We start from the raw sequence: 57,671 nt of genomic DNA on the forward strand, positions 1-57,671 counted from the left end.
GTCTGGTCTTTCAGATGGTGCTGTTATAACAGTGAGCCCGACCACAACGACTACTTACACCCTGACAGGAGTTGAGGATAGCAATTGTCCGGGCTCTGTAAATGGAAGCGTAACAATAACTGTTGAACAATGGCCTAATGCTGGCGGAGATATAAGTGCTGAATACTGTGCAGACGGAACTGTGTTAGTCTTGACACCGGCATCAGGTCAGCCTTCCGGCGGATCTTTCAGTCCGGCTTCTGTCACTAAAGATGTTGCCAACTCGGGTGTTTTCACTTATACAATGTCGGGAAATGTTTGTCCGGATGATCAGGCAAACTACACAATTGATTTTATTCAGGAACTTGAAGTTATTGATTTAACTGCCGTTTGTTCTTCAAATCAATTAGAATACACGGTTTCCTATACAATTTATGGTGGTACACCTCCCTATATTATTAATGGTGGTTCGCCTATCTACTCAACGAACTTTTCGGAGGTTAAAGTTTTTGCCTCGAATCCTACTTATAACTATACAATTTCAGACAATGGCCCTTGTGCAGATGTGGTTATTTCAGAAACAGCGCCGGATTGTAATTGTATTGCCGAAGGTTCAATAACCGGATCGCAAGCAATTTGCAACGGCGACGGTGCAGAGATAACTTTTAACGGAATAGGTGATGCCCCATTCAATATTACCTACACCAATTCTGTTTCGACACAAACAACACCGCTTAATTCAATTAACAACGGACATGTTATTACGGTATATCCTACTGTAACAACAACTTATACGCTTGAAACTGTTAGCGATTCGTATTGCGAGGGAGTTGTATCTGGTAATTCTGTGACAATCACGGTTGACAATCCAGTGGTAATTTCGGGAGTAACTGAAATATGTAATACTACCGCCGAAGGCTATGTTGTAGAATTTTCTTACACCGGTGGTGTGGGTCCATTCACTTTCAGTCCCGGAAATACATCTTCAACACCAGGTGTTTATACGAGTCCGGTTTACCAAAGCGGAAGCGGGTATAGCATTACAGTTAACGATGCGGGAGCTTGTCCACAACAGATTGTTTCAAGCCCTGGTTATACTTGCGCTTGCCTAAGCGATGCCGGAACGATACCGACACCTGACTTTGAAGTTTGCTACGGCGAGTCAGCTACTGTAACGACAAATAATTCTAATCTCGATGGAAATGATGTATTGCAATACATTCTTCACGATGGTGATGGTTCTTCTATAGGAAATGTTATTGCCACCTCGACGAACGGAACGTTTGTATTTAACTATGGATCTATGACACCGGGTGCTGCATATTATATAACTGCCGCTGTTGGAAATAATATCGGCGGTGGAAATGTGAACCTCAACGGGTCATGTACTTCTCTTTCGAATGCTGTGCAAGTGGTAATGAATCCACTTCCTACGGCTTCCATCACAGGAGGATCAATTGTGTGTGTTGGTGAAGCAGTAGACTTGGAGATTACTTTTACTGGCGGGGCACCTTATGACTTTGTTTATAAAATTGATGGCGCGACGCAAGGATCTAATACTATTCCAACCGGAAACACCTTTACACTCACCGTATCTCAGCCGGGTAACTATACGCTGGAGTCTGTTAGCAATACTTGCACCGGAACAGTTTCCGGGTCAGCAATTGTGCAGAATTATGAAACTCCAACTGCCACCCTAAGTGGTGAGCCTACTGTTTGTGAAGGCAGCGGCGATGGCCCACAAGTAGCCCTTACCGGAAATGGACCTTGGAATCTTGTTTACACAATTGATGGAGTGGAGCAACCACCGGTTACTACCAACTTCGTAACTTATACCATTCCGGTAGAAACGGATGGCAATTATGCCCTCGTTTCTGTAGAAGGATCATATTGTTCAGGAACGGTAAGTGGAAGTCAGAATGTAACCATTCTTGATGCACCTACTGCTTCGATTACAGGCGGTGGTACCGTTTGTGCCGGAGACTCTGCAACATTTGATGTAAGTCTTTCGGGTATTTCTCCATGGACAGTTCAGTATACTGTAGATGGAGTGCCACAGAATCCGCTAACCGGAATTACTTCTGGTTACAGCTTTGAATCGAGTGTGGATGGTGATTATGTGCTGGTGTCAGTTACCGATGCAAATTGCTCGGGCGAAGTTCTAGCAAGCCAGGCTGCGCTTATTGTAAATCCATTGCCCACCGCTGAAGTTACTACTAACAAGTCTTCGGTATGTATTGGTGAGGAACTTCAATTGGGAATAGATCTGGAAGGTGTACCACCATATAGCGTAACCTACGTTTTAAATGGTGATACAATCGTTGCTACAGGTCTTTACAGCGACTTTATGAAAACATTATCGCCTGTAAATCCTGTAACTTTTGAAGTAATATATGTTTCAGACGGTTCAAACCCAACCTGTTCTTCAGATGTAATAGACCTTACATATATTGATGCAGTGGCACTGCCAAACGCACCCGTTCTTACAGATGACACGATTTGTGCAACAAATGGTCCTGTAACTATCGGAGTAAATGCTGCACCCGGTTTAACGTATAGCTGGAGTCCGGAAACGAGTTTATCAAGTCCGAATACTTCAAATACGCTATTCCAGCCTTTCTTAAGCGGGCCGGTTGCCAAAGACTTTAAGTACGTATTAACTGCTACGAATGGAGAATGCTCTGCAAGAGATACCATGATCGTTACAGTAGATCCGGGGCCACAGGCGCGCTTCTCTTATACACCCGATCCGATTTCGAGTGAAGACCCAACCGTTTTCTTCAAAAACAATACGGTTGGAAGAGACAATGTGATCTACTTCTGGGAATTTGATTCACTTGACACTTCAAATGATTTTGAGCCATCGTACAAGTTCCCCGATGGAATTAATGACAGCTATACCGTGAGCTTAACTGCTATAGATCCTGTAACCGGATGTGTGGATGATTACAAAGACATTCTGAAAATCAAGCCCGAAATGCTGATTTATGTTCCTAGCGCATTTACTCCCGATGGCGATGGCAAGAATGATTTATGGGCACCTGTGCTTACGAATGTAGATGCCGATAATTTTAAACTTACAGTTTACGACCGCTTAGGTGTATTGGTATTTACCACTACAGATGTAAAACAAAAGTGGAACGGGAATAAAATGAACGGCAATTACTATGTTGAACCCGGAGTGTATGTTTGGATGATTGAAACCAAGAACCAAGTATCGCTTGAAGAAGTTAATATGAAAGGAATAGTAACGGTAGTAAGATAAAAGCTAAAGTTTACTTTATGCAACTTAGCTATCTTTATACCGTCAATAGTTTATCAAGTTTGAAACCATATGAAATCCATTAAACTAACCATTGTATTATTGGCACTGCTCTCTTTTGAAAGCGGGCACGCTCAAACGGCAGAAGATTATGCCGCCGTATCTGAATTTTTACCTGCAGAAGAATTGTCTTCAGCTCAGGAAAATCAAGCCAGATTTGCGCAATTTGCCTACCTCAACAGGCATGGCTACTATTTGGGAAATACAGGAGGCAAAGATTTCTCTACGTTCCCGGATATCTCCGAAGTGAATGCTTTCTATTCAGGTGTTCCTGAAATAAGCCTACAGCTAATTGAAACCGGGGAACTAAATTTAATGGCTTATAGTTTTGAAATGAAACGCAACGCCTACAATTATTACAGAGTACCCGGAAGCGATAAAGTTTTGGTTATTCTTCCAATGAATCTGAGTCTACAAAGAATAAACTCCGAAATTAAGTAAGCATGAGAAAATCTTTAGATATTATACACTTTAAGGATTGGATTAATCCTATCGCTGTTTTCTGTGTATTTCTCATTTTCACAACTGGGATTTACGCGCAAGACACTTATATTATTGAGAATGGAACAGTAACGGCTTGTGAGGGTAATTTTATTGACGATGGGGGTGCTGGAGGACTACCTTATACCCCGGGAAATGATTATACATTTACAATTTGCCCGGAGAATGCCGGTGATGTGGTTTCGGTGATTTTTAATGCCTTCGCGCTTTACCAAAGTCCCAATCCAAACAATAGTGACTACCTGTATATCTACGATGGCGATGACGCGACAGCTGTAAGTCTGGGAAGCTACACTGGTAGCTCCTTACAAGGACTACCGGTAACAGGGACAGTTGGCAATACAACTGGCTGTCTTACTTTTGTATTTAATTCTAATCCCAACGGTGGTGGAACCTTTCCTGGTTGGGAGGCTGCGATTGAGTGCACGACTCCCTGTGCCACACCTACTTCAGCATCAGAGATTGTAGATCCAGAACCCGAGGGACCCGCTCAATCAATAGGTGTATGTTTAAATGCACCTGTAACTTTCGGTGATATGGGATCTTATGCAGAACCCACATTCGCTTTGCAATATTGGGTTTGGAATTTTGATGATGGCAATATCGACACGCTAACAGCTCCAACTGATATAACCCATTCTTTTACTGAACCAGGTGAATACCTAGTGACATTATCAGTAATTGACTTTAATGGCTGCCGAAGCTTAAATGTTGACCCGCTTCAAGTTTTGGTAAGTACTATCCCGGTCTTTAATACGGCATTTGAAACACCTGTTTGTGTAGGAGCCGGAGGAACAACAATAGACGGAAGTGCTGTACAAAGCGTAACCTGGACGGCCCTTCCTCCGCAGGTAGTTTCCGGCACTACCTATTTGGCAGATGGTGCGGGGTTTCAGTATTCCAGTTGCCTGACTTTTGATTTTTTTGAGGCAGGCGCCACTTTGGAAGACTGCAGTGACTTGCTGAATGTTTTTATGAACATAGAACATTCATATTTAGGAGATCTTGGTATTTCTATAACCTGTCCTAATGGAACATCAGTAATGCTGTTGGATCAAGGTCCAAATAGTGGAGGAGCTACTTATTTAGGAGAGGCTGTAGATGAATTTAATTTAGGACCACCACCCGAAGATGACGACGATGTGCCCGGTATTGGATATGATTATGGATGGTCGCCAACAAGCACTAATGGTTTTATTTACGATGATGCCAATGCAACCGACCTGACTTACGTCAACCAATCTGGAGGGCAGGAGACCAACCATTCTGTGGCTAATCCGGGTCTTTACGAAAGCAATGAGGATATGTGTATTCTCGAAGGTTGCCCGCTCAATGGAGATTGGTGTATTAACGTTACTGACTTTTTAGCATCGGATAATGGAAATATTTTCGCTTGGGGCATCAGCTTTAATCCGGCGCTATTTCCCGATGTTACTACTTTCACGCCTATCGTTGGTCTTGATCAGGACTCTACCTGGTGGGAAGGCCCAAATGTGGGAAATACTTCAGGTGACGGTAATACGATTGAAACCACTTATACCACTCCCGGAAATTATGACTATACATTTTATGCGACCAATAATTTCGGCTGCACATTTGATACCACTGTTACCGTAGAAGTAATAGTAGGCCCTGAAATAACAGCAGGACCAAATGTAACTTACTGCAGCGAACCAGTGCTTCTTGAAGCTGGCTTAGCTAACTCTCCGGCTCAATGTAGCGACGCTGCAGGAACTTATGACCTTTGTTTTGCAAATAATTCGAATTACGAATTCACATATTGCCCTAATAACCCGGGAGATGGCTCTACCTTTATGGAACTGGTTATTAACAGTGGTAACGCTGATTGGGGCGATAACTTCACCGTTTATGACGGTGATGATATTACTGCCCCGGAGATTGGGAATCCGAACGGTGACTTGGGTGGGTTGAGCTATACGGCTACCAATCCCACAGGCTGTCTCACAATTTCAATGGCTACCAATGGTTTTTCGAGTTGCGAAAGCGGTGAATATCCACCTATAAATTACACAGTGACTTGCGGAGGCGGTTCCGAACTGGTTTGGTCGTGGTCTCCGACTACGGGCTTATCAAACCCAAACATTCAAAACCCGACTGCTGAAGTAACTCAGACTACAGTTTATACGGTTTCAGCCTACCCCGCTGGATTTCCGGGATGTATAATCGTTGACCAGGTAACTGTATCTCCAGATGCACTTGCTAATCCGGGTATTGATACTGACACAACACTTTGTTACAACTCACCTATCACATTTTTAACAGACTACCTCGATGGCGATCCTGCCCTGAATGGTGACTGGACAGATGCCGCAGGAAATACAGTACCGAACCAGTTCAATCCTTCAAACTATGTGGACGGTGGAAATTTTGACTATACTTATTTAGTAACTAACGGAATCTGCGAAGGAACATCTAACCTGCAGTTAACAATTTTACCTGCAACAAATACCACCTGCTGTCAAACGAACGCAATGGCCGGTACCGATGCTACCGCTTGTGCTTTAACATATCAGTTGGAGGCAGATGATGCACTGGGTCTTGGAACATGGACGGCTGCTGCCGATGTGGAATTTAGCGATATTCACGACCCGCAAGCCATAGTAACCTGCACGACTGCGGGAGGTGGGGCAAGAACGCTTACATGGACCGACGCAAACGGATTTCAATGTTCGGCATCAGATGATATTGTAATAACCTTCTCTGATTCTCTGCAGTTAATTATTGTAACAGAAGATGCAAAATGCTTTGAAGAATGCTCAGGTGGTGCTGTTGGTATTGCCGATGGTGGTACTGTAACAGGTGGAAATTATATTTATGACTGGTTTGAAAATGGTCGTCCCGGCTTAATTCCACAAACCAGAGATTCACTTTGTGCCGGAGTGTTTAAAGTTAAAGTTCGCGATAACCTCGGTTGTGTTGACTCAACGACATTTGAAATTGGTCAACCTGAAGCGCAGCAAATGCAATTGTCTCAAGCCCCTCCGCTCTGTGCAGATTCATGCGATGGACGCGTGCAAATTATGTCGCCAGGAGCCGTAGATTACAGTTTTGATGGTGGTGACACCTTTATTGGTAAGAACTATTTTGACCTTTGTGAAGGTGAGCACGCTGTGATTGCAAGAAATGCAAACGGCTGCGAGATAGTTCAAACTGTAAACCTGGTTGATCCCCCTAAATTTGTAGCGAACTTCAATATTAATCCCTTACCAACCACGACTAAGAACACGCTTATAACTTTTCAGGATATTTCTACTCCCGGACCCGTTTGGAAATCGATTTATACCTTCGGAGACGATCCGGTACTTGGGAAAAGTGAATCGAGAATGGCTTCATTTGAATTTCCTAAAGATTCTGCCGGTGCATATCCCGTTACACTTATTTCAACAAACCTAAATGGCTGTACCGATACCCTCACCAAGAGGGTAGTCGTAAAAGATGAAATATTGTGGTATATCCCAAATAGCTTCTCTCCAAATGAGGATGGAATAAACGATGTATGGAAACCGGTAGGTGTAACTGTAGATGCTACAAACTATAAGCTCACTATTTTTGACAGATGGGGCGAGCAGGTATTTACTACAACAGATCTCGATCAAGGATGGAATGGTAGTAAGAGCTCTGGTGGATACTATGTTGACGCAGGTGTTTATACTTATTTGATAAAAGTAACATCAGCTACAACTGAAGAAAAGTTTGAATTTACCGGATCTATTACTGTGGTTCGTTAATACTAAATCATTAAAATTTTGAGCCCGTCAGGTGATTTTTTTTCACGTCCTGACGGGTTTTTTTATTCTCTTTGAATTGAATGATTAAATTCGCAAGATATAGATACCCAAATCTAAATAAATTCAGATCGGGTTAGAAATCATATAAATTGAATACACTACTTACAATAATTTGGGATGTTGATCCCGAAGCTTTTAGAATACCCTTTATAGATTGGCCCGTTCGCTGGTATGGAATACTATTCGTAATCGGACTATTGGTGAGCCAATACATTTTGTTTTACATTTTTGAAAAAGATGGTAAGACACGAAAAAATGTAGAGGATTTAACCATTTATGTAGTTATAGGAACCATTATCGGAGCCAGGCTGGGGCATGTGTTTTTCTATGCTCCTGCTCATTATTTAAGCCATCCCATAGAAATAATACAGATTTGGAAAGGGGGTCTGGCAAGCCATGGTGGCGCCTTAGGAATAATTGCCGCCGTTTATCTATATACCAAGAAGTACAAATTTAATTTTCTTTGGGTTTTTGATCGTCTCGTAATTGTGACTTGCTTTACAGGAGCTTGCATCCGCTTTGGAAACCTAATGAATTCAGAGATTATTGGAACAGTAACTGACGTGCCCTGGGCGGTAAAATTTTTACAGGCTTATCCTGCCGAAATGGCATTAGACTATCGGCATCCGGCACAAGTGTATGAAGCTCTCTATTTTCTAGTACTATTGGTTTTTCTGTTTTATGTATGGAAAACACAACGTCATAAAATCAACAATGGCTACATATTCGGGCTTTTCCTCGTCATTCTTTTTACCCTGCGTTTTATAGATGAGTTTTTTAAAGTAAATCAGGAGTCGTTTGAAGACGGTCTTCCAATCAACATGGGTCAAATTTTAAGTATTCCGTTTATTCTTGCCGGAGTTTACTTAATTTACAGGGCTAAATCTAAACCTGTTAATCCGACGTGAAACATCTAACCTCTTTAAGCCTCCTATCTCTACTCTTTTTACCACTTACGATAAAAGGTCAGGTTGATGGTTTTCAGAGATATGAAAACGCAATAAAATCCCGATCAAATTCTGATTTCAGAATTGGTTTTTACAATGTCGAGAATTTATTTGACCTCGTGGACGACAGCCTGACCCGCGATGAAGCATTTACACCCGAAGGTGAAAATCGATATACATTTGGCCGTTATAAAAAGAAATCAGTGGGTCTGGCTCGTACACTTTTGGCGATGGGCGTATGGGAGCCACTGGAAATAATAGGTCTGGCCGAAATAGAAAGCAGGTGGGTTTTAGAAGGTTTTACAAAATTCTCTCCTTTAAAAAATGCCGGTTATGAAATCATACACGAAGACTCTCCTGACAGGCGCGGTATTGATGTAGCCTGCCTTTACCGACCCGAAAAATTTAATTTAATTCTCTACAAATATTACCGTGTTAATTTCCCATTCGACCCCGATCGAAAAACGAGAGATATGCTCTATGTAAAGGGAATTATGTCAAATAAAGATACTTTGCACGTATTTATCAATCACTGGCCATCGCGCTATGGGGGGCAATTTGTGTCTGAACCGGGAAGGGCTTTTTTAGCTAATCTGGTTCGCGAAAAGGTAGATAGTTTGAATGCGCGTTTTGATAATCCCTTAATCGTTATAACAGGCGATTTTAATGACGAGCCGGATGATATAAGTGTAAAGGATGTTTTGAAAGCTCATGTAAATCCGACAGAAGCTACAGGTAATGATCTGGTAAACCTATCGGCTCCTATTAAATATATCTTTGGAACGCATTCCTTTGGCGGCGAATGGGGCGTGCTTGATCACATTATTGTCAGCAATTCGCTTTTGACCGGACAGTCAACCTACACTCGTTTAAATTCTTTGGGGATTTTTGATGCACCCTGGCTGCTTACAAAAAATGCTGCAGGTAATGATGTTCCTTTACGAACTTTTCAGGGGCCTGCATACAAGGGTGGTTATAGCGACCACCTTCCTATTTTTCTCGATTTGTATTTTGATAAACAAGAGTCGGAGTCAAAATTGGACAGTCAATAGCTATTGATCCAAGGTTGCGTGGAAGACCTCATAAGGTTTACTTGCTTCGCTGCATTTCGACTGAGCTCAATAACCACGTGAGATCGCTTCGCTACATACGCACTCCCAAGGGGTCGTAAGTTTGAAAATCTTTGGGGTTCATATTCAATTGATCTTAACGCAGGTTTCAAAATAAAAAAAACGGTGCCACTCATTGAGCGGCACCGTCATATTTATTTGAAGGATGTTTTTAATTTAATTAAACATCAATCTTCGCATACTTGGCATTTTTCTCGATAAAAGCTCTACGTGGTGGAACGTCATCGCCCATTAGCATAGAGAAAATTCGATCGGCTTCTACAGCATTATCAATTGTAACCCGGCGCAAAGTTCTGAATTCAGGATTCATAGTTGTATCCCAAAGCTGGTTTGCGTTCATCTCTCCAAGACCTTTGTAACGCTGAATTCCAACGCTGCTTTCCTTTCCGTTTCCTTTCAATTCTTCTACGAACTGGTCGCGCTGCTTATCATTCCAGGCGTATTTCATGGCTCCCCCTTTTTTAACAAGATAGAGCGGAGGAGTTGCAATATAAATATTTCCACCTTCAATTAGCTCGCGCATGTGGCGGAAAAAGAAAGTAAGAATCAAGGTTTCGATGTGGCTACCGTCAACATCGGCATCACACATGATTATTACCTTATGGTATCTCAATTTACTTGTGTCGAGTGCTTTACTGTCTTCTTCAGTACCCACTCGAACTCCGAGTGCGGTATAAATGTTTTTGATCTCTTCGTTGTCGAAAATTTTATGGTGCATGGCCTTCTCAACATTCAGAATCTTACCTCGTAGTGGCAGGATAGCCTGAAAGTTACGGTCTCTTCCCTGTTTTGCAGTTCCACCCGCCGAATCTCCCTCGACAAGATAGACTTCGCAATTTTCAGGGTTTCTATCTGAGCAGTCACTCAATTTTCCGGGAAGACCTGAACCTGTAAGCACATTTTTACGCTGAACCATCTCACGCGCCTTACGCGCTGCATGACGCGCCTGTGCTGCAAGAATAACCTTGTTAACGATTGTTCTTGCATCGTTGGGATTCTCCTCTAGATAATGCGTTAGCATTTCAGACACTGCTTGCGAAACCGGGGCATTAACCTCACGGTTACCCAATTTTGTTTTTGTTTGACCTTCAAATTGCGGTTCAGCAACTTTAACTGAAATTACGGCTGTAAGGCCTTCACGAAAGTCATCGCCGGCGATATCAAACTTGAGTTTTGATAGCATGCCCGAATCTTCGGCGTATTTTTTAAGGGTGGCTGTAAGCCCTCGTCTAAACCCCTGCAAGTGAGTACCACCTTCATGGGTATTGATATTATTCACATAGGCATGAATATTTTCCGAAAATGAAGTATTGTAAATAAGTGCTACTTCTACCGGAATACCACTTTTCTCGCCTTCCATATAAATTGGAGAACCGATAAGCGGCTCTCGTGAGGCGTCCAAAAACTGAACAAACTCAAATAGACCACCTTCTGAATAAAACTCTTCGCTTAACGGATTGCCTTCGTCATCGAAATTACGCATATCGGTTAGCGTAATACGAATTCCTTTATTCAAAAATGCAAGCTCGCGCATTCTGCTGGCAAGTGTATCATAGTTATACACGTTGTCTTCAAATATAGTAGTATCAGGCCTAAACTGAACCTGGGTACCTGTCTCGCTCGTCTCTCCAACTTCTTTAACAGGATATTGAGGCTTTCCAATATTGTATTCTTGCTGCCATATTTTACCATCGCGGTATACGGTAGCAATCAATTGTTCTGAAAGTGCATTAACACAACTCACCCCAACTCCGTGCAGTCCACCGGACACTTTATAGGTGTCTTTATCAAATTTTCCACCGGCGTGAAGCACTGTCATTACAACCTCTAGGGCTGAGCGTCCTTCTTTTTCGTGAAAATCTATTGGAATACCCCGGCCATTGTCTTTTACAGTAATGGAATTATCAACATTCATTATTACGCTGATAACGTCACAATAACCAGCAAGCGCTTCGTCAATCGAGTTATCAACTACTTCATAAACAAGGTGGTGCAAACCTCTTATACCCGTATCTCCGATGTACATCGAAGGTCTTTTGCGTACAGCTTCCAATCCCTCGAGTACCTGGATATTTCCAGCCGAATAACCTTGATTATTCTTCTTCTGTTCTTCAGTCATATATTACTAAGTTGTGTAGAAATTTTATTCCCACAAAAATACAAAATTTAAACATTAAAATCACCTCAAAAGCCGCATAAACACTATAATTGTCAACAATTTATGTGGTTTATTAACAGTTGTGGTGAAAGCATGTTTTTGACGTGTTAAAATTGGGGTTTGACGGGTGGAATTACAACTTGAGGTATGCGAAATTGACGCGAGCAAAATTAGGCCGCGCGAGGTAGGCTGCGTGAGGTGGGCCGTGTGAGGTAGGCCGTGTGAGGTAGGACGCGCGAGGTAGGCCGCGCGATGAATCGACGCGGATACAATCGACGCGGGTTCAGTCGACGCGGGTTCAGTCGACGCGGATTCAAATTAACGCAAGCTCAGTCTCTAAAATGCAAATTTCAACCCACCTAATAGAAAAACGCGCTGTACTGGGAAGCGGTAATACTGGTCGTACTTCGTTCCGGTTAAGTTGTTAGCTTCAATAAAGGCCGAGATTCGATTTGAATAGCGGTACTCTGCTTTCAATGTTAGGTCAAAATAAGGATCAAGCTCTACCTTATAAAATCCTTCGGGTTCGATTTGAACATCTGAAACCGGACGAAGTGATTTTGCATAACGCTTACCGACCAAAGCCATTTCTGCTCCTATACTCAGCTTTTCAAAAAGCGTGTAAGATCCCAGTAGCGAGAATCTGTATTTTGGCATATGCCATGCCTCTTGTTCATCATTTGCACTATAGGTAAATATTTCGCCACGGGCAGTAGCCGACCATTTTTCGCTGTTTTTATATGAAAGCTCACCCATCATAGAAAAGGTTTGAACCTGATCATAGATAACCAAAAACCGATTCTCTTCACTTACCAGTGTATCGTTAACAAAAAGTGGTGTTTCATCTACTTTTTTGTATCCAATACGGGTATTAAAACTCATTTTATCGCTTAGCGTTCCGCGAATACCTCCAAAAAGATCATACTTTACAATAGAGTTAATTAATGGTTTATCGTCTGTACCATAGTGCGAAAGATTTGACAAAATGAAAGGGTTTTCCCGCGAAAGCGTTTTATAACTATTTCGTTCTACGCTTCCCGTTACGCCAGCATAAGGGATAAAAATATCATTAAAAAGCGAATAAGAAACCTCCAGATCAGGAAAGGCATGAAACCGCGCTTTACTGTCAAATTGCCCATAAACTGCTAACCCGGCCATAGCTCGAAATCCATTTTTAACAAGAAGGATGCGTGGTGTTGCGTGGAAAATTACGTTGGTATAATCATTCGCCGGGATAAAAATTCCAGACGAATCGCTCATAAAATCAAATGCTTTTAAGTCGCCGGTATTGTAGCCGACAAAATCTAATCCACCATCGAGGGTATAATATTGATCGCCTCTCCATGAGCGCAATTGTGTGGTGGCCTTTACACCAATTTCATTGGCATCGTAACTATCAGAATAGTAATAGGAATCTAAACCGATATTGTGATTGATGCGCGAAGAATCGCGGTAGTAGCTCCTATAATCTGCACTAAGCGAAAAATCATTAAACCGCTGGCGCATATCTTTTTTATCAATTTCGGCATCTTGCGGGTCGAAACCGTAATAGTGATAACCGTTTAACGCATAACCCAAATCTGTTTGGAGACTGTGTTGCTTAAAGATTTTTTTACCCCATAAGTCCACATTAGTTTCGCTAAAACCGCTAAACGCTACCGGCTGGTTTACTCCATCATGTGAAGATAAGTGGCGCGCGTGAACTCCATAAGATTTGTCTCTATCACGATTGCTGGTATAAAAAGCCTCCACATAGGGAGTGGCAAATGTTCCGGCTCCAGCCTTTACAAATCCATGGTACAACTTTTCGAGTGGTTCGCGAATTTTAACGGTTGCCGGCTCAATAGGTTCGGGTGTTATTTCGGTTGCAGGGCGTTTAGGAATCATTTCGTAAGTCAAGGTTCCCATTTGTACCGGAATATCTACTACAGTGGGCATTTCAGAAATTTTAAACGCCTTTTGTACTGTTAACGTCCTGTCGCCCGTAATTATCTGGGTTTGATCAAAGGCATCGCCTTCGCCGCCCTGCGCCGATGCAGCAAAGGAGCTGACAAGAACGACGCTGAATACTAGGAATGATTTTATAGTTGCGTATTTCATTTTTCGGGCTATTATTTTTCTTCAATCAGGTTCTGGTAATCTTCTTCATAATCGAGTGAATCGGGGCCAGATAAGGTGTCGCCTGCTGCGATCGTTTTCTGCTCGGCAGCATTCAGCGCCTGCAATTTGGCTTTAGCTTCATTCACAAATTTTTCATCTTTCACATTGTCAATAACACTCTGTAGTGTGGCGCGTGCCTGAAAATAATCTTTCCTGGACACGTAAACATCAGCCAACAAAATAAATCCTTTGACTTTCCAAAAATCAAAACTAGCAAACCCTTGAGCGAGCTCAAATATTTGTTTTTCAGCTTCATCGAGATCAGATTGCTCAAAAGCAATTTGTGCCAATCTAAACTTTGCTTCTGCGCCTTCTTTTGAATCGGCCTTCTTGGCTAATTGGCTAAATATCGGCTTGGCCTCGGCATAATTCCCATTGGTAAAGTAAATGCGTCCTTTCAATAAGCGCGATTCGGTAAGGAGTTCTTCGGATACGTTTGGATCTTTGATCACCCTTTCCGCGGAAGCGACTGCCGCATCGTAAGCGCCCAGCTGGTATTCGGAACGCATGATTCCTACCTCTGCTTCCAAAATATTGGTAGCAAAAGTGGCGACCTGACTCAATTGTTTATATAGAAGCAGGGCCTTTTGATACTCTTTTCGGTTAAACCGAATAGTGGCAGCACCTTGAATGGCTGGCTCTGAAAACTCGCTTGTAGGTCTGGAAGCAACATATTCGAAACCAGTTATTGCCTTATCAAAATCATTTTTGCGGTAAGCACATTCAGAGAGGTAATAATTGGCGTTTAGCACGAAAAGTCCGTTTGGATATTCCTTGAGATACTTCTCAAAAGCCGGTATCGCCTTATCGCAATTGCCGTCAGCTACCAGATTTTCAGCTGCCTGATACGAAAGGCTGTCAATTTCTGATGGCGAAATATCGTAATCGGGAATTTCCTTGAGCCATGCGCTGTAATCATCCACTTTCCCTAAATCGAGGTAGATGTTTTTAAGCGTTGCCACCGCTTCATTAGATTCAGAATCAACTCCATAATCTGCCACAACCAGCTTATAACTAGCAATAGCGCCATCGTAATCGCCTTTGCGGTACTGCACAAGCCCGCGCTTTAGTAGCGCTTTTTTGCGGTAGGGCGATTGTGGATAATCTTTTATTACAGAATCGAAAGACACGAGCGCCTTGTCCAGATTGTTTTGCATAAAATAAGCGTCGCCCAATTGGAATTTAGCAACTGCGGCAAGCGATGTTTCGGGATGGTCGGCAAAAAGTTTATTCAAAGTTTCAATTTTCTTGGCGTAATTATCCTGATACCCATAAGCTTCAGCTATTTGAAACAAGGCATAATCTCCATTTGCAACGTTTAAATTCATTGCTTTTTGATAACTCTCTACGGCCGGCCCGTACTGTTTTTGTACCAGATTGAGATCGCCAATGCGTAAGTAGGCATCATTTTTCCGCTTCTCATCAATATTGCTTCCAGACACATACTTTCTAAATGCCTGAAGCGATGTAGAATAATCGCCATCTTTAAAAGCGCAATATCCAATATTGTAATGAGCTGTATTGTAGTATTTTGTTTGATAAGCCGACGAATTGGCGAGATAGGCCTGATAAGATTTAATCGCATTTTGATATGAGCCATCACGGTAATGCAGGTCGCCCGCCCAGTAATCTGCGAGAGCTACGAGTTTTGGATCTTCGGGATACTTCTTAGACAACTTGAAATTCGCAAAAGCCTCATTCGATCTTTTGGCAATTACATCGGCTATAGCCAAATTATATGCACACTCCTGATACCGGGCGCGATCTACGGCACTCATTGACTTCATTTTATTGAGCGACTCAATGGCGGCAGAATAATTTTTAGTAGCGAGATGCACTTTGAGCAAAAACTCATAAGCTTCATCTTTTCGGGTGGAGCTGGGATATTTATTCAAATAAGATTCGAATGCCTGAATGGCTTCATGAAAAGGGTCATAGCTCAATTCATAAGCGAGCTTGGCATAATTAAAAAGGGCATCTTCGGTTACATCCCGATCAGAATCCATTTGCGAAGCAACTTTAAAAGCATTTTGCGCATATTTTTTCTCACCCAGCTGCACATATGCATCAGCCATTTGGTAGGTGGCTATCTGCGCCAATTGCTGATCTTCAGCTTTCGTGGTAGTAGCAAAATAATCAATAGATTTTCTATACTCTGCTGACCGGTAATAAGCATAAGCCAGCTGATAAGCATCTTCCGAGCTTAGATTATATTGGCTTTTAGCGTACTTTTCCAAAAACGGCAAGGCCAGTGCGTATTGCTCTTTTTGAAAATGTGCATCTCCAACAAGGTGGGCTATTTCTTCTACACGTACAGGTTCCTCCACATCGAGCAGCGGAGTGGCATAAGCAATAAGCTCATCATATTTTTCCTGAAAATGATAAATCTGGGCTTTGTAATAGGGCACTACCGGCGCAAAATTAGGGTCATCTGCAGCCTTATCGAGCGATTCGAGAGCGGTTTGATAGTTGCCTTCGGTGTAGGCAATATGCCCATAATAATAATTTGTAGGGCCATAATAGGCTCCCTGCTTATCTTTTAGCTTGTAAAATTCTGCTTTAGCCTCGTCAAATTTTTCCAACTGAAAAGCCGAAAATCCTTTTTTGAAAACCACTTCTTCCTTTTGTATGCTGCTCAGGTCGCGCTCGTCGAGACGATTTAACCAATAAAGTGCGTCGTCGTAATCGCGGCGGTTGAAATTGTAATTACCAAGATTTAATATCGCAGGATTTTTCCAGTTGCTTTCCGGATGTTTCAGCACAAAATCTTCCATCAGAAACTCGGCATCCTTGTGGAAAAGCTCCATTGTAACAAACGCCTGGTAGTAAGATGCATTGACGTGGAGTTCGCTATTGTCGTCGGTATTGTATTTCAGATAATCAGTAAAACCTTTCCGTGCAGCTTCAAACTGGTTGTGGCTCATCAACTCCATTGCTTCTAAATAGCCTATATCAGGATTTCGCTTAGCCTCAGTTTGTTGGGCATAGCTATGGCTTACGCCAAATAAGAGGATGAAAATTGGCAGCAAAACTGCCCTTTGTATTTCTTGCATAGAGATGCGCTGTTTTAAACAGATAAAAGTAAGTCGTGAAAGCGGTGCGAAATGATGGGTTGGGGTAAAAGTTTTAAACGGAAATTTGTGAAGAATAAGCCTGTTTTGTAGGCTTTTCTTAACGATACTGGAACGCTTGAATGTGAAAATTATTTTAGCTTTACGCAAATTTCCAAAATGGCACTCGACACCATCGTAGATTTAAAGAATGTTTCTGTTTTTCAAGGCGATCATCTGGTTCTTTCTGATGTGAATATTCATATCAACAAAGGCGACTTTGTGTATTTAATTGGAAAAACCGGATCGGGGAAAAGCAGTTTATTAAAAACGCTCTACGGCGAATTGCCTGTAAAACAAGGCGAGGGAAATGTGGGTGAGTTTGATCTTACGAAGCTAAAACGCAAGCAAGTTCCGTTTTTACGCCGCAATCTGGGTATTGTATTTCAAGATTTTGAGCTCTTGACCGATCGCAATGTCAACGACAATTTGCTTTTCGTTCTCCGCGCTACCGGCTGGAAAAATAAAATCGAAATGGCCGCACGGATGCAGGAAGTACTCGACAAAGTAGGCTTGGGAACAAAAGGTTATAAAATGCCGCATGAACTGTCGGGTGGTGAGCAGCAGCGTGTTGCTGTGGCAAGAGCCTTGCTTAACGATCCGGATTTAATATTGGCCGATGAGCCTACCGGAAATCTGGATCCGAATACGACGGAAGAAATATTGAATTTGCTTTACGAAATCAGTAAAAATGGTCGTGCTGTACTAATGGCTACGCACGATTACGTGCACATGAAGAAGTTTTCTTCGCATATAATCCGTTGTGCTGACAGCTCTGTACAAACCGAAGAAGTTAGACAAGGAGCGATTTGATTTTAAGCGCGTTATCTCGATTCGAGAAATTATTTTGAATGTAACTCAATCTATTTTTCAGCCTTTCTGTATCAAGAGATGATTTGTGATGAGCTGTAATCAAATCTGCCATTTCTTGTGGCGTGTTTGCAATTTCACAAAATGATTTCAGATTTGTACCTGCTACCATTTTTTCATTGGCAATAATTACGGGAGCCGTAAAAAGCGAATACAGCAATTTGAGTTTAAAGCCTGTATTTTGAAAAGTCGGCAAGACGTGAACTGAGGCATTTTTTGCCAAATTAAGCATGGTTTCATTGTTGGGACTGTCTACAACTTTCAGATTTTTAAGGTTGGGATTCAATGCCCTAACTGCTTTTGTGGCGCCCTTTCCAGCTATTAGAAGCGGCACCTCGGTAAGTGGAAAAACATCGTTGATTAAAAATGCAACGGCGTTTTTATTTTCGGCTACGGTTAGGTTTCCGTGATAAAAAGCATAGGCTTGTTTTCCGCCTATTTCAATGGGTGTATTTGAATGAAATGGATTAATTAAAGTCGAATTTCCATACAGTTTTTCAAAGTGTTTTTGATCCTTTTCGGAAATAGAGAGAACGTAATCAGCGTTTTTTAGAACAGATTCATACCGTTTAAGCTTTCCGGCTTCTGCGGTAAAAAACAAACGTTTAAATGCGTTTTTCTCACTTTCTGCAAGCTTTTTGTAATAATCGTGCTCAATATTATGGGCTCTTACAAGCTTCAATCTCCCTTTTAAAGCCTTGTTCTTTAAATAAGCCGTAGTATGTAATCCCTCAAAAAGGATGGGATGCGAATCTTTTAAAAGATTCTTGAGAAGCTCTTCACTTCTGCGCGTTTCCACAATAAATGGAAGTTTAGAAGCTATGTGTCGCGGCGATTTTGAACGTTTGTAATAATGCACTGTTTCGCAAAGACTCTCTAATTTGTCGGAAGACGAGCGACCGTATTCAAAACAATGCAAATGAACCTTCACTCCTACTTCGCTCAAAGCCTTTATGCGGTAATACACGTCTATTACTCCGCCATAATCGGCGGGATAGGGAATATCAAACGATACAATATGGAGATGCTTATCAGCCAAGGGTTTTCATTTTTTCCAATACCGGTTTATACTCCGTTTGCCAGTTTAAAGACTCTATTAATCGCTTCGTATTTTTCTTGTACTCTGCTAATCTAGAACGATCTGCTTGAAGTTCCATTAGCTTTTGTGCTATCGCTTTTGCGGAATGCTCGGGCAATACCTCACCAATTTTGAATTCTAAAATCAGTTTTTTGACTTCTACCAAATCACTTGCCAGCACAGGTACTTCGGCCAGGGCGTAGTCGAAAATTTTATTAGGTAAGCTAAATCTATAATTCAGGTTTGTATTTTTATCGAGGCTTACACCCAAATCTGCAGCTGCGGTATGACGCATCATTTCGTCAAATGGCATTTTGGGTTTAAAGATTACCGTTTCTGTCAAACTCATTTCGCCGACCATTTTTTTGAGAAGAGGCAGGGCGTCGCCGTCACCAATTATTAGCAAAGTTGTATTTTTAACCAATGCCATTGCTTCCACGAGCTCTTCGGCGCCGCGATCTACATTTATTCCGGCTCCTTGAAGCACGACCAAAAATTGATTTTGATCAATACCTATTTCTCCTTTTGAATAAGGTTGAATATTTATTTTTTCATAGGGCAAGTTGCGCACCAGAAACACCTTTTCCAAACCATAAGTTTCTTGCAATAGTTCGGCAATAGAACCGCTTACGGTCATCACAATTGCACACCTGCCTATGCACACCCGCTCGGCAAATTTCCAAATTGATTTTACAAGGGGCTTGTTTTGGATTTCGGGTACTTCGGTAAAATACTCGTGGCTGTCGTAAATCAAAGGCTTTCGCCGAAGAAGTGAAGCGAGATAATTTGCCGGGAGGGTATCTAAGTCATTGGCGTAATAGATATCTGTTTTTGCAAAAAGCAGAGTAAAAAAAAGCTTGGTGTTAAGCGCTGCATAAAAGAGAAAACCCTTATTGAAAAGAAGCTTAAAGCGCTTCATGAAATAAGGTCTGCTTACCGGCTTGCTATTTGGCAAAAGCCTGCCGTAGAGTGCAATTTCGTAGCCTTCATTCTGCAATGCACGGCATTGCTTCTGCACGCGCTGATCAGTGCTAATGTCGTTGCTTACCGATATCGTTATTCGCTTTTTCACTTCGGGCAAAAGTAAGGAAGTATTGACCAATTTAACTACTCGCATTTCGCGCCACTTCACAATTCATGCAAGTTTGATGAACTAATCACCTAAGAGATTGCAAATTTTTCGTTTAGATTTGCCAAAAAACAACTGATGCAAATTGAGCGCAACGCTTCGCTAAAAGCACTAAATACATTTGGAATTGAGGCAAAGGCTGCATTTTTAGCCACCTTTCACTCTGCAGATGAATTGCGCCTAATCTTAGAAAGCACCGAAATCAAAAATTTTCCAAAAATGATTTTGGGTGGAGGAAGCAATTTGCTTTTCACGCAAGACTACGACGGATTAATTTTAAAGAATGGCATTTCGGGAATTGAATGCATTCGCGAAGACGAAGACCATTTTTATGTAAAAGCAGGTGCCGGTGAAAATTGGCATGACTTTGTGCTTACATGTATAAAAAACGGTTATGCTGGAATTGAAAATTTATCACTGATTCCGGGCAATGTAGGAGCTAGCCCCATGCAAAACATCGGGGCTTACGGGGTAGAAATCAAAGACCGTTTTGATCATCTAGAAGCTTTTAATCTCGAAACTGGCGATGTCGAGATTTTCAGTGGTGAAGAATGTGAATTTGGTTATCGGGAGAGTGTTTTTAAGCGAAAGCTAAAAGGCAAATATGTGATCGTTTCGGTTACCTTTCAGCTTTTAAAAAAACCGGACTTTCAAGTAAAATACGGCGCCATAACTACCGAGCTAGAAGAAATGGGTGTGAAAGAACTTAGTATTGAAGCGATAAGCCAAGCGGTAATAAATATTAGAAACAGCAAACTCCCCAACCCGAAAGACCTTGGCAATGCCGGCAGTTTTTTCAAAAATCCGGTTATCTCTGCCGCTCAGTGGAAAAAAATTTCAGCCAAGCACCCCGAAATTCCAAATTATCCCGCTCCCGAAAACGAAATTAAACTGGCAGCCGGATGGCTTATTGAACAAGCGGGCTGGAAAGGAAAGCGCATAGGCAATTGCGGAATGCACGCCAAGCAGGCACTCGTATTGGTAAACTACGGCGGGGCTACCGGACAGGAAATTTACGACCACTCTACTCGTGTGAAAGAATCTGTTGCAGAGCAGTTTGGGGTGGAGCTTGAACGGGAAGTTAATATTTTATAGCAGAGTTGTGAAATAAGTCGCGCGTCTCGAGTCGCTTGTCTCGAGAAGGTTTTCTGGAATGGAAATAAATTGATGTTCCAAGTGAATTACATCGCTGGTTGAGGCTTTACATAAGACTGGTCGCAGCATTGCACCCTGCGATAGTGAGAACGCTGGGCTAAATTGAAAATGCAAAGGAGAGCGTATTACTAAAAACTCTATTTCCCTTTTTTGGCAGCAGGTTTTTTCTCAGCTGTTTTATTCGGTTTTGGCTTAGCCTCAGATTTCTTTGTCGGATTAGCTTCTGCCTTTTTTGCTTTTGGCTTCTCTTCGGTTTCTTCTTTCTCTTTGGCTTCTTCTTCTTTCTCCTCTTCAGGCACTTCAGTAAAATCGAGGATATCGTTTTTCAAAAGGAGATTATACCACTTCACCATTTTTTTGATATCAGAAGCATATACGCGATCTTCATCGTATTCTGGAAGCATCTCACTCATTAAATTGCGTAGCGCATCGTTATCCTTCAAATCGATATCAAGCTCCTTATCTCCATACTTTTCATTGATGGTTTTTAGCACATTTACCAATGGTTCGTCACCATCTTCTACATAAATAGAAATATCAGAAAGGGTACTTACGCGTTGGGTTTGTCCTATTGAAATCTTTTTACCGTCGAGCAGCGATTTGGCGACTACGCCACCACGCGACTGATTAACGATTTGATATAAACCCGGTTTGCCGGCAATTGATAATATTTTTGATAAATCCATAACAGCTAAAATTGGACGCCAAAGCTAAACACTCTATTTCTATTTCTCAAGGATTAGTTTTGCTGACGCCAAAACACCACTAATCAATTCTGATTGAAGGACATAAACCCCAGATTTAAATGGAGTAAGATCGAGCAAATACGCTTCGTCGATTGAAAAATTATCTGACTTTTGCAGAATCAGCCTACCCGCAATATCAAATATGCGAATAGATTTTATAGGATCGTTTTTGCTTTGTATATAAAATTGCCCGCCCGATGGATTGGGATAAATAGCAAGAAATTCACTCGAATAATCTGTTAAACCCACCGTACTCTGAAACGGTGTAGTAAGCGTGGCGAAAGCATCAACCTTTCCATAGCCGAATTGATTTCCCGGAAGGATGCCTGTAAACATATCTGCCAAGGCATTGTCAATAATTGCATTTTTAACCTCGAGCCAGCTCGCGGCAGAATCGCGCGAAAAATAAAGACCAGCCACTCCTGCTACCACCGGCGATGCCAGCGATGTTCCTCCATTTATATAGTGCATCCCGTCTTGGGCTACCTTTTCGGGATTGATATTGATCCATGAGTTTAACGTTGCTATTCGGCCGGCGCTTAAAGTATGATCGCCGCTTGCAGCAATATCCGGTTTTTGCCTGTTATCGCGCGTTGGCCCGCGGCTGCAATTTATTGAAATGGCGCCGGGAGTGCTGCTTACAACCGTTTCTTCGCCCAAGTAATTAATCCATGAATTGCGGTTTACGTAATTTCCTACTGTGATTACTTTATCAGAACAAACCCATGAGTTTACGATTGTCTTTTTGTTATCTGGCAATTTGTAATGCACCATCGCCGGATAAGTTCCGGCATCGGGAAGGTTTGTTTGCACAATTTCGGAAGTACCAAAAGGTGCATGACTCCAGCAATCAAATTTCCCACCACCTGTAGTTGCAAATCGCCATAAGTATTGATTGCTGAATGGTTGAGTAACCTGCACTTGAATTTGATATTGTGCTCCACGCAGCCCTATCCAGGTATCAACAATACCCAGCATAGCTTCCTGATAAAAAATTGTATCGGTAATAATTGTATTCACATTTTCGGTGGCCGTTCTCCATCCTGAATATCCCTTAAAGCTAAATGCCGGCACAGTGAGATCGGCACCAATTGCGAATGAAGTGGAGTTAAAATCAACGGTATCTGCCCACAATTCAAAATAGACTGCTTGAGCCGAACTATTGTATTTAAACCAGGTAAAGGTTGTATCAACTTCCGGAATATCGTAAGCGAGGTGGTAATTTCCAAGGTTTCCACTATTTCCGGCGGCAGCCACAATAGCCCTTCCGGGAGATGCCTCGAGCAATTGATCTGTAAAAAGGGTTGACGCATCAAGCCCGTCATGCGAACCGAAATAATCGCCGAGACTTAGATTAACTACTGCAGGTTTGCCTAGAGCTTCCGCTTTCGCGAAAATAAAATCTATCGCATCAGCAACAGTTGCCGACCAATTGGGATGATTAAAATCTGACGAAATCATAATTATATCGGCATTTGGAGCCACACCGGCAAATTGGCCAGTGGCATTGCCGTTGCCCGCTCCCACGCCTACAACAGTTGATCCATGTCCGTAGAAGGAGGCCTGATCATCGTGGCCGGATATTTCCAAATTAATGTCTTCGGAATTCCATTCCTGCCCGTATCCATAGGGTTGGGGAACTCTGAATGGAATCGTTTCACCCTGCGTTTGATCCCACAGCGCAATTACACGCGTGGTGCCATCTTCATTTTGAAAATCGGGATGCGCCAGCTCAATACCGGTATCAATAAAGCCCATTATTACATCGTCGCCAAGGTAGGCTTGTGGCAAAGGTGATGCACCCAGGTGAACCGGTATTACATTGTTATTTGCAAGCATTACCTCATTGAGTACCTGGGGGATGGAAGCAGAAAATTCAATAAACTCCAAGCCCTCAAGCTCGTTGAGCATAGAAATTTTTGAAGCCGGAAGCGAACAAGCCAAAATATTGTTGAGCGTTCCCTTCACTCTGCCTTCATTGGTGCGCACAAAACTCACAAGCGAGCTGATCTCACCGCGCAAGTATAAATCTATATGCTGCTCCGGAGCGAAAGTCTTAAGTTCTTTTTGAAGTTCAATAGACATCAATTGTCTTTGCTGGGCAAGAAGCAGTGTGGGAAGAAGCAAAATAGCGAATAGCAGTGATTTCATACGGCGAGAAAATAGTTCATTTGTTTATGCAAGGTACTGATAATCGGGTAGATCTTCCAAAAAATTAAGTTTTTTAGCAATCATATCCAGTTTGAGGTAATAATGCTGTAGGCCATTGGTTACTGCAAAATAAGGCACTTCCATTTCAGTATTGTAACGGGCTATTTGATAGAAAGTTTCGCGTGTAATTACTACTGTGGGGGCTTTGCATTCAATAAGCATAAGCGGAGCTCCATGCCGGTCTGCTACAAGTGCATCATAGCGCCCTTTTCTTTGGTGGTGGGCGACACCCCCTTCTATTTTAAACAATCCGGGAGGAAAACCCTTTTCTAAAATAAGAAATTGAATAAAATGTTGGCGAACCCATTCTTCGGGAGTTAGAATCAAGTATTTTCGCCGTACCGGATCAAAAATCTTATGTTTACCGGATTCTTCTTTGATCTTAAACGGATATGTTGGGAGATTTAATGCTTGCATTTAGCGCAAAATTAGTTCATTGCGGGCTAATAAGGAGAGATTGATATAGAAAATCTGATTTTGAAAAGACAATTCTGAAAATTGAAAAAAATATATATGAAGACAAAAAAAGATATAGTAGAGAATTGGCTACCGCGATATACAGGGGTTGAGCTTCACGAATTTGGAGATTATATTTTGCTTACCAATTTTGATAATTATGTAGAGCGATTTGCAGAGCTTCACAAAGTTGAAGTACGTGGCAAGGATAGGCCTATGATGAGTGCCCACACCGGCGACCTAAGCATAATAAACTTTAGTATGGGCAGTGCTATGGCCGCAACGATTATGGATCTACTCAGCGCTATAAAGCCAAAAGCGGTTTTATTTTTAGGAAAATGTGGCGGTCTAAAAAAGAAAAACAAAGTAGGCGATTTTATTTTGCCAATTGCTGCAATTCGCGGCGAGGGAACCAGCCATGATTATTTACCTGCAGAAATTCCGGCCTTGCCTTCGTTTATGCTTCAGCGTGCAGTTTCTACTACTATTCGCGATATGGGAATGGACTATTGGACGGGTACAGTTTACACCACCAACAGGCGGGTATGGGAACACGACGAGAAGTTTAAAAAATATTTGCGAAAAACGCGATGTATGGCCATTGATATGGAAACAGCTACTATTTTTGTAGTCGGATTTGCAAACAAAATTCCAACAGGTGCCATGCTTTTGGTTTCAGATCAACCAATGATTCCCGAAGGTGTAAAAACATCGGAAAGTGATAAAAAAGTATCGGGCGCTTATGTAGAAACACACTTAAAACTTGGAATCGGCGCTATGAAAGAAATTGCGATGGACGGCCGATCAGTAAAACACTTGAAATTTTAAATGTCACACACGAAAATACTCGCTGACCTAAAGCAGAAAAAATACGCTCCTGTTTATCTTTTTGATGGAGAAGAACCCTATTTTGTTGATCTTCTAAGCGATTATATTTCAAAAAATGTATTGAGCGAAGCCGAACAGGAATTCAATCAATCCATTCTATACGGGCAAGATGTGAGCCCCGAAGAAATTGTACCCATCGTTAAGCGCTATCCTATGATGGCCGAATATCAGGTGATAATTGTCCGTGAAGCTCAGAACTGGAGAAACTTTGAAGCTTTAGAATCGCTGGTTAAGAATCCGGTAAAGACCAGTATCCTGGTAATTAATATCAAAGGAAAAAAGCTGGATGGGCGAAGCAATTTTTCGAAACTGATAAAAAAACACGGAGTTTATTTTAATAGTCCTTTACTTAAGGACACGATGATTCCATCATGGATAAACAGTTACTGCGCCTCGCGAAAAATCGCGATTGAGCCGCAAGCGGTTGCTTTACTAAGTGAAAACATAGGGACCAATCTGAGCAACTTGATCAATGCACTCGAAAAGCTGGAAATTCTCGTTCCAAGAGGTGAGAATATAACCGCCGATTCTGTTTCAAAACACATTGGTATCAGCAAAGACTTCAATATTTTTGAACTTCAAAAGGCCATTGGACTGCGCAATGATTATAAGTCGCTTTTTATCGCCAATTATTACGCAAATAATCAAAAAGATCATCACGTAATAATGGTGGCTTCGGGCTTATACCGTTACTTTACTAAACTCATCACTTACCATTCGTTGGTGAAAGATACCGATAAGCAAAGTCTCGCAAAAGCCATGGGGATACATCCTTACTTTATGCCCGATTACCAGCAAGCCGCCCACAATTACAACTCAGGGCATATTGTTGCCATACTTGATATTCTTTACGACATAGACTTAAAGTCAAAAGGTGTAAAGGCCACAGGAAGTAATTCGGGCGAGCTGGTAAAAGAAATGGTAAGCAGAATATTACGTGCATAGCCATCATAGATTTACAGGAATTTAAGCTTTAGCGCTGCCATGTTAAATACAGTTTCCTGAAATAGCAGGTAGATTTTATGTTTACCTTAGCGGCCTTTTGAAATAAAAAGAATTACATGAAAGGAATTTTATTAGCCATTACACTTTGTTTATCAGCCCTTTCGGGGATATTTGCTCAGCCGGGAACTATTCGCGGATTTGTTTATGAAGAAGAATCAGGCGAAGCAGTAATTTTTACCAATGTTTATCTTGCCGGCACCTCGCTTGGCGCTTCTACTGATGTTAATGGCTATTTTTCTATCACCAACATTCCCGAAGGAGCTTATACTCTTGAAGTAAAATATTTGGGTTACGAAACTTTGCAAAAACAAGTTGACATTTCGGGCGATAGAATTATTACCGAAAAGCTCTTTCTCAAAAAATCGAGCATTCAAATGCAAGCGGTTGAAATTTCTGCTGAAAAGCAAGAAAAGCAAACCAATGTTACCATGTCGGTTACCAAAGCCACTCCCAAAGATATTAAAATGATCCCCACTATTGGTGGTACTGCCGATTTAGCACAGTACTTACAGGTTGTACCAGGGGTAATTTTTACAGGAGATCAAGGTGGACAGCTATACATTCGCGGAGGCTCTCCGGTTCAAAACAAAGTACTGCTTGACGGGATGACCATTTACAATCCCTTTCACAGCATTGGGTTGTTTTCCGTTTTTGACACAGAGCTTATCAGGAATGCCGATATTTATACCGGAGGTTTTGGAGCCGAGTACGGCGGCAGAATTTCTTCTGTTATGGACATTACCATGCGCGATGGCAACAAGCGTCGCTTTTCCGGAAAAGTAGGCGCCAGCACTTTTGGAGCAAATGTACTTTTAGAAGGCCCCATTAAGCGTCAAACAAATGAAGGGAAAAGTTCATCATCATTCGTTTTTTCAGCAAAGCATTCTTATCTTGATCAAAGTTCAAAGCTTCTTTACGACTATGTAGATGAAGACGGGCTTCCATTCAGCTTTACCGACCTTTATGGAAAAGTTTCCTTTAATGCCTCGACCGGTAGTAAATTCAGCCTTTTTGGCTTTAACTATACTGATGCTACAACATTTCAGGAAACCAGCAGCCTGGATTGGAACTCTACAGGTGGAGGGCTCAACTTTGTTCTTGTTCCCGAAGGCAGCCCCGTACTTGTAGAAGGACAATTTAATATAAGCGACTATAAGATAACGCTTTTAGAGCAAAATACCGCATCAAACGCCAACGATGCCAATGCAACACCAACCTTTCTAAGGCCGAGAACATCAGGCATAAACAGCTTTAACTTTGGAATTAACTTCAAATATTTTAGTGGTGACAACGAATTTAAATACGGAGTTGACATAACCGGATTTGGAACCGATCTTTCATTCTATACTGGGCTTGGTGAGCTCATTCAACAAGAAAAGAACAGTACAGAACTTGCGGGATTTGCAACCTATAAATTCAAGGTCAATAATCTGATTTTAGACTTGGGTTTCAGAGCGCAGTACTATTCTTCACTCCGCGTTTTCAAACCGGAACCTCGTATTGGAGTAAAGTATAATATCACCAAAGATTTCAGATTAAAAGCTGCTGGTGGGCTCTATTCTCAAAACCTGATTAGCACAACCTCCGACCGCGATATTGTAAGTCTCTTTTACGGATTTTTAGTAGCTCCCGAAGATATACAGAATGAGTTTTTGAAGGAAGACGGTACTGTGCGCGACGTTAATAATCCCTTGCAAACAGCGTATCACGTTATAGCAGGTGCAGAGTACGATTTAACAGATCGCATTAGTGTAAACTTAGAAGGGTATTACAAAAACTTCAATCAAATTACCAATATAAACAGGAATAAAATTTACAGCAAAAACGACCCTACTGCACCAGATATTCTGAAAAACGACTTTATAATTGAAAGCGGAGAGGCACGCGGTGTGGATTTCACCTTTAAATACGAAGATAAAAAGTATTATCTCTGGGCCGTGTACTCACTTGCCGATGTGGATAGGTGGGATGGCGTAAAATCTTACAATCCTATCTTTGACCGCCGACACAATATAAACCTACTGGCATCGCGTCGTTTTGGAAAACGACTTGACTGGGAGGTGAATTTCAGATGGAATTACGGAAGTGGTTTTCCATTTACTCAAAATCAGGGATTCTATCTGCGGGAAACGCTACAAGACGATATCAATACCGACATTACTGAATCAAATTCAAACAATGTAGAAATTCAATATGCCGGATTAAATCAGGGCAAACTTCCTGACTATAGCCGTCTTGACTTCACCGTTAAAAAGACCTTTGAATTTTCGGAGTACTCAAAGATCGAAGCGAGTATAAGCGTTACAAATGTTTACAACCGCGAAAATATTTTTTATGTTGATCGCGTAACGTCAGAGCGGATTAATCAACTGCCAATTCTACCGAGTTTCGGGTTTTTGTATAGTTTTTAATCGGTTTGATCGAAAAAAGCACTACTATTTTCACACTACGTTTCGGCGGATAGTGATTATTGCTAACTTTGTTCCCCGTAGTTACACTTTTTCAAATCTGCAATCATGGGTCACAAGACCAAGTATATTTTTGTAACTGGCGGCGTTACATCCTCATTAGGTAAAGGCATTATTTCCGCATCGCTGGCTAAACTTCTTCAGGGGCGAGGCTATTCTGTGACCATCCAAAAACTTGATCCGTATATCAATATTGATCCGGGAACGCTGAACCCATACGAACATGGCGAATGCTATGTAACTGAAGACGGTGCCGAAACCGATTTGGATTTGGGGCACTACGAGCGATTTTTAAATATCGACACCTCACAGAGTAACAATATTACCACCGGTCGCATTTACCAAAATGTTATAAATAAAGAACGACGCGGAGACTATCTCGGGAAAACCGTTCAGGTAGTACCTCATATTACTGATGAGATTAAACGCTGCATTCAAATACTTGGAAACACCCACGACTACGATTTTGTAATTACTGAAATTGGCGGAACTGTTGGCGATATTGAATCGCTGCCGTATGTGGAAACAGTGCGCCAGCTGAAATGGGAAATGGGAACAGATTGCATTGTTATTCATCTTACTCTAATCCCTTATTTGGCGGCAGCCGGAGAATTAAAAACCAAGCCAACACAGCACAGCGTAAAGCAATTGCTCGAGCTAGGCGTTCAACCCGATATTTTAGTTTGCCGAACGGAGCACGAACTCACCGAAGAACTGCGTCAAAAAATCGCAAAATTCTGTAACGTTGCCCCCGATGCTGTTATAGAATCTATTGACGCTGAAACCATTTACGACGTGCCTATCCTGATGCAGAATGAAGAGCTTGACAAGGTGGTTTTAGAAAAGCTGGGCCTAGACTCTTCCGGAGAAGCAGTACTTACCAAGTGGAATCAATTTCTGCAAAGGCATAAAAATCCAAAAACAACCATAAAAATTGGCTTGGTTGGGAAATACATTGAGCTGAAAGACTCTTATAAATCTATTATCGAGTCGTTTATTCACGCAGGTGCGCACAATGAAGTAAGCGTAGATTTGGTATGGCTGCACAGCGAGGAGATTAATAGCGAGAACGTCGCAGGGCATTTAAAGCCTTTAAAAGGATTGCTTGTAGCGCCAGGATTTGGCGAGCGTGGGATAGAAGGGAAAATTGAAGCGATAAAATACGCACGCGAAAATGAAATTCCATTTCTGGGTATTTGCCTCGGTATGCAATGTGCTGTAATAGAGTTTGCACGAAATGTATTGAACCTACCTGATGCGCATACTACTGAAATAAATCCCGATACTAAAGATAAGGTGATAGATATTATGGCCGATCAAAAAATGATAGAAGAGAAAGGCGGAACCATGCGCTTGGGAGCTTACAAATGTGCTATCAAACCCAATACTTTGGCCTCTAATATCTACGGCCAGTCTGTTATTTCAGAACGCCACCGCCACCGCTACGAATTTAATAATGCGTATAAAGACCGGTTCGAATCGCACGGTATGATTTCATCGGGAATTAACCCCGACACTGATTTGGTAGAAATCGTAGAGATTAGCGCGCACCCATGGTTTGTTGGGGTTCAATTTCACCCCGAATATAAAAGCACGGTAGCAAATCCACATCCGCTGTTTATTGATTTTGTAAAGGCAGCCGTTACGGTTAATGCCGAAATGGAGAAAGCTTAAAATCATTTTAGCCGTTTATCCAATAAACTTTGTCTGCTGCCGTCAAGCGGTTATCTTTGTCGCCTTAAATAATCAAGAATGGATAAGAATTCCGTCATAGGCCTGGTGCTTATAGGCTTGCTACTTGTAGCATACACCATATATCAGCGCCCTAGTGATGTCGAAATTGCAGAACAAAAGCGACTTCAAGACAGCATAACAGCAGTACAGACTCAAATAGAAGCAGATAAAACTGTTAATTCTTTCGAAAATACGCAAACGGAAGCTCCGGGTTTAGTTGACACTACAGAGGGTGATAGCCTAGGTGTGGCGGTTAAAAATGAGGCGCTTAAATTAAAGTACGGAGTGCTTGCCGGCTCATCTGAAGGAACTGCCAGCGATGTGGAAATAACCACCGAGCTTCTGAAAATAAAATTTAGCAATAAAGGTGGAGTACCTGTTCGCGCAGAGCTAAAGGATTTTACCTCTTATGACTCTCTTCCGCTTATCCTTTTTGACGAGACAACGGCCAATCTCGGCATGGAGTTTACCTATCCGTCTCTTGGTAATTTTAATACCCGCGATTTTTATTTTAAGTCAAATGCGGAAGATGAAAAGCTTAGCGGCGACGATGTTAAAGTACTGGTTTATGAGCTCACCCTCGGCGATGGCCGTAAAGTTGAAAACAGGTACACGATAAAAGGAAACAGCTACGACATTGGTTTCGAAACCAATTTGTACGATGCTGGTGGCGTTGTAACCTCTCCCAAAATAATTTGGGAAATGAGCTCCCTTCAAAATGAAAAAGGCATTGACATGGAGCGCAACAACTCCACCATTTTCTATAAAGAGCTTGATAATGGACGAGATTACCTAAGCGAAACCAGCGATGATACTGAAGAGATAGACGAAGAAAAATTGCAATGGCTTGCCTTTAAACAAGATTTCTTTTCGACAATATTAATTGGTAATGCTCCTTTCGGGAAAGGTAGCAAGCTTGAAAGCTACCCCTATCCTGAAGAAAATGACAGCCTGTCGCAATATTTTAAAGCCATTATTCCGCTTGAATCTAATGGATCTGGAACAGTGTTTAGTGCACAACTCTATATGGGGCCTAACGACTACAAGATTCTGAAAGAATACGGAATGGAGCTCGATAAGATTATAAACCTGGGCTGGGGAATCTTTGGTTGGGTTAACAAATACCTGGTTATTCCTATTTTCGACTGGCTAGGTTCCACCGGCTTATCTTATGGAATCATTATTTTGATACTCACCCTTATCATTAAAATGATTTTGATGCCACTTACGTGGAAAAACTATTTGAGCAGTGCCAAGATGCGCGTTCTAAAACCTGAAATTGAGGAGCTGAACGAAAAGCACAAGGATGCCGAGCCAATGAAAAAACAGCAGGCTACCATGGAGCTTTACCGCAAAACGGGTGTAAGCCCTTTTGCGGGTTGTATTCCAATGATTATTCAAATGCCGATTTTGTATGCCATGTTCCGGTTTTTTCCATCAAGCATTCAGCTACGCCACGAGCCTTTTCTCTGGGCAGATGACCTTTCGGCATACGATAGCATTGCCACCCTGCCTTTCAATATCCCAGCTTATGGCGATCATGTAAGTTTGTTTACGATTTTGATGTGTATCAGTACACTTATTTATACGGTGTACAACAGCAGTAATATGCCAACGCAGTCGCAGCCGGGAATGCCAAACATGAAAGTGATTATGTATATTTTCCCTTTCATGATGTTGTTTTTCTTCAACGGGTTTGCATCAGGATTGAGTTATTACTATTTCCTTGCTAACGTAATTTCAATCTTCCAGATGATTGCAATAAAGAAGTTCTTTATTGATGAAGACAAGATTAAATTGCAAATAGCAGAGAATAAGAAAAAGAAAGGCAAAAAAGGTAAGTCTAAATTTCAGCGAAAGCTGGAAGATATGGCTAAACAACGTGGGATGAACACTTAATTATGAGATTTATACTTTTTCTCGCGGTACTGGCAACGACCATTAGCTGCAAAAATCATAAAAACACCGGAACAGAAGTTTCCGAAACGGATAGCTCAACGACCGACACAGTGGTGGTTTTGGTTGAGACACCGGTAGAACCAAAAGATAGTCTGGTTATAGCATTTGATAAAACGCCTTGCTTTGGTCGATGTCCAACATATAAAGTTAAGGTATATGCAAGTGGATTTGCCATTTACGAAGGCATCAACTTTGCCGAAAAGATGGGTATGTATTCAACCCGATTTAAGCCTTCTCAAATCGAGAATATTTATCAATCTGCACTTGAAATAGGTTATTTTGATTTGAAGAATGAATACAATGATCCATTAATCTCGGATTTGCCATCTACCATTTCGCGGATAAATTACAAAGCAAATGACCACCGTATAATGGCACGATACAATGTGCCCGAGAAGCTTAAAATCTTTCACGACAACCTGGCGGTAACCTTGCTTGAAAAAGACTGGCAACCTTACAGCATCCGTTAAAACAGCTTCTGCTTGATATCAGATGAGTGCTCTGTCTGTCCCGAAGTACTCCTGTTTTTAGAAGATTGCCTTAAAAAAATAAAAAGCAGTAAAGCCACCGTAAATCAGCTTTAGCCCTGTGCTTAGTAAAAAGCCAATAAACGAACCTGTTGCGCTTTTCATGGCTCCCTTAAACTCTGTTTTGTTCACGAGCATTTCGCCCAGAAAAGCACCAATAAACGGGCCCAGAATAATGCCTACCGGTCCAAAAAACAAACCCACGATTAATCCAATCGTTGAGCCCATAACTCCCGCTTTTGAACCACCAAATCGTTTCGTTCCCCAAACGGGAATTAAGTAATCGAGCACCGAAACGACGATCATTACAGAAGCCATGACAACTAAAAAAGTGGTGGTATAGTTTGCATATTTCGAAAAGTGCAAAACCAGCAAACCCAGCCAGCACAATGGCGTTCCGGGCAAAACCGGGAGTACAGATCCAATGATTCCGATAAGAATAAGCAAACCGCTCAAGATGGCAAGTGTAATGTCCAAAAGTAGATCTTTAATTTTGGTAAATTTACTTTATTCAGCTAACTCTACAATTTATTATGATTTTCATAAACTCCCTACCCGCGTTCTCAATTCATTCCTTCCTATCGCATCTCGACCTGTTTTAGCAATACCCAGCCGGTTTGTTCATTTTAATAATCCATAAAAATTGATGACTTTTGCAGCTTATTCAGAATTAAAAAAATGAGCATTAATGCCATTACACCGATCGACGGTCGGTACGCTTCCAAAACAAGTAAACTCGTAGCTTACTTTTCAGAATACGCTCTGATAAAATTCAGAGTACAGGTTGAAATAGAATATTTTATCGCGCTTTCTGAAATTCCTTTAAAACAATTAAGCGGAATATCTAACAGCCAGAAAGAACAGCTTCGCGAGGTTTACCAGAATTTTTCGGAAGTTGACGCAGATCAGGTAAAGAAGTTTGAAAGCCAAACCAACCACGATGTAAAAGCTGTAGAATATCTGGTAAAAGAAAAAATCGCCGCTATGGGTCTTGAAAAATATTCGGAGTTTATTCACTTCGGACTTACTTCGCAAGACATTAATAACACTGCCGTACCACTTTCGATAAAATCATGCTTTGATGCCATTTATTTACCTGAACTGGAAAGTTTAACAAGTGAAATTGGCCGCTTGACAACCGAATGGCGCGACGTTCCGATGTTGGCCCGAACACATGGTCAGCCCGCCTCTCCTACTCGTCTGGGTAAAGAAATGCTTGTTTTTTACGAACGCCTTACAACTCAAATCAATCGACTAAAAGAAGTTCCGATTTCGGGAAAATTTGGGGGTGCAACCGGAAATTTTAACGCCCATTTTGTAGCCTTTCCCGAGATTGACTGGGTGGCTTTTGGCAACTCATTCTTGAGTGAAAAGCTGGGCATTGTGCGACAGCAAACCACCACACAAATAGAACATTACGACGAACTGGCTGCGAAATTTGATGCTATGCGTCGCATTAATACCATTCTGATAGATTTTGCAAGAGATATCTGGGCATATGTTTCCATGAATTATTTCAAGCAGTCCATCAAGGTGGGCGAAGTGGGTTCATCGGCTATGCCACACAAAGTAAACCCAATAGATTTTGAAAACGCAGAAGGAAATTTCGGATTGGCAAATGCGGTATTGAGCTTTCTTTCGGAAAAACTCCCTGTTTCGCGGTTACAACGCGACCTTACCGACAGTACCGTATTGCGAAACGTAGGTCTTCCTTTTGGATACGGACTTATTGCGCTCAAATCGCTTCAAAAAGGGATTGGCAAATTGCTACTAAATGAAGAAGCAATCCATCAAGATTTGGAAGATAACTGGAGCGTAGTTGCAGAAGCCATTCAAACTGTTTTGCGTCGCGAGGGCTATCCAAAACCATACGAAGCATTAAGAGATTTGACACGCACAAATGCTGTAATCAACAAAGATTCACTTCACAGTTTTATTGATACTTTAAAAGTAGACGAAAATGTGAAAACCGAATTGAAGAAAATAAGCCCGTACAACTACACAGGCATCCAATTGGTTAGCGAATGAAGAGTTTCGTTCAAATATTAAAACTCCTCAAAAACTACAAACCCCAGATCGCCGGGAATGTGTTTTTCAATATTCTCTCCACTATTTTCTCTATTTTTTCGCTTACCGCCGTTGCACCGTTTCTGACAATTCTCTTTGCTCCTGACGATATAGCACTTCCGGCAACAGTTCCCGAATTTAGTCTGGACAGCACAGATGTACTCGGGTTTATGAATTACCAATTCGCCTCATTCATTCATACTTATGGAAAGGAGCAAGCGCTGATTTACTTCTGTATATTTATTGTGATCATATTTTTCCTCAAAAATATAACAAGCTATTTTACGCTGTATTTTATTGCTCCGGTTCGCGTTGGTGTGGTGCGCGATTTGCGGGAATCAATGCATAGAAAATTGCTTTTCCTCCATTTGGGATATTACAGCGACGAACGAAAAGGCGATTTGATTTCACGCGCTACCAGCGATGTTAACGAAGTTGAAAACTCAATTATCTCGTCGCTTGAAATGGTTTTTCGAGATCCCATTTTAATCATTGCCTATTTATCGACAATGATTTTTATGAACTGGAAGCTCACCATTTTTGTTTTGGTGCTTTTGCCTTTAAGCGGAATCTTCATCTCGAAAATCGGGAAAAGCTTAAAGGGGGCTTCCAATCAAGGGCAATCTAAGCTTGGCGAAGTGCTTTCCGTGTTTGAAGAATCGCTAAGCGGAATGCGCATTATACAGGCTTTTAATGCTCAAGATAATACTCAAAAGCGATTTGATACGACCAATAATGCATATCATCGCTTAATGGTAAAGCTATACCGCAAGCAATATCTGGCGAGTCCGCTTACAGAAATATTGAGTTCTATTACCCTTGCAGTTCTAATTTACTACGGTGGTTTGCTGGTATTTGAGGCGAGTAAGGAAGGATTTACAGGAGCTTTCTTTGTAACGTTTATCGTCATTTTCTCGCAGATTATAGCTCCGGCCAAATCTTTTAGCCAGGCTTACTTTAAAATTCAAAAAGGGATAGCATCTGTAGAGCGGATCAATAAAGTTCTTCATGCCGAGGAACTTATTCGGGAACCAAAAAACCCTATTCACCTGAAGGAGTTTAAAGATGATTTGCGCTTTGAGAACATCCGTTTTAAATACGGAAACAACGAAGTGATTTCGGGTATAAACCTCAACATAAAAAAGGGTGAAAAAATTGCTTTGGTTGGGCCTTCCGGAGGTGGGAAAAGTACCATTGCCAATCTGGTACCGCGTTTTTATGATGTATCAGCAGGGCGCATAGCCATTGACGGTGTAGACATAAAAGAGATACCGCTAAAAGAACTCCGCGATTTGTTTGGAGTGGTTACTCAAGAGTCGATTTTGTTTAACGATACCATTGCCAACAACATTCGCCTGTCGCGACCAGAGGCTACTGATGCACAGGTTTATGAAGCGGCAAAAATTGCCAATGCCTACGATTTTATTTCTGCATTTGAATTGGGATTTGAAACCAATGTAGGCGACAGCGGAAATAAACTAAGTGGCGGACAAAAGCAACGCATAAGTATCGCGCGTGCCGTCCTAAAAAATCCTCCATTTTTAATTTTAGATGAGGCTACTTCTGCACTTGACACTGAATCTGAAAGGCTTGTGCAGGATGCGATTAACAAGCTAATGGAAAACCGTACTTCTCTGGTTATCGCGCATAGATTATCAACCATTCAGCACGCCGATAAAATTGTGGTTTTGGAAGGTGGCAAAATAAGCGAAATGGGCAGGCACGAAGAATTATTGCAGCGCGGAGGTACCTATAAAAAGCTATTCGACTTGCAATCTTTTCAATGAATGGCCTCTTGAGTTTTTTCGTTGCGACGTTCTTCCCGGGCACGTCTCTTTCCATCATTAAACGCAACAGCGTCTGCACGATATTTCACAAACATGTGAATCCACATGGAGCGCGATAAACGATAAAGCACCGGCATAAGGATCAACAATACTGAAATGCCAACTACCAAAAACAGCACGGCATCGTCGAAAAATGAGAAGGAAATAATACCCAGAGCATCAAACGTCACCAAAGCCACAAAAACAGCGACCCAAAGAGCAACCGTAAGCCCGTAGCTAACATAAGCTGCACCGTAATAGTAGCCAGGCTCGCGACCAAAATCCTCTCCGCAATGGGTGCACCTTGGGTTCATATCGGCCATGCCTTTTTTGTAAGCCGATTTGGTTTTGAAAAGATCTCCTTCATGGCAGCGCGGACAAGTCATTGCCACCATGGAGTAAAATTTTGAGTTTTTAAATCCCATCGCTATTATTGATTTGCAAAAGTACGGATTCTTTAGGAGCATATTGGGAATAAGCGCTCATTCACCTGTCAGGTTCCGTTGAAAACTTTGTTGAAAATCATTTGCCTAACGCCCCCAATCACTCCGTAAAAATCCTTTAATTTTGTCTATTAATCTGCACTAAAAAATCCACAACGATATGGTTACACTATTCGGAAAGAAAAAGCTTACCGAAGATCGCGTTGCAAATGTATTTGTGAATGGAATCCAGGCACTTATAGATTCCGGATTTGAAGATGTGGTAGGATTGATCAACGACAGCCCGGAGTTTATACAAAGTCCGGAGTTGAAAAGCGAAGACATTGGGCCGTTTACAATGATTGTACTTGCCGGCAATCTGCAAATGATTCCCGCCCATTTTCCGGCAGGCCAAGATAAGCGGATTACTGAGCATGTCCTCGAAAAATTTGCCACGCTTTACGAATTGGAAAAAATGGATCTCGCTCAAATGGTTAGCGATACCCGAAAGTTTATGGCGCGCAAGAATCACCCAAGCAAAAACACCGTAAATGGAATGGCTAAAGGTTTGTTTTGCCGCTATGAGCTCAACAATTTTCAGGAAGAATACTTTAGAAATCTGCAGTCGCCCAACCCTATTTTTATTCAGCGCTTAAAAGATGCTTTAGAAAATTTTATGTGGAACTGGGCTGCCATCACTGAAAAGTACAAAGTGGTTCAACACGATTAAAGCATTCTTCTAAAAAAACTTCACGCTTATTTACAAGTGGCTTTACAAGCCAAATGCTTTTTCTGCCATTTCGCACACCTGACCACCAATAGCAAGCGAAGCTGTAGCAGCCGGCGACGGGGCATTGAGCACGTGGATGCTTGTATCTTTAGTTTCTATTCTAAAATCGTCGCGGGTATCGCCGTCAGTGCGCAACAGTAGTGCACGCACTCCCGAACGACCCGGTTTTAAATCATTCATGGTAAGAGAAGGAACCAAGCGCTGAAGTGTTTTGAGAAACAGCTTTTTTGAGAATGCACGGCGGTATTCGTTGATTCCAAATTTCATATTTTTGAAAAACAACTTCCACGTACCCCCGTAGGAAAGCGCATCAAGCGAATCGCGCAAATTAAAATCAGTTTTACCATAACCCTCACGCTTAAAAGTGAAAACGGCATTAGGCCCACATTCTATTTCGCCATTCGTCATGCGCGTAAAGTGGACTCCTAAAAACGGAAAGTCGGGGTTTGGAACCGGATAGATCAGGTTTTTTACTTTGTGGTGTCCGGATTCTGTAAGCTCGTAATAATCTCCTCTGAAGCCAACAACTTTTTCCTTGAGCTGCACCCCATCTTTTCGCGCCATTCTATCGGCCTGCAAACCAGCGCAAAATACCTGATAGCGTGAGTTATAAGCGCCTTTATTCGTCTTCAACTCCTTGTATCCGTCTTTGGGAACAATGTCTATTACCTCTTCCTGAAGCGCCAGGCTACTCTCGGAATTTTCGGCAAGAGCCAATTCTACCATTTTTGCCGTAGCACTTCTAAAATCTATTATTCCAGTTACCGGCACATAGATACCGGCAATTCCTTCACAAAACGGCTCGTGCTTCTTAATTCCCTCGGCATCAATCTTTTCTATTCCTTCAATTCCGTTTTCTATTCCTATTTGGTAAATTTTATCGAGCATAGGCAATTCCGATTTATCAACTGCCACAACAACTTTTCCGCATACATCGCAATCTATACCATGCTTTTCGGCGAAAGCCACTAATTCTTTGCGCCCTTGCACACAGTTTAAAGCCTTTAGCGAACCGGGTTTGTAATAGAGACCCGAATGTAATACCCCACTATTATGCCCGGTTTGGTGGTCGGCCAGCATGTTTTCTTTTTCAATCAAGACAATCTTTAAGTGGGGATGTTTTATTTGGAGCTTATAAAATGTAGCGGCTCCTACGATTCCACCGCCAATTATGGCAATGTCAAAAATTTCGCTTTCGGGCATATGTGCAATTTGATTGCAAAAGTAAGGTTTTGCTTCTATTCCAATAATTAAATAAAGAGGTTGCTGCTCTATTCAGCAACGAAAAAGGGGCGATCTCTACGAGACTGCCCCTTCTAAAATTAATCAAGCAATATTTTATTGCGGTGTGATCGTTACTTTGATAATTGAACTCGGATTAACAGGCACTATACTAGGTGCATTCTCAACCAATCGCACAGTATTATCGGCATCTGCCGCTCCGGTATTCGGATTTTCCTGACGAATAACCTGATCAGGCCCAGAGCCTGGATATTGGTCTACCTCTGTTCCCGCATCGTAGAGCAGAATAGATTCGGTTACATTTCCCGAAACGGGGGTATTCCCATTAAACAAGGTAATTCCACCATCAGGAAAAGCATAGAACCAGTCGTTGCTCTGTACAAACATCGTTGCAATTGAGAATCGATCGCCAGGTTCTGCGTCAAAAGAAAAAGTAAAGCTTTGCCCCGGGCCTATTGCTCCAGGATCAGATGCGCCTACAGGTGTAGTAAACGCTCCACTTACAATCACTCCACTTTTTTCTGATAGTGCTGCTGCAAGATCATCTGGAGCACCATCTTCTGCGATGGCTTCTAATCCTTCTCCAAAATCAGCTATATTATTTTCAAACATCGGCTTAACACCTGTTTCGTGTACTGCCCATGCACCTGGTGATAGGGGTACTATTACACCGATCTCGTCGGCGATTCTTGCGGATTCCACGCTTGCATCTCCGTCTTCAGCAATATTTTCAATTCCCTCACTTGCAGTAATTCCTGTGCTAAAAAAAGGATCGTCGCTTGTATGAATACCCCAAACGAAAGGCGACATAGGCACCGGCCCTGTAGCATTAGGATCTGTGTAAGGAATGGCGATGGTACCTGAATTAGATACGTTCTCAAATCTCACTTTAAAAACATTATCGCCCAAATATTCTACCTCAACGTATATTACATCTTCCACATTTGGTAAATCATTTACACCATCGGTATTATTGTTAATTAAGGTAATAACTCCATTTTCATCTTCGCCAACATCTGAAGCATTCTCTTCACCTGCAGTGGCATCTTGCTGGGGCTTTTGGTTCGGCCCCCCTGTTACTTCATTTACTTCGGTGCCGGCATCCCAAAGCAAAACCTGGCTTGTAACATTCGCAGGAGCACCTGATCCTATTGGGTTATCAGAATCGTCATATAAAGCAATTCCATTCCCGTTGGGAGAAAGAAACAAATCGTTTGATTGTACAAACATTGTTACAAAAGATAATTTTGGCCCATCATCACCGGGCAAAATATGAGGGCCTGCCTGAAATGTAATTTCGTAGCTGTCGTCCGGAAAAAGTGGTCCCGGAGCACTTGCGTTAACTGGCGTATTTACCACGCCACCTTCAAAAAATGCATGTGGCATATCCACATTTTCTATAGTGACCTGAAAGGTGGAAGGCCCTGTTGGAACCGGCACAACTACTTCTTCATCGTCGCTATTACACGATGATAAAATGAGCGCAAAAGCGCAGCCTAATATTATTAATTTTTTCATTGTTTTAGTGATTAATGGTGTTTAAATTGGAGCACACCAAATTAGATTTTGGAGAACTCGATTTGTGATAGAAATTACTTCTCTCAAAAAACAAACAATCGTAAGTTTTTAATGTTCAATAATATCCGTAAACAGAGACAATTGAAAATCGAACTATTGCAATCCCAAAAAGCAAATTGTATTATAAAGAAGTCGAAATAGTTGAGTTTGTTGACCCACGAATGCATGGCTTGGTATTAAATGAACGAAATTAAGGTTATTAGAAAATGTCTAGAAAAGTTCATCATCGGATTTTTTAATTATAAGATTCTTAATTTGTGGTGGATCTTACAAATAGCCAGCATTAAAACCGTCTCGTCTATTCGGGAATAGTCTCGTACTTTTCAACCTTGGGCACAAAAAAAAGGAGTAGTAAACCGATTACAAAAAACAATCCGAGTGCAAGCACCGAATTGCGCAAACTTCCGGTGAGCTCAAAAATAAGCCCAAAAGTAAGTGTACCGAGTACAATGCCCACCTTATCGCATACGTCGTAAAAACTAAAATAAGAAGCGTGATCTTTTGTATCGGGTAGCAACTTAGAGTAAGTACTGCGGCTCAATGCCTGAATTCCTCCCATTACACCACCCACCAGCGCAGCAAGCACATAAAACTCGTAAGGCGTATATACGGAATAGGCTAAATAACAAACTGCTATCCAAACAATTACAGCAGAGCCTAGTGCTTTGATATTTCCAATTAAGCTGCTTAACCACGAAAAGAAATATGCGCCGGCTATAGCTATTACCTGAATAATCAATATACTTACTATCAATCCACTGTCAGGCATTCCTGCAATTTCATTTTTTGCAAAACTCACCGCCATATACATAACAGTTTGTACACCCATATTGAAAACAAAAAATGCCATCAAAAAACGCTTTAGCTTTTTGGTTTTTCGCAAATCGAAAAATACTTTTCGCAATTCTAGGTAGCCCTTGTACAAATACTCACCTTTTACTTTTTTGCCATGTACATTTCCCGGAAGGCGCACAAAGCTAATTTGGGCAAAACCGATCCACCATAATCCAACCATCACAAACGATATTCTGGCGGCAGTTCCATCCGGTTTCAATCCAAAAAGTTCGGGTTTCATAATCATTACTAAGTTAATAACGAGCAAGATAACACTACCGATATAGCCCAGAGAATATCCTTTTGCACTTACACGATCCTGGTTTTCAAAGCTGGCAATCTCTGGCAAATACGCATTGTAAAACACTTGGCTCCCGGAGAAACCAATGGCCGCAAGAACAGATATAATTAAGCCAACAAGTAGAAAGTCTGAATTGAAAAAGTAAAGACCAATACATGAAATACCACCTAAGTAGCAAAAAAACTTCATAAACGTTTTTTTGCGACCTGCATAATCGGCAATACCCGAAAGCAGTGGAGTAATGAGCGCTACCAATAGAAAAGCAAATGAAAGGCTATAAGAGAAAAGTGCTGTGTTGCGAAAGGTTCTGCCAAAGATTTCTACAAAATCAGGGGTTGAATTTTCGTAAAAAATAGGAAAGATAGACGATGAGATAACCAGCGAGTAAACCGAATTTGCCCAGTCGTACATAGCCCAACCATTAATCGTTTTGGGATTATCTTTTTGTACGGCTTCTGGGGGCGCATGAGTGGCTATTTCCATTGCCGAAAAATAGAAAATTATCGACTACCAAAAAGATTCCGCTCATTTACATTTCAATAATGTAAAAAGTAACTCTTCTATTTCTGGTTCTGCCGGCTTCGGTATCATTCGTTTCTATGGGTTCGCTTTCGCCAAAACCCTTATAAACCAGGCGTTCTTTCACAACTCCTTTTGATATTAACCAAAGCGAAACCGCTTCGGCACGGCGGCTGCTTAAATCGAGATTGTAGTCATCGTCGCCAACATTGTCGGTATATCCGCGTATTTCTATTCTCATTTCCGAATATTCACTTAGTAGCCTCTGTAAAGCTTCTAACTGAAAAGTAGATTCGGGTCTCAAAGTGGCAGAATCTGTCTGAAAAAAAACATTGCGCAAATTAATCACCTTTCCTGTGGCAATAACTTCCGGCAGGTTTTCAGGTCGGCAAGTGGCTTCTACATCGGCAATTGGGATTTTGGCCAGACAGAGATCATCGAAGTAGTACCTTACGGCGAATAATTGTGGTAAATTGCCAAATGGTTGAGTATAATCCGGTCCTGATTTTGGTCGTCCATAATTACTTGAAGAAGTTTTTTTCTCTACAACAATTCCTTTTTTCTTGTTTTTCTTTTTCTGCTTTTTTTGTTCTTTCAAGTAGGCTTGCTGATCTTTGGGCGACATATAGAGCCAGGCTTTCTCCTCTCCCATTTCTTTTTTGCGCTGCTCCATTTTATGGCGAAACTCAATATCTGAAAGAAATTCTTCCTGTTGTTTCTCTCTGTGCTCCAGCCATTGCGTTTTCGGGAAATATCCCATTGTAAAATGGGTTTCGCCACCCTTTGCTGTAAATGTATCAACCATTTGAAACCACTCAAATTTCTCACCGTCGGGCAATCTCAAATTTACTTGCGGATCAAAAAACAGATCGCCGGGTACGTGGGTTGATAATTGTTCTGTACCAAAATAAACCCCAATATATCGCTGCATATCGGCACCTGAACTTTTAGTCCGCTTCAAGCGGGCATTGACTTCGAGTCTGTACTTCTCTCCCTTTTCTAGAGGCCTCAAAAGCTTTACATGAAGATATTCATTCGGCTCCATATTGTACATGCAGAGTCCATTTTCATAATTTCCCGAAAGGGGCTGATCTTGCTGATTTGGATTTGCACTTTCGTAATGGTAATAAGGCCCCTGTGGTTGCACCCACTGATATTCAAGCTGAGTAAAAAGCTCTTCAAAGCCCGGATTCGGAATCAAGTTTTGACCATGCGCCATCCGCATCCCGAAAAGGGAAAGAATCGCAGTCAAAAGAATATAGCTCTGAATCTTCATTTCAAAACAACAATCGATGGGCCAAAATCTTGGAATAGTTTTTCCAAAACGGATAGCTACATAAAAAAAAGAATCCGGTGTTGTTTACGCACCGGATTCACTTCAAGTTTTAAGTTTGAATTTTCGCTTTTAAAATAGCGTTTTAGAAAACAATTTTGAATTCTACCCTTCTGTTTTTAGCAAGCGAAATAGGTGTGGACATTTTTGAAACGGGCTCGGTATTGCTTTTATTGTCCATTAGCACACGCGTTCTATCAACACCCTGTGCGGCAATGTATTCACGAACATTTTTAGCTCTATCTTCCGCAAGAGTAGCAAGACTCGTTTCCTTTTTAGCCAAGTCTGCCTCTTCATTGTCTGAGTGGGCAATTACTTGAATTTTCATCATTGGGTTGGCTTTCATCAATTCTACAATCTGATCTATTGTACGCTCGGCTGCAGAAACCACTTCGGCTTGATACTGATAGAAATAAGCATCAATGGCATCTACTTTTTCTGACATCGTCATATCGTCGCTGAGTTGTGTAGTTGCAGAGTAAATAACTTTGCTTTCGGGAATTTTGGTGTTGGCGCAACCGCAATTTTCATTTGCTTCAATACGGCGCACTTCTACCTGATCGATATAATAATAAGCGGCAATTTCGGGACCTTTCTCATAATCTGACGAAACTTCGCGGGTTTCGTTTGCGGTATTGGCATCTGTCGCGAAATTCCCGATGGTTAGATATTGTTCATTTCCTTTAGCTGCGTATCGTTTGCAAAAATCCCACCATCCATCGGTTTGAGATACAACAGCATTTCTATCGTTCACAATGGCATCAGAATTAACAATGGCACCTGTTCCTTTTTCGCTTACTTTCTTCTGAGTAATCAATGCGCCCATATTATTTGATGCGTAACGCGATCTTTCTGCGAGCGAAGCTTTATATTTAATACAATACAGATTGTTTTCCTTCATTTTGCTTTTGAGCTGTACAGTTAGGTACGAGCGTGAGCGCTTGCTGCGGTAGCTATAAGCCACTATACCTGCATAATTTTCACCATCAGCCGGATCTTCTTTGCCATACATATTCTCGGGAATGGATACGTAGCGGCTTTTAATATTTGTGGCAAATAGATCTGGTATTACGTCAGTGGCGAAACCCCATTCTTTGGTAAGATCAAATTGTTCGTCACGGCGCAGGCTTCCTTCAAAATTTTCAAAGCTTCCATTTGGAACCATATTGTCAGGATCGGGATCTTCGTCTTGTGCGCTAACCGGTAAGAAAGCAATTGCAGCGGCAAAAAAGAATAGCAGTTTTCTAGTTTTTATCATGTTTATAGGCTTTAATGGTATCAATAAATAATTTAACTGCCATTGGATCGGTATCTGGATAAACGCCGTGGCCCAGGTTGGCAATATGTTTGTGTGGACCAAAATCGGCCAGCATTTTTTTTGTTTCCTTTACAATTTCCTTGCCATCGGCGTAAAGCGTTGTGGGATCGAGGTTTCCCTGAAGGGTTTTGCCCGGTCCGGCCATCTGTCGGGCAAGGTTTACCGGCATATTCCAGTCAAGACCTATGGTATTGCACTCGAGCAAGGCAAGATCTCGAATAGAGAAATGTGCACCTTTTGCGAAAAGGGTAACAGGCACCTGAAGATCTATGGCATTACAGATTTTTTCCAGATACGGAATACCAAAAATACGATACTGCTCGGCTGAAAGAATACCCGCCCAAGAATCAAAGATTTGCAGCAAATGCACTCCCGCATTTATCTGCTGCTGCAAATAATTAATAGTAGAATCGGTAATCATTCCGAGTAATTTATGAGCCAAATCAGGTCTTTGCCAAAGCATTTTTCGCGCTTTAGAAAAAGTTTTAGAGCCACTGCCTTCTACCATGTAGCAAAATATGGTAAGTGGTGCTCCGGCAAATCCAATCAGCGGCACACGGCCATCTAAACCGATAAGCGTATGTTCAATAGCGTCGTAAACGTATTGAAGCTCACCACCTTCGGCAACACGAATTTTGTTTAAATCATATTCTGAATCAATAGTTGATGGGAAAAACGGTCCTTTTTTTTCGATCATTTCATAGGTCAATCCCATTGCTTCGGGAATTACCAGAATATCAGAGAAAATTATCGCCGCATCAACACCCAAAATGTCTACCGGTTGAATGGTTACTTCAGCGGCAAGGTGTGGGGTTTCTACCAGTTCTTTAAAACCCGAAAGGCTGTTTCGTATAGCGCGATATTCAGGTAAAATTCTACCTGCCTGACGCATCAGCCACACGGGAGTGCGCTCTATATCTTCTCCTTTGGCAGCGCGCAGCAACAAATCATTCTTTAATTCAGTCACAATTTTTCTTTTCAGGAATGGTAAAAGTAAGTCAATTCATTGGATAGAAATAAAAAACCGCCGAAACGATTTGTTCCGGCGGTTTTTTGAATTCAATTAACAAACAGGATTAGAAACTGTATGCAAGACGCAAACCAAGATAGCTTGCTGCCACACCTTCCACTGTAGTTGTTGATGTTTCTCCGGTGATCGGATTTACAAAATCAACATCCTCATCCTTTGCAGTAACAATTTGGTACTTAAGAGAAATGGAGATGTTTTCATTAATGAAATATCCTACTTCCGGCGCGAAACTAAAATTCACTTGGCTATCAGAATCTCCTTCAATTGTTACACCTGCAACTTCCGTGTCATCAAATGACGCAATACTCATGTGAACACCGGCTAAAACACCAAAGAAAAGTGATTCTCTTTGCTCTGTTATATAATAACGTGCACCAACTTGAATTGGAATTTGCATAAAACTGTATTCGTCGAATTCAGTGGCATAGAAAAGTACACCTACATTCGCCAAAGCAGCAATATTGTCAGTAATTCCGACTTCATATAGACCTGAACCACCAATACCGAAGTTTGCAGCATCTGCAAAGTCACCCATAGGGATAGCGATTTCCAAACCTGCATTTCCATAATTAAGCTGTGCATTAGCTGTAACAGTAAACATCAGTGCTACCACAGTAGCTACTCCTAAAATTAATTTTTTCATGAATTTATGTTTTTATATTTCGTGGCGAAGTTAACAGATTTTTTAAATAAAAAAACTGTTCTTTATCATTCTCGTACTCTTAACATGAAAAATCACGCCGTAACATTGGCGTGATTTTAAAATTTTGACAATCTTTCAGTGTACTGACTGCAAGATTATAAAAGCGTATTTGCGTGTATTTCTTTAATCAGATTTAGAGCAGAACCTGCTTTATACCAAGCGATTTGCCCATCATTATAAGTATGGTTTGTTTTTATCACATCTTCAGTCCCATCGTCATGCTTAAAGCGAATATGAATTGGTTTACCTTCTGCAAACTGATCTAAATCAACTGTTTCGATAGTGTCGTTTTCACGAATCTTGTCGTAATCTTCTTCATTTGCAAAAGTAAGACCCAGCAAACCTTGCTTTTTGAGATTGGTTTCGTGAATACGCGCAAAAGATTTAACCAAAACCATTTTAACACCAAGATGACGTGGCTGCATGGCAGCGTGCTCACGCGAAGATCCCTCACCGTAGTTGTGGTCGCCTACAACAATACCTGGAGTATTTACTGCCTTGTATGCACGCTGTACATCTGGTACGGTGCCATACTCTCCGGTCAATTGGTTTTTTACCTTATCAGTTTCTTGATTGAAAGCATTCATCGCACCTGTTAAAGTGTTGTTTGAAATATTATCAAGATGTCCGCGGTAGCGCAACCAAGGCCCGGCCATAGAAATATGATCAGTCGTGCATTTGCCAAAAGCCTTAATTAGCAATTTCATACCTGTGATATTCTTACCATCCCAGGGCTTAAAAGGCTCAAGTAATTGTAAGCGGTTTGAATCCGGGTTTACCACAACTTCTACTTCGCTCGAATCATTGGCCGGAGCCTTATAACCAGGATCTTTTACATCAAATCCTTTTGGCGGAAGCTCAAAACCTGTTGGTTCGGCCAGTTTTACCGCTTCTCCCTTGTCATTAATTAGGGTATCGGTAATAGGGTTAAAAGTAAGATCGCCTGCTATTGCAATTGCGGCAACCATTTCGGGCGATGTAACGAAAGCGTGTGTATTTGGATTCCCATCAGCACGTTTTGAAAAATTTCTGTTGAAGGAGTGGATTATTGAGTTCTTCTCCTGCTTGTCAGCTCCGGCTCTCGCCCACTGACCAATACATGGCCCGCAGGCGTTTGTAAATATTTTAGCTCCAAGTCTTTCAAAAGTATTAATGTAACCATCGCGCTCAATGGTGTATCTTACTTGTTCAGAGCCTGGATTAATTCCAAACTCTGCCTTTGGACGCAAACCTTTTGCCAAGGCATCTTCGGCAATTGAGCTGGCTCTTGAAATATCTTCGTATGATGAATTGGTACATGAACCAATTAGTCCCCATTCTATTTTTGTAGGCCAATCGCTTTTTCCAGCCACCTCTTTCATATCATGCACTGCCGTTGCCAAATCGGGAGTAAAAGGGCCATTGATATGTGGAGCTAGGGTATTGAGATCAATTTTTATTACCTGATCGAAATATTTTTCAGGGTTTTCATATACTTCAGCATCACCGGTAAGGTGTTCGCCTATTCCATTTGCAAGATCAGCAACATCGGCCCGACCGGTAGCACGTAAATAGCGCTCCATAGACTCGTCGTATCCAAAATTAGAAGTAGTGGCTCCAACTTCGGCTCCCATATTACAAATAGTTCCTTTTCCGGTGCACGAAAGATTTTTAGCTCCTTCGCCAAAATATTCAATAATAGCACCTGTTCCACCTTTTACCGTAAGGATACCCGCCACTTTAAGAATAATATCTTTTGGTGCAGTCCATCCACTTAGTTTTCCGGTAAGCTTTACGCCAATAAGTTTTGGGAATTTAAGTTCCCACGGCATTCCGGCCATTACGTCAACAGCATCGGCACCACCTACTCCGATGGCTACCATTCCCAGTCCGCCGGCATTTACTGTGTGCGAGTCTGTTCCGATCATCATTCCACCCGGAAACGCATAATTTTCAAGTACTACCTGGTGAATAATCCCGGCTCCCGGCTTCCAGAAACCAATACCGTATTTGCTGGAAACAGAATCGAGAAAATTAAATACTTCAGAACTTTTATTGATAGATTCCTGCAAATCTTTTTCCGCACCATCTTTTGCTTGAATCAGGTGATCGCAATGTACAGTAGTAGGAACAGCAGTTTGTGGCTTTCCCGCTTGCATAAATTGCAAAAGTGCCATTTGTGCCGTTGCATCTTGCATGGCAATTCTATCTGGCGCAAAATCAACATAAGATTTACCACGCTCAAAAACCTCTTTGGCAGCACCTTCTGACAGGTGCGTGTAGAGAATTTTTTCTGTAAGCGTAAGTGGTTTATTTAAAATTTTACGTGCAGCGGCTACCCTTTCCGGATATTTTTCATATACTGCCTTAATCATATCAATATCAAAAGTCATAGTCATTATATTTTTCAGAAGTGGCCGCGAAAATACCAAATTATGATGAGCGGTTAAAGTCGAAAGCGAGAGATTCGTAGATTTACACAATAATAATCGTCTAAGCTTAGAAAAGTGCGCCGGTATAACCTTGAAAATGTAAAAATTGCACTGCGCTCTATTCGCGGCCAAATGTTGCGTGCCACCCTCACCGCACTCATTATTGCTGTAGGGATTACCGCTTTAGTTGGGATTCTAACTGCTATTGATGCCCTTCAAAACAAGATTGAAAACGACTTTTCTGCCATGGGATCAAACACATTCAATATCAGAGCCAATGCCGGAAGTTTGCGCGGACAGCGGGATGGTCAACGCGAAAAACGAAACGAGCCCATTAGATATAACGATGCTACCGAGTTTCTTGAAAGATACGATTATCCCGCCGTCGCTGCAGTTTCTACCATGGTAAGTTTCAATGCCCAATTGCGCTATCAATCAGAAAAAACCAACCCAAATGTTCAGGTTTTGGGAACTAGCCGCAATTATCTACAAACTGCAGGATATACTTTTGAAAAAGGACGCGGATTTTCGGAAGATGAAGCCAATTCGGGATCGCCTGTTATAATTATTGGCAAAGACGTGGCTGATAAGCTCTTTAGTAAAGGTATAATCGACCCTATTAGTCAGGGAGTTTTTGTGGGTGGAAAGCGGTTTTCGGTAATAGGTGTTTTGGCTTCGAAAGGGAACAGCATGGGCTTTGGGGGTGATAACCAAGTCTTAATTCCACTCACCAATGCGAGATTAAATTTTCAGAGTGCCAATAGCGATTACGTAATAAACGTTCAAACCATGCAGGCACAAGATATGGAGGCCGCGAAAAGCGCCGCGATCGTGCCTTTGCGAAATATCAGAAAAGACAAGCCCGGAGAAGATAGTTCATTTGACATTACCCAAAGCGATAGTCTGGCCAGTATGATCATTAGCCAAATATCGCTTATCGTAATTATTGCAACAATTATTGGAGCCATTACCCTTTTAGGCGCTGCAATTGGACTTATGAATATCATGCTGGTATCTGTTACCGAGCGCACCAAAGAAATTGGTATTCGAAAATCAATTGGTGCGAGTGCTAAAAAAATTAGAAATCAATTCCTGATGGAAGCCATAATAATTGGTCAAATAGGTGGTTTTCTGGGCATTATAATGGGAATCGCCTGTGGAAACGCAATCGCTTTGCTAATTGACAGCAGCTTTATCATTCCATGGAAATGGATAATTGGCGGAGTGGTTTTGTGTTTTGGTGTGGGGCTTGTTAGTGGGTATTATCCGGCTAAGAAGGCTGCGGCGCTTGACCCTATTGAGGCTTTGAGGTATGAATGAGTTTTTGGTTCTTGGTTTTTAGTTTTTGGATTGATAAGTCAGTTGATTAAAATATGAGTAGCCCCCATCGATTTATCGCGGGGTTAATTTTCAGTTATTGGTTCGAGAAGTTCATGGATATGAGTAGCCCCGCGATAAATCGCGGGTGTACGTCTCATTAACAATTCGTATTTTTGCAGCAATTATTGAATCGACATGGAAAAAATTGCTCCCTATAAACCCAAGAATAAAATCAGAATTGTAACAGCTGCTTCGCTTTTTGACGGACACGATGCCGCCATAAATGTGATGCGACGTATCATTCAATCTACAGGATGTGAGGTTATTCATTTGGGTCACGATCGTAGTGTAGATGAAGTGGTAAACACTGCTATTCAAGAAGATGCGCAAGCTATTGCGATGACTTCATATCAGGGTGGACATATAGAATATTTCAAGTACATGCATGATTTGCTCAAAGAAAAGGGAGCAGGACATATCAAGATTTTTGGTGGCGGCGGTGGAACGATTCTTCCCGAAGAGATTAAAGAACTTCAGGATTACGGTATTACGCGCCTGTATCATCCTGACGATGGCCGAAAAATGGGTCTTCAGGGAATGATAAACGACATGGTAGAACAAAGCGACTACCCTACTGGCGCTGAGCTGAATGGCGAAGTAAAACACTTGAGCAAAGACGATCCGAAAACGGTGGCTCGCGTGATTTCGGCAGCTGAAAATTACCCCGACTCATTCAAAGAAGAATTGCAAAGCATTCGCGATAAAGCGAAAAAAATCGATACGCCCGTTTTGGGAATTACCGGAACAGGTGGAGCCGGAAAATCATCGCTTGTTGATGAGCTTATTCGCCGATTTTTAATTGATTTTGAAGATAAAACGTTGGCTATTGTTTCCGTTGATCCATCGAAGCGGAAAACGGGTGGCGCGCTACTTGGCGACCGTATTCGTATGAATTCGGTGAATAGCCCGCGTGTTTATATGCGCTCCCTCGCTACACGCCAAAGCAATATGTCACTTAGCAATCACGTAGCCGATGCGCTTAGCATTCTTAAAACGGCCGGTTACGATATGATTATTCTCGAAACTTCGGGAATTGGCCAGAGCGATACCCAAATTACAAACCACAGCGATATTTCGCTTTATGTGATGACGCCGGAATACGGCGCAGCAACACAGCTTGAGAAAATCGATATGCTCGATTTTGCCGATATAATCGCTTTGAATAAATTTGATAAGCGCGGTGCCTTAGATGCTGTGCGCGATGTAAAAAAGCAGTACAAGCGCAACCATCAGCTTTGGGATGCTGAAGACGAAGACCTACCTGTTTTTGGAACCATTGCTTCGCAGTTTAACGATCCCGGAATGAACGCCTTGTATCGTCAAATAATGCATACAATCGTTGAAAAAACGGGGGCAAAACTGGACACTACATTTGGCGTTTCTAGCGAAACATCTGAAAAAATATACATCATTCCGCCGGAGCGTACGCGCTACCTTTCTGAAATTTCGGAAAATAACCGTGCTTACGATAAGTGGACACTAAAAGAAGGTGAAACTGCTGACAAGCTTTACAGTCTGGCACAAAGCATTAAAGTTTTGGGTGGCCCAGATAAGTTGGCCGGCGAATCTGTGGACGAGAAAGCAGACGGTTTACTTAAAAAGCTGGACGAACAATTTGAGCAAATCAAAAAAGATCTCGATCCGCATAACTGGGATACCATTTCTAACTGGCAAGCATTAAAAGAGCGCTACCAAGCTCCAGAGTTTATCTTCAAAGTTCGCGGAAAGGAAATCAAGATTCAAACACATTCCGAATCACTTTCACATCAGCAAATTCCAAAAATATCGCTTCCGAAATACAGAAGTTGGGGAGATATTTTACTGTGGACTTTACAGGAAAACGTACCCGGATCTTTCCCATACACAGCCGGAATTTATCCGTTTAAGCGCGTGGGCGAAGACCCTACACGTATGTTTGCCGGCGAAGGTGGGCCGGAGCGCACAAACCGACGCTTTCACTACGTGAGCCAGGGTATGCCGGCAGCAAGACTTAGCACGGCTTTCGACTCTGTGACCCTTTACGGAAACGATCCCGATTACAGACCCGATATTTACGGTAAAATCGGAAATTCGGGTGTAAGCATCTGCTGCCTTGATGATGCCAAGAAACTGTATTCCGGCTTTAATCTTTGCGAGCCAAGCACATCGGTGAGTATGACTATTAATGGCCCTGCTCCTATGCTTTTGGGCTACTTTATGAATGCCGCCATAGATCAGCAATGCGAGCTATTCATCAAAGAAAATGGTCTCGAAAAAGACATAGAGAAAAAGATTGACGCGAAGTATAAAGACCTTGGTGCTCCACGTCCGGAGTACCGCGGCGATTTGCCCGTTGGGAATGACGGCCTTGGGCTTATGCTTCTTGGCCTTACCGGCGATGAAGTGCTTCCCGCAGATGTTTATGCCGATATAAAGGCACGCACATTAAATGTAGTACGGGGAACGGTTCAAGCCGATATTTTAAAAGAAGATCAGGCACAAAACACTTGCATTTTTAGTACAGAATTTGCCTTGCGCCTAATGGGCGATGTGCAGCAATATTTTATTGATAAGGCAGTCCGCAACTTTTACTCGGTTTCTATCTCGGGTTATCACATTGCCGAAGCGGGTGCAAATCCGATTACGCAGCTGGCGTTTACCTTAGCTAATGGGTTCACTTACGTGGAATATTACCTCAGCCGCGGGATGGACATCAACGATTTTGGACCAAACCTGTCGTTTTTCTTTTCGAATGGAATTGATCCCGAGTACGCAGTAATTGGCCGCGTAGCTCGCAAAATTTGGGCAAAAGCCATGAAGCAAAAGTATGGAGCCAATGATCGTTCGCAGATGTTGAAATACCACATCCAAACTTCCGGTCGCTCTCTACACGCACAGGAAATTGACTTTAACGATATCCGAACTACCCTTCAAGCGCTTTATGCCATTTACGATAATTGTAACTCTTTGCATACCAATGCTTATGATGAAGCAATTACAACGCCTACCGAAGAGTCAGTGCGTAGAGCAATTGCCATTCAGCTGATTATCAACCAAGAACTCGGCCTTGCCAAAAACGAAAACCCAATTCAAGGTGCTTTCATTATTGAAGAACTTACCGAGCTTGTTGAAGCAGCCATTCTTGCTGAATTTGACCGCATAAACGAGCGCGGTGGCGTACTTGGCGCAATGGAAACGATGTACCAACGTAGCCAGATTCAAGAAGAAAGCATGTATTACGAAACGCTGAAACATACGGGTGAGCTTCCGCTAATAGGTGTAAACACGTTCTTAAGCAGCAAAGGTTCGCCAACCGTAACGCCGGGAGAAGTAATTCGCGCCACTACCCAAGAAAAAGAAGATCAGATTGAAACGCGAAATGCATTACAAGAACGAAACAAGAAGCGTACAGAAGCTACTTTGAAAAAAGTTCAGGAAGCCGCGCTGCGCAATGAAAATATGTTTGAAGCATTGATGGAAGCTACTAAGATTTGTACGCTTGGGCAGATTACCAATGCGCTTTTTGCGGTTGGTGGGCAGTACAGGAGAAATATGTAGTTTCGGTTGCACACGATTAATGATGTTGATCGTTGCCTTCATCTTTTTTATACCACAAGAAAAGGTGTTGTTTGTGATAGATAAAATAATTTCAGTGCGAAGTATCTGATCCCGTGTTTCATGTAAAATAGCTGATCACGTGCGACCCTGTCCATACGGATTCCCTTCGGTCTTAAGGGTCGTATGTTTGTAGTAGAAGTTGTTATTTTAGACGCGAAACGCGACACTGTAAGGCGTCGTACCTTTTAGTTCTTGAAATTGAGAAAATCTAGTGCGACTCCTTACAGGGTCGTCGGACGCTATCAAAACTTTAACGCTACAAACATTTGACGCCTTACAGGGTCAAATGTTTACCAATTTTTGTCCTTTTGAACAATACTTTTCGAAGGCATTGAAAGAAGGCACGAAAATTTTCAAGCATTAATTTACCAGCAAATTAGTCGAATTGAGAATTAAAGATGCAGCCAATTTATATCGTTCTCATCATGATATTTGCTAACCTGTAGATGCAGCAACTATCAAGTTAGAGCGAAAAAAGCCAAGGTGGCAAAATCCTATTTTAATAAGATTCGAAAATTGGTTGCATAAGACCTAGATTAATTTTGTTATAAAACTGAAAATGAGATTTTTGTACGTTCCTGCATCGCCAGTTCGGCCATCGAGCCGGTGGTCGAGCTGGTCATCGAGCTAAGTCGAGATGGGAGCCGAGATGAGATGTTAATGCACCCCAGCCATCCATCTTTTAATAATTGGCGAAAGCAATATGGCCACAACGCCTATAGCAAGCGTTATCGCTCCAAAGCCAGCATATACCGATGCATAAGAATACAACTGCTGAAAGGCATCACCTTTTTCAAAAGTTGTAGTAGGATCAAGTCCTGAAATTAGGTGAGTCAAATCTCCAAAGTAGCCCTGGGCAAAATAATTGGCATCGCCTTTTACGGCTGTGAGCTTGGCGATTTTTCCTGCAAAAAAATGTCCGTAAAAGGAAGATGAGAAGAATACACCCATTATAAACGCCAGGTATTTTGGCGGTGAAAGCTCTGTCATTTTTGAGAGCCCTATTGGCGAGATAAGCAACTCGCCAACGGTGAGAATAAAGTAACCAAGAATGAGATAAAACATAGGCGTTTTAGCAAATTCATCGGCTTGATGACCACCAAGAGCGAAGACCAAAAAACCAACACCGAGTAAAACAAGACCCAGACCAGCTTTAATGGCCGAGTTTGGATTCATTTTCTTGACCGATAGCTTTGTCCACATCCATGAAAAGGGAATAGCCAAAGCAATAATGAAGAAGGAGTTGATGCTATTGGTTTGTGCTGCATTCATGCCAACGAGCGCCACATTTCTATCTGCAAAAAGTGTTAGCGAACTTCCAGCTTGCTCAAAAATAGCCCAGAAAAGCGACATGAGAATAGTGAAATAAGCGGTAACAAGGAGTTGTGTTTTTGCCTTTCCGGAAACGGAGCGGTAGATGTAAATCATAGCACCGATAATAAAAAAGGTAGCTACCCAAACGATGTAATGCTCTATCTCATTGTATTTTATAACGAGAGCAAAAAGTGGAATCGACGCGAATGAAGCCAGATAAATTATTTTTTCTCGGCTTATCCCAGCAAATTTTAGTGCTAGCCCTGCATTTTTTGGCGGAAGCCCTTCTTCGCCAAAAGTATCGGTTTTAAGTCCGCGGGTAAAGGTGAAAAGTCCGGCAAGCATCCCTATTCCCGCAAGGGTAAAGCCATAATGCCAGCCGTAAAGCTCTGCTATCCATGCACAAACGAGCGGCGCGAGAAAACCGCCAATATTAATTCCCATATAGAAAATGGTAAATCCGGCGTCGCGGCGTTTGTCATCTTGATCGTACAGCGTTCCCACGAAAGTGGAAATATTGGGTTTGAAAAATCCATTACCGACTATTAGCAATGCAAGCGAACCGTAGAAGAAAATAGGGTGTTCGATGGCCAGAAAAAAGTGGCCCATTGCCATAAGAATTCCGCCGAGCACAATAGATTTTCGATAACCCAAATAATGATCGGCAACGAGCCCGCCAATAAGTGGAGTAAAATAGACCAAGGACATATAAGCGGCAAAAATTCCAAACGACATTTCGTCAGAATAAATGAGTTGCTTGGTCATGTACAGCACAAGCAAGGCACGCATTCCGTAGAACGAAAAGCGCTCCCACATTTCTGCGAAAAACAAGTAAAAAAGTCCTTTGGGGTGGCCGAATAGTTGGGGGCGATCTATGTGGTTTGGCATCATCGAGTTTTATATTTTGCTCAATGATATTGGATCACCAATTAGTTAGCACACGGAATAATAAAGTAAAACAAATTTTTATCCTTTGTGAGGTTCTGTTGTTGAGTTACAATTACTCACAATGGTTTTATAGCTTTGATTTTCAGACATCTTCAAAAATTCTTGCAGCAATCCTTTTTCAATATCGATTGTATCTGGAAGAAGGCGCAAGCGGTATTTACCCTCGCCAAGAAAGGTAAAAAGGTCTTTACGGTCCAGACGATCATCGCCCTGCAATTTTAAAATCTCATTGATATTGTCCGGAATTCTTGTCACGTAAGCCTGACTTTTAATTTCACCTCCACTACTCACGTCGAGGCATTGATTATCGCCTTCGCCAAACTTGCGTCTGATAGAAAATTTCAGCAAGTTTTTGAACTGTGTGGTTTTAGATCCGAAATCGATTTCGACGCCTTGAATATTCTTAGATGGAATGCTCAAAACAATCCTTGACCAGTCAGTGAAATGCAGTCTTATTTCGGCGGGCTTTGGTGTGTTGGCAAGTTCTATAACCCAGCTTGCAGCCAAAACTAAAAACAAGGCAATGAGCGATGTTTTTGAAATTAGCTTTATGAGATAAGATTCAAAATTATTGTTCCAATTTACCACTACTTGTGGAAATTGAGATAAGAACATGGATGCGATAATAAGAAGAGAAAGCACCGCGACGACCTGAAGTCGACGGTGATTAAACGTTCTGTAAAGGGTATATCCTAATATTCCCGAAAGGAAAAAAG

Annotated in this window: 38 protein-coding genes (2 of these 38 cut by a window edge); 18 read left to right on the forward strand and 20 right to left on the reverse strand. The window is 41.8% G+C overall.

Going from position 1 to position 57,671, the window contains the following annotated elements; all coding sequences use genetic code 11:
- The 5 genes from G3O08_RS05075 to G3O08_RS05095 all read left to right on the forward strand — a co-directional run.
- Nucleotides 1–3,244: the 3' portion of a T9SS type B sorting domain-containing protein gene (locus G3O08_RS05075; RefSeq protein ID WP_204336774.1), read on the forward strand. Its footprint begins 4,520 nt before the window's first position; 3,244 of the gene's 7,764 nt are visible here — the last part of the coding sequence; its start codon lies beyond the left edge, outside the window; its stop codon occupies nucleotides 3,242–3,244.
- A gap of 69 nt (nucleotides 3,245–3,313) precedes the next feature.
- On the forward strand, nucleotides 3,314–3,742 hold the full coding sequence (locus G3O08_RS05080) for a hypothetical protein (RefSeq protein ID WP_163283594.1): 429 nt from the start codon (nucleotides 3,314–3,316) through the stop codon (nucleotides 3,740–3,742).
- Nucleotides 3,743–3,744: 2 nt separating this feature from the next.
- The gene (locus G3O08_RS05085) at nucleotides 3,745–7,551 is read left to right on the forward strand and encodes a T9SS type B sorting domain-containing protein (RefSeq protein WP_163283595.1); all 3,807 of its coding nucleotides are present in this window, start codon (nucleotides 3,745–3,747) and stop codon (nucleotides 7,549–7,551) included.
- Between the two features lie 149 nt (nucleotides 7,552–7,700).
- On the forward strand, nucleotides 7,701–8,519 hold the full coding sequence (gene lgt / locus G3O08_RS05090; protein WP_163283596.1) for a prolipoprotein diacylglyceryl transferase: 819 nt from the start codon (nucleotides 7,701–7,703) through the stop codon (nucleotides 8,517–8,519).
- The gene (locus tag G3O08_RS05095; protein WP_163283597.1) at nucleotides 8,516–9,610 is read left to right on the forward strand and encodes an endonuclease/exonuclease/phosphatase family protein; all 1,095 of its coding nucleotides are present in this window, start codon (nucleotides 8,516–8,518) and stop codon (nucleotides 9,608–9,610) included. The genes lgt and G3O08_RS05095 overlap by 4 nt, the downstream gene beginning before the upstream one ends.
- A gap of 238 nt (nucleotides 9,611–9,848) precedes the next feature.
- Here the strand turns inward: G3O08_RS05095 and gyrB are convergent, their stop codons facing one another.
- The 3 genes from gyrB to G3O08_RS05110 all read right to left on the reverse strand — a co-directional run bounded on the left by gyrB (nucleotide 9,849) and on the right by G3O08_RS05110 (nucleotide 17,059).
- Complete coding sequence (gene gyrB, locus G3O08_RS05100) at nucleotides 9,849–11,807, reverse strand: DNA topoisomerase (ATP-hydrolyzing) subunit B (protein ID WP_163283598.1); 1,959 nt, start codon at nucleotides 11,805–11,807, stop codon at nucleotides 9,849–9,851.
- Between the two features lie 375 nt (nucleotides 11,808–12,182).
- Nucleotides 12,183–13,946 carry a TonB-dependent receptor gene (locus G3O08_RS05105; protein WP_163283599.1) on the reverse strand — a complete coding sequence of 588 codons (1,764 nt, stop codon included), beginning with the start codon at nucleotides 13,944–13,946 and terminating at the stop codon, nucleotides 12,183–12,185.
- Between the two features lie 11 nt (nucleotides 13,947–13,957).
- Nucleotides 13,958–17,059 carry a tetratricopeptide repeat protein gene (locus tag G3O08_RS05110; protein WP_163283600.1) on the reverse strand — a complete coding sequence of 1,034 codons (3,102 nt, stop codon included), beginning with the start codon at nucleotides 17,057–17,059 and terminating at the stop codon, nucleotides 13,958–13,960.
- Nucleotides 17,060–17,236: 177 nt separating this feature from the next.
- Here G3O08_RS05110 and G3O08_RS05115 point away from each other — a divergent pair, with 177 nt between their 5' ends.
- On the forward strand, nucleotides 17,237–17,929 hold the full coding sequence (locus G3O08_RS05115) for a cell division ATP-binding protein FtsE (protein ID WP_163283601.1): 693 nt from the start codon (nucleotides 17,237–17,239) through the stop codon (nucleotides 17,927–17,929).
- Here G3O08_RS05115 and G3O08_RS05120 read toward each other — a convergent pair.
- Nucleotides 17,910–19,025 carry a glycosyltransferase family protein gene (locus G3O08_RS05120; protein WP_163283602.1) on the reverse strand — a complete coding sequence of 372 codons (1,116 nt, stop codon included), beginning with the start codon at nucleotides 19,023–19,025 and terminating at the stop codon, nucleotides 17,910–17,912. The genes G3O08_RS05115 and G3O08_RS05120 overlap by 20 nt on opposite strands.
- Nucleotides 19,018–20,181, reverse strand: coding sequence for a glycosyltransferase (locus G3O08_RS05125; protein WP_204336775.1), 1,164 nt, complete (start codon nucleotides 20,179–20,181; stop codon nucleotides 19,018–19,020). Before G3O08_RS05125 ends, G3O08_RS05120 begins: the two co-directional genes overlap by 8 nt.
- Before the next feature lie 90 nt (nucleotides 20,182–20,271).
- Here G3O08_RS05125 and murB point away from each other — a divergent pair, with 90 nt between their 5' ends.
- Entirely contained in the window at nucleotides 20,272–21,288 is a 1,017-nt protein-coding gene (gene murB, locus G3O08_RS05130) for a UDP-N-acetylmuramate dehydrogenase (RefSeq protein WP_163283604.1), read from the forward strand.
- Nucleotides 21,289–21,485: 197 nt separating this feature from the next.
- On the opposite strand, the gene G3O08_RS05135 is transcribed toward murB, so the two are convergent.
- From G3O08_RS05135 to G3O08_RS05145, 3 genes are read right to left on the reverse strand one after another with little or no spacing between them, the layout of a single operon-like run.
- A complete protein-coding gene (locus G3O08_RS05135; RefSeq protein WP_163283605.1) occupies nucleotides 21,486–22,034 on the reverse strand; it encodes a DUF5606 family protein in 549 nt (182 codons plus the stop codon).
- Between the two features lie 39 nt (nucleotides 22,035–22,073).
- A complete protein-coding gene (locus G3O08_RS05140) occupies nucleotides 22,074–24,245 on the reverse strand; it encodes a S8 family serine peptidase (protein WP_163283606.1) in 2,172 nt (723 codons plus the stop codon).
- A 24-nt stretch (nucleotides 24,246–24,269) separates the two neighbouring features.
- Nucleotides 24,270–24,722, reverse strand: a complete 453-nt coding sequence (locus G3O08_RS05145) for a type I restriction enzyme HsdR N-terminal domain-containing protein (protein ID WP_163283607.1) — start codon at nucleotides 24,720–24,722, stop codon at nucleotides 24,270–24,272.
- Nucleotides 24,723–24,818: 96 nt separating this feature from the next.
- On the opposite strand from G3O08_RS05145, the gene G3O08_RS05150 reads away from it, so the two are divergent.
- The 6 genes from G3O08_RS05150 to G3O08_RS05175 all read left to right on the forward strand — a co-directional run bounded on the left by G3O08_RS05150 (nucleotide 24,819) and on the right by G3O08_RS05175 (nucleotide 33,285).
- Nucleotides 24,819–25,589 (forward strand): AMP nucleosidase, encoded by a 771-nt coding sequence (locus G3O08_RS05150; RefSeq protein WP_163283608.1) that lies wholly within the window; start codon nucleotides 24,819–24,821, stop codon nucleotides 25,587–25,589.
- The gene (holA, locus tag G3O08_RS05155) at nucleotides 25,590–26,594 is read left to right on the forward strand and encodes a DNA polymerase III subunit delta (RefSeq protein WP_163283609.1); all 1,005 of its coding nucleotides are present in this window, start codon (nucleotides 25,590–25,592) and stop codon (nucleotides 26,592–26,594) included.
- Between the two features lie 116 nt (nucleotides 26,595–26,710).
- A complete protein-coding gene (locus G3O08_RS05160) occupies nucleotides 26,711–29,065 on the forward strand; it encodes a TonB-dependent receptor (RefSeq protein ID WP_163283610.1) in 2,355 nt (784 codons plus the stop codon).
- Between the two features lie 105 nt (nucleotides 29,066–29,170).
- Nucleotides 29,171–30,796: a CTP synthase gene (locus G3O08_RS05165; RefSeq protein ID WP_163283611.1), complete on the forward strand. Its 1,626-nt coding sequence runs from the start codon at nucleotides 29,171–29,173 to the stop codon at nucleotides 30,794–30,796.
- Nucleotides 30,797–30,874: 78 nt separating this feature from the next.
- Nucleotides 30,875–32,755: a membrane protein insertase YidC gene (gene yidC / locus G3O08_RS05170; RefSeq protein ID WP_163283612.1), complete on the forward strand. Its 1,881-nt coding sequence runs from the start codon at nucleotides 30,875–30,877 to the stop codon at nucleotides 32,753–32,755.
- 2 nt (nucleotides 32,756–32,757) lie between these two features.
- Nucleotides 32,758–33,285 (forward strand): DUF6438 domain-containing protein, encoded by a 528-nt coding sequence (locus tag G3O08_RS05175; protein WP_163283613.1) that lies wholly within the window; start codon nucleotides 32,758–32,760, stop codon nucleotides 33,283–33,285.
- Nucleotides 33,286–33,342: 57 nt separating this feature from the next.
- Here G3O08_RS05175 and G3O08_RS05180 read toward each other — a convergent pair whose 3' ends face one another.
- Complete coding sequence (locus G3O08_RS05180; RefSeq protein ID WP_163283614.1) at nucleotides 33,343–33,819, reverse strand: DUF456 domain-containing protein; 477 nt, start codon at nucleotides 33,817–33,819, stop codon at nucleotides 33,343–33,345.
- A 201-nt stretch (nucleotides 33,820–34,020) separates the two neighbouring features.
- On the opposite strand from G3O08_RS05180, the gene purB reads away from it, so the two are divergent.
- Together purB and G3O08_RS05190 are read left to right on the forward strand one after the other, a co-directional pair.
- On the forward strand, nucleotides 34,021–35,370 hold the full coding sequence (gene purB / locus G3O08_RS05185) for an adenylosuccinate lyase (protein WP_163283615.1): 1,350 nt from the start codon (nucleotides 34,021–34,023) through the stop codon (nucleotides 35,368–35,370).
- Nucleotides 35,367–37,196, forward strand: a complete 1,830-nt coding sequence (locus G3O08_RS05190) for an ABC transporter ATP-binding protein (RefSeq protein WP_163283616.1) — start codon at nucleotides 35,367–35,369, stop codon at nucleotides 37,194–37,196. The genes purB and G3O08_RS05190 overlap by 4 nt, the downstream gene beginning before the upstream one ends.
- Here the strand turns inward: G3O08_RS05190 and G3O08_RS05195 are convergent.
- Nucleotides 37,190–37,660 carry a DUF983 domain-containing protein gene (locus G3O08_RS05195; RefSeq protein WP_163283617.1) on the reverse strand — a complete coding sequence of 157 codons (471 nt, stop codon included), beginning with the start codon at nucleotides 37,658–37,660 and terminating at the stop codon, nucleotides 37,190–37,192. The genes G3O08_RS05190 and G3O08_RS05195 overlap by 7 nt on opposite strands.
- 178 nt (nucleotides 37,661–37,838) lie before the next feature.
- On the opposite strand from G3O08_RS05195, the gene G3O08_RS05200 reads away from it, so the two are divergent.
- Nucleotides 37,839–38,387 (forward strand): hypothetical protein, encoded by a 549-nt coding sequence (locus G3O08_RS05200; protein WP_163283618.1) that lies wholly within the window; start codon nucleotides 37,839–37,841, stop codon nucleotides 38,385–38,387.
- Nucleotides 38,388–38,429: 42 nt separating this feature from the next.
- Here G3O08_RS05200 and lhgO read toward each other — a convergent pair whose 3' ends face one another.
- The 8 genes from lhgO to G3O08_RS05240 all read right to left on the reverse strand — a co-directional run bounded on the left by lhgO (nucleotide 38,430) and on the right by G3O08_RS05240 (nucleotide 49,677).
- Nucleotides 38,430–39,650: an L-2-hydroxyglutarate oxidase gene (gene lhgO / locus G3O08_RS05205; protein WP_163283619.1), complete on the reverse strand. Its 1,221-nt coding sequence runs from the start codon at nucleotides 39,648–39,650 to the stop codon at nucleotides 38,430–38,432.
- A gap of 135 nt (nucleotides 39,651–39,785) precedes the next feature.
- Nucleotides 39,786–41,207, reverse strand: a complete 1,422-nt coding sequence (locus tag G3O08_RS05210; protein ID WP_163283620.1) for a spondin domain-containing protein — start codon at nucleotides 41,205–41,207, stop codon at nucleotides 39,786–39,788.
- A gap of 358 nt (nucleotides 41,208–41,565) precedes the next feature.
- Nucleotides 41,566–42,885 (reverse strand): MFS transporter, encoded by a 1,320-nt coding sequence (locus G3O08_RS05215; protein ID WP_163283621.1) that lies wholly within the window; start codon nucleotides 42,883–42,885, stop codon nucleotides 41,566–41,568.
- Between the two features lie 46 nt (nucleotides 42,886–42,931).
- A complete protein-coding gene (locus G3O08_RS05220; protein WP_163283622.1) occupies nucleotides 42,932–44,197 on the reverse strand; it encodes an OmpA family protein in 1,266 nt (421 codons plus the stop codon).
- Between the two features lie 142 nt (nucleotides 44,198–44,339).
- Nucleotides 44,340–45,512, reverse strand: coding sequence for an OmpA family protein (locus tag G3O08_RS05225; protein ID WP_163283623.1), 1,173 nt, complete (start codon nucleotides 45,510–45,512; stop codon nucleotides 44,340–44,342).
- Nucleotides 45,499–46,539 (reverse strand): uroporphyrinogen decarboxylase, encoded by a 1,041-nt coding sequence (gene hemE / locus G3O08_RS05230; protein ID WP_163283624.1) that lies wholly within the window; start codon nucleotides 46,537–46,539, stop codon nucleotides 45,499–45,501. The genes G3O08_RS05225 and hemE overlap by 14 nt, the downstream gene beginning before the upstream one ends.
- A gap of 109 nt (nucleotides 46,540–46,648) precedes the next feature.
- Entirely contained in the window at nucleotides 46,649–47,245 is a 597-nt protein-coding gene (locus G3O08_RS05235; protein WP_163283625.1) for an outer membrane beta-barrel protein, read from the reverse strand.
- 155 nt (nucleotides 47,246–47,400) lie between these two features.
- The gene (locus G3O08_RS05240; protein ID WP_163283626.1) at nucleotides 47,401–49,677 is read right to left on the reverse strand and encodes an aconitate hydratase; all 2,277 of its coding nucleotides are present in this window, start codon (nucleotides 49,675–49,677) and stop codon (nucleotides 47,401–47,403) included.
- A gap of 114 nt (nucleotides 49,678–49,791) precedes the next feature.
- Between G3O08_RS05240 and G3O08_RS05245 the strand changes: the two genes are divergently transcribed.
- Complete coding sequence (locus G3O08_RS05245; RefSeq protein ID WP_204336776.1) at nucleotides 49,792–51,036, forward strand: ABC transporter permease; 1,245 nt, start codon at nucleotides 49,792–49,794, stop codon at nucleotides 51,034–51,036.
- A 195-nt stretch (nucleotides 51,037–51,231) separates the two neighbouring features.
- Nucleotides 51,232–54,633 carry a methylmalonyl-CoA mutase family protein gene (locus tag G3O08_RS05250; RefSeq protein ID WP_163283627.1) on the forward strand — a complete coding sequence of 1,134 codons (3,402 nt, stop codon included), beginning with the start codon at nucleotides 51,232–51,234 and terminating at the stop codon, nucleotides 54,631–54,633.
- Nucleotides 54,634–55,350: 717 nt separating this feature from the next.
- Here the strand turns inward: G3O08_RS05250 and G3O08_RS05255 are convergent.
- Nucleotides 55,351–56,898, reverse strand: a complete 1,548-nt coding sequence (locus G3O08_RS05255; protein WP_239540979.1) for a peptide MFS transporter — start codon at nucleotides 56,896–56,898, stop codon at nucleotides 55,351–55,353.
- A 75-nt stretch (nucleotides 56,899–56,973) separates the two neighbouring features.
- Nucleotides 56,974–57,671 carry the 3' portion of a hypothetical protein gene (locus G3O08_RS05260; protein ID WP_163283628.1) on the reverse strand. Its footprint extends 469 nt past the window's final position, so the window shows 698 of its 1,167 coding nt (coding positions 470–1,167); the start codon falls outside the window, past its right edge — the gene reads right to left on this strand; the stop codon is at nucleotides 56,974–56,976.

Source organism: Cryomorpha ignava, assembly GCF_010686655.1.
Classification (GTDB): Bacteria; Bacteroidota; Bacteroidia; order Flavobacteriales_D; family Cryomorphaceae; genus Cryomorpha; species Cryomorpha ignava.

Bases quoted from the DNA above. Each gene is read 5' to 3' on its own strand.
- murB (WP_163283604.1), top strand. From the start codon at position 20,272: ATGCAAATTGAGCGCAACGCTTCGCTAAAAGCACTAAATACATTTGGA.
- G3O08_RS05190 (WP_163283616.1), top strand. From the start codon at position 35,367: ATGAAGAGTTTCGTTCAAATATTAAAACTCCTCAAAAACTACAAACCC.
- G3O08_RS05255 (WP_239540979.1), bottom strand. From the start codon at position 56,898: ATGATGCCAAACCACATAGATCGCCCCCAACTATTCGGCCACCCCAAA.
- G3O08_RS05215 (WP_163283621.1), bottom strand. From the start codon at position 42,885: ATGGAAATAGCCACTCATGCGCCCCCAGAAGCCGTACAAAAAGATAAT.
- G3O08_RS05235 (WP_163283625.1), bottom strand. From the start codon at position 47,245: ATGAAAAAATTAATTTTAGGAGTAGCTACTGTGGTAGCACTGATGTTT.
- holA (WP_163283609.1), top strand. From the start codon at position 25,590: ATGTCACACACGAAAATACTCGCTGACCTAAAGCAGAAAAAATACGCT.
- G3O08_RS05240 (WP_163283626.1), bottom strand. From the start codon at position 49,677: ATGACTTTTGATATTGATATGATTAAGGCAGTATATGAAAAATATCCG.
- G3O08_RS05220 (WP_163283622.1), bottom strand. From the start codon at position 44,197: ATGAAGATTCAGAGCTATATTCTTTTGACTGCGATTCTTTCCCTTTTC.
- G3O08_RS05150 (WP_163283608.1), top strand. From the start codon at position 24,819: ATGAAGACAAAAAAAGATATAGTAGAGAATTGGCTACCGCGATATACA.
- gyrB (WP_163283598.1), bottom strand. From the start codon at position 11,807: ATGACTGAAGAACAGAAGAAGAATAATCAAGGTTATTCGGCTGGAAAT.
- lhgO (WP_163283619.1), bottom strand. From the start codon at position 39,650: ATGCCCGAAAGCGAAATTTTTGACATTGCCATAATTGGCGGTGGAATC.
- G3O08_RS05110 (WP_163283600.1), bottom strand. From the start codon at position 17,059: ATGCAAGAAATACAAAGGGCAGTTTTGCTGCCAATTTTCATCCTCTTA.
- G3O08_RS05250 (WP_163283627.1), top strand. From the start codon at position 51,232: ATGGAAAAAATTGCTCCCTATAAACCCAAGAATAAAATCAGAATTGTA.
- G3O08_RS05140 (WP_163283606.1), bottom strand. From the start codon at position 24,245: ATGAAATCACTGCTATTCGCTATTTTGCTTCTTCCCACACTGCTTCTT.
- G3O08_RS05200 (WP_163283618.1), top strand. From the start codon at position 37,839: ATGGTTACACTATTCGGAAAGAAAAAGCTTACCGAAGATCGCGTTGCA.
- G3O08_RS05125 (WP_204336775.1), bottom strand. From the start codon at position 20,181: ATGCGAGTAGTTAAATTGGTCAATACTTCCTTACTTTTGCCCGAAGTG.
- G3O08_RS05135 (WP_163283605.1), bottom strand. From the start codon at position 22,034: ATGGATTTATCAAAAATATTATCAATTGCCGGCAAACCGGGTTTATAT.
- G3O08_RS05225 (WP_163283623.1), bottom strand. From the start codon at position 45,512: ATGATAAAAACTAGAAAACTGCTATTCTTTTTTGCCGCTGCAATTGCT.
- G3O08_RS05115 (WP_163283601.1), top strand. From the start codon at position 17,237: ATGGCACTCGACACCATCGTAGATTTAAAGAATGTTTCTGTTTTTCAA.
- G3O08_RS05145 (WP_163283607.1), bottom strand. From the start codon at position 24,722: ATGCAAGCATTAAATCTCCCAACATATCCGTTTAAGATCAAAGAAGAA.
- G3O08_RS05080 (WP_163283594.1), top strand. From the start codon at position 3,314: ATGAAATCCATTAAACTAACCATTGTATTATTGGCACTGCTCTCTTTT.
- G3O08_RS05195 (WP_163283617.1), bottom strand. From the start codon at position 37,660: ATGGGATTTAAAAACTCAAAATTTTACTCCATGGTGGCAATGACTTGT.
- G3O08_RS05085 (WP_163283595.1), top strand. From the start codon at position 3,745: ATGAGAAAATCTTTAGATATTATACACTTTAAGGATTGGATTAATCCT.
- G3O08_RS05175 (WP_163283613.1), top strand. From the start codon at position 32,758: ATGAGATTTATACTTTTTCTCGCGGTACTGGCAACGACCATTAGCTGC.
- G3O08_RS05165 (WP_163283611.1), top strand. From the start codon at position 29,171: ATGGGTCACAAGACCAAGTATATTTTTGTAACTGGCGGCGTTACATCC.
- yidC (WP_163283612.1), top strand. From the start codon at position 30,875: ATGGATAAGAATTCCGTCATAGGCCTGGTGCTTATAGGCTTGCTACTT.
- G3O08_RS05105 (WP_163283599.1), bottom strand. From the start codon at position 13,946: ATGAAATACGCAACTATAAAATCATTCCTAGTATTCAGCGTCGTTCTT.
- G3O08_RS05210 (WP_163283620.1), bottom strand. From the start codon at position 41,207: ATGAAAAAATTAATAATATTAGGCTGCGCTTTTGCGCTCATTTTATCA.
- purB (WP_163283615.1), top strand. From the start codon at position 34,021: ATGAGCATTAATGCCATTACACCGATCGACGGTCGGTACGCTTCCAAA.
- G3O08_RS05160 (WP_163283610.1), top strand. From the start codon at position 26,711: ATGAAAGGAATTTTATTAGCCATTACACTTTGTTTATCAGCCCTTTCG.